Source organism: Roseibium algae (genome assembly GCF_037783265.1).
GTDB lineage: Bacteria > Pseudomonadota > Alphaproteobacteria > Rhizobiales > Stappiaceae > Roseibium > Roseibium algae.
Genome location: NZ_JBAKIA010000012.1, coordinates 115,344 through 168,953 on the forward strand (window position 1 = coordinate 115,344; position 53,610 = coordinate 168,953).

Genomic DNA, 53,610 nt, shown 5'->3' on the forward strand with positions numbered 1-53,610 from the left:
CCGATGTTCTGGCGGGGGCTGCTCTGGCCCATGGCATATTGGCGCTGTTGTTTCGGCGCGAGCGTCATGGCATCGGCGGCCACACGGAAACCTCCTTGGTGGAAGTGCTTGCGGACCTTCAGTTCGAGGTGCTGACCACCTGGTTCAATGATGGCAATCGCCCACCACAACGCTCGTCACAGAACCCTGCCCATGCCTATCTGGCTGCGCCTTACGGGATCTACCAGACCGCCGATGGGCATATGGCAATTGCCATGGGCAAACTCGAGCTTCTGGCCGAACTGACAGGCCTTGCGCCGGAGATTGCCGCCCTTGATGCCTTTGTCGAACGTGACCGTATCAAGAAAGCACTGGCGGACCGTCTGGCAACGGACTCGACAACTGTCTGGCAGCAAAAGTTCGAAGCGGCCGACATCTGGGCAGCTCCCGTGATGGATTGGCAGGACATTGGCCAAAGCGGTATTCTGCAAACCTTGGACATGACACAGGACATTCACCGCAATGGCTTGACCATGAAGACAACCCGCCTGCCCTTCAAAATCGACGGCAGGCGTCCATCATCAGACCTCGCGGCCCCTGAACTTGGCGGTGCAAATGATCTGCTATCCAATGGATGGACGCAAAGCGGATAGTTTTTCAGCGAAGCATGTTGACCCAACAAAAAAGGCGACCACTCAGTGGCCGCCTTTTTTTCGTCTGGCTATTCCGCCCTATCAAGCATCGTCGACGCAAACCTGCTTCTGGGTTCCCAGGTTGGCAATGCCCAATTCGACCACATCACCCGCCTTCAGATAGACCGGCGGCTTCTGCCCGAGGCCAACGCCTGGAGGTGTGCCGGTGGAAATGATGTCGCCCGGCTCAAGCGTGAAGAACTGCGACAGGTAGGAGATCAGGAACTTGACCCCATATACCATCGTGTTGGTTGAGCCATCCTGAAAGCGTTTGCCGTTGACATCAAGCCACATATGCATGTCCTGCGGGTCGCCAGCTTCATCTGGCGTCACCAGCCAAGGACCGGTTGGGCCGAAGTTGTCGGAGGATTTGCCCTTGGACCACTGGCCGCAGCGCTCGGCCTGAAAAGCGCGCTCTGAAACGTCATTGATGACGCAATAGCCGGCAACATGGTCGAGAGCATCTGCTTCGGAGACATACTTGGCCTTCTTACCGATGACAAACCCGAGTTCGACTTCCCAATCGGTCTTTTCAGAGTGTCGCGGGATGATGATCGGATCGTTAGGCCCACAAATCGCTGAGGTATATTTGGCGAAAATAATAGGCTCAGGCGGCACTTCCATACCACTTTCTGCTGCATGATCAGAATAGTTGAGACCGATACAAATGAACTTGCGGGTCCCACCAACGCAAGGTCCGAGACGCGGGTTGCCGTCGACGATTGGCAGTTTGGCAACATCAACCGATTTCAGATCATCCAGATTGGCCAAAACATCCCCAGCCAGATCAGGCACAACGCTCGACAGGTCGCGGATGTTGCCGTCATTGTCCAGAAGACCCGGCTTTTCGGAGCCACTTTCGCCAAAACGCAAAAACTTCATGAAATTATTCCTCGAGAGTAGAGATCAGGCGGTCCAGCCGCCATCGATAACGTGTTCTGTGCCGGTCGTGAAGGCGCTTTCGTCGGACGCGAGGTATGCGACCAGAGCAGCGATCTCTTCCGGACGACCAATCCGGCCCATAGGCTGGCGCGAAATAAACTGCTGCAGTGCGCCTTCATAATCGCCAGTGTCGCGCAGCCTCTGATGCAGGCTTGGACTTTCCACTGTGCCTGGGCAGATGGAATTACACCGAATGCCCTTTGTGACATAATCAGCTGCAATTGAACGTGTGAGACCTGCTACCGCTGCCTTGGAAGCAGAATAGATACAGCGGTTCACAGGCCCCGTGATTGGCCCTGCCACCGACGACATGTTGATGATCGAGCCCTTACCCGCTTCGATCATGCCCGGCAGAAACGCGCGGATCATGCGGAACTGGGCTTTGACGTTCAGATCAAAGGCGAAATCCCATTCGTCTTCCGATGCATCAGCCACTGTTCCGGCATGAACGATACCTGCACAATTGAACAAAATGTCGACGGATCCAAGATCGGCGGCAAGGGCGGAAATCGCGTCCTTGTCGAGCACATTCAACACCCGTGTTTCAATACCGGGCTTGCCGTCCAGTTCCTTGAGCAAGTCGGCGTTGATGTCGGTCGCGATGACCCGCGCGCCTTCTTCGCCCATACGCAGGGCCGACGCCTGGCCAATTCCCTGTGCCGCAGCTGTGACCAGTGCGGTTTTTCCTTCAAGTCGCTTCATCTTGTTTTCCTTGGCATTTTCAAGCCGCCGAGCGAGGTAGGCAGGCCGGTCCGATTGGCTCAAACGATTTATAGGTCAGGATGAACTCCCGGTGGCCCAGTTCTTCCGATTTGGTCTGCTGCCCTGCGGCAACGGCAACCACGAGATCACGGATTTCCTGACCGATCTGCTGAAGCGTGGCCGTGCCTTCAATGATGGCACCAGCATTCACGTCCATATCTTCAGCCAAATTGCGATAAGTATCCGGATTCGCGCAGATTTTTATCACGGGTGAGATTGCTGATCCAACAACCGATCCCCGTCCTGTGACGAAAAGTGTCAAATGAGCGCCGGACGCAATCATTTCTACGATTTCCGCGTTGTCTGAAATGTTCGGAAAGCCGAAGCGGACTTCGCCGTCTGGCACCACATCCATAAGATAAAGCCCGCCGGTTGGCGGCACATCGCCCGGCTTGATCAAGCCGACAATCTGGCTATCGCCGGATTTTACGTAAGCGCCGAGGGATTTTTCCTCGATGGTCGACAGACCGCCCGTGGCATTGCCCGCCGCAAAGGATCCATATCCAAGCGTGTCATAATAACGCGCAGCCTTGGCGACAGAGGCGCGCAGTTCATCAGCTAGTTCTGGTGTCGCAGCGCGGTTCGCCATGATCTCTTCACAGCCAATCAGTTCGCCGGTTTCTTCGAAGATGCAGGCAGCGCCCTCACCGACCAGCAAGTCAAACGCCTTGCCTGCCGCCGGATTGCCGGAAATGCCGGACGTGCCATCAGAGCCGCCGCAGATCGTGCCAATGATCAGCTCGGACACATCCATCGGCACCCGTTTAGCTGCAGGCACCTCGGCCAAGGCTTCACGCACCCACTCACGCCCAGCCTGAACGGTGGATTTCGTACCGCCGTTTTTCTGGATCACCAGAGTTTTGACCGGTCGATCGGTGTCGGCAACAGCCGATGTGGCCCGAACCTTGTCGAAACTCTCACAGCCAAGCGAGACAAACAAAACCGCACCGACATTGGGATGGGTGCAGATTTTCTCCATCATCGATTGGGCATATTCATTGGGGAAACAGCCCGGAAAGCCGATCAACTGGACATCTTCATCTGGAAAGCCTGCGACGATCTTTGAGGCGACAAAATGTGCGCATTCGACCAGATAGGCCACGACCACCGTGTTGCGAATGCCCTTGCGCCCGTCAGAGCGCAAATATCCAAGGATCTCGGTCATTGGGGGTCTTCCTTTGCCGTTTCCGTGTGGTCGCCGCCGTTCGCATCCTGCAGCGAATAGGTTGGCGTATAGGCCGAGCGGATATTGTGAACATGAACATGATCGCCGCGCGCGATGTCACATGTCGCAGCGCCAATGGGCATGCCGTACTTAAAAACCATCTCGCCGTCCAGAATATCCCGGCGGGCAATCTTGTGAGCGAGCGGAATATCCGCGGCGAGCGTCACGTCCGCCTGCTCAACCGTGATCGCGGAGCCCGCTCCAACGTGACGCATGGCGACCAACACATTGTCTTTGTCTGACAGCAAAATGAAATCAGCACTCATGCGACCGCTCCTTCGCTGCGCATCTCGACCATATAGATATGATCAGCAACCAGAACCACCTCGTCCGTCTGGTTGAACACGGTCAAGCGCTCAAGAACACGGCCGTAGCCCGGACGTTTCTCCATCACTTCCTTGGCGGTGATTTCAACGGCAGAGCGGATCGTGTCGTTGATGAACACAGGCTTGATGAAGCGCATTCGGTCATAACCATAGGAGAAGGCCACCGGATTGATAATGGTTGCCGTCAAGCCAACGCCGATGGTGAAGACCATTGTGCCATGGGCAATGCGCTGGCCAAACGGCAACGTCTTGCAGAACTCGGCATCCAGATGATGGGGAAAGAAATCACCTGAATGGCCCGCATGGACGACAAAATCCGTTTCTGTAATGGTGCGCCCCACCGTTTTGCGGGCATCGCCCACTTCGTAGTCTTCAAAATATTTGGTTTGCTCAAGCATCTTTTAAGTCCTCTTGGCCAAAGGCGTCGCGGGCGATGCACTGCTTTGGTACGCAGCTTCAACCAAGGCCATGGTGTTCCAGGCGTCAGCAACGGCCCCTTCGAGCAAAGTGTCTTCCCCTGCGGCGAAACGTTGAACTTGTGTCATGCGGCCGACAAAAGCCTCGATGAACCAGTTGCCGATCAGCGGCACCTCTACCCAGTCATCACAGCCCTTGGGATAAATCCACAATTCGTCCGGCTCGCCCTTTGGATAATCCAGATTGACGCCGAGTTTCATGTAGGCAGCGCCTTCGGTGCCACCGATACGGAATTCGCAGGCCTGATATTTGCGGCCAAAGCTGTGATTGTGATTGATTGAAAGGCTGCAACGCACCTGATCGCCATAATCCAGAATGGCAGACGTCCGCGTCTGGGAGATCTTCGAGGACGGATGCCCCAATGTCTTGGCGTGAACGCCCTTTGGGTCACCCAGAATATCCCGAACCGTGTCCAGATAGTGGATCGAGTGCAACAGGATCTCGACCCTTGGCAGATCCGCCAGGAACTCCCAAAGATGCCAGGGCGTATCCAGCGCGAGCCAGGCGTCAAAATCAACCACCTCGCCCAGCAGACCCTTTGAAATCGCGTCTTTCAACGCAAGCGTCATCGGGGCAAAGCGAAGCTGGAAATTGACTGCCGCCTGGATATTGCGCGCCTCGCAAATGTCGAGAATACGGCTCGCCTCTGACAGATCTGAGCCCATCGGCTTCTGGATCAGCGCAATTGCCCCTTCTGGCAGGCTTTCCAAAATGCCCGGAATGGCCACCGGTGGCACGGCCAGGTCAAAAATCGCGCCCTCGACGGCGACCGCGTCCTCAACCGAGGCGAAAGCCATCGTCCCGAATTTTGCGGCCAACCTCTGCGCCTTACCCGCATCCGGATCAAAGATGCCGGCAACCTCAAATCCGGCCTGACGATAGGCAGGCAGATGGGCATCTGGCACAATAGAACCTGCACCGAAAATGACGATGCTCCGGTAGCTGGACGGTGGTGTGATGCGCTGACGCAGGCTTGCCGGGTCAAATCCGGTCTCGCCGGTTTGGTCACTCATGATGAAACACCTCTTCCATCTCCGCCCACCATTCGCCATCCTTACGTGTGTCGAGCGGACGCTGCAGGGGCATACAGACATCCCACCAGCGCTGGGTCTCCGGGTCCGCTGCCATCTTCGCCATGTCCGCATGAAAGTCGGTGCCATGGTATTCAAAATAGGAGAACAGCAGGTTTTCCGGCTCTTTCAGGAAAATCGAATAATTGCGGATGTTGCAGCTGGAGATCTGCTTCAGCACAGTCGGCCAGACATCGGCATGCAGCTGCTTGTATTCAGCAATTGCCGCCACATCCAGGCCTACAACGCTTGCCTTGCGGTCCATCAGATAGCTCCCTTCGTGAATGTTGCAGACTGCCCATCGACACGGCGCGACGTCAGAGCGTCTTCGTCCCATTCAATGCCAAGCCCCGGAGCGACCGAGGCGATGGCATGGCCATTTTCGATTTGCATTGGCCCAGCGATTTCATCGAGTTGAGGGATATATTCAAGCCAGGGCGCATTGGGCACGGCGCACACGAGGCTAACGTGCAGCTCCATCAGGAAATGCGGGCAAATGGCGATGTTATGCGCCTCGGCCATATGGGCCACCTTCAGCCAGGGCGTGATGCCGCCAACCCGTGCCACATCTGCCTGAACAATGCCGCAAGCGCCTGCTGCCACATAATCCCCAAATTGCCCGGGTGAATAGAGGCTTTCCCCAACAGCGACAGGAACCCGGCACTGGGCGGATAGCCGGGCGTGTCCGGCAATATCATCAGCTGGCAGCGGTTCTTCGAACCAGGCAATGTCCAGCTCTTCCAGCATCGGCGCATAACGTAGAGCCTTGGCCGCCGTCATCGACTGATTGGCATCGGTCATGATCTCGTAACTTGGCCCAACAGCATCTCGCACGCGCTCAAGGCGTGCACGATCCTCAGCCAGATGCGGCTTGCCGATCTTGACCTTGCTGCCGGAAAATCCCTTGGCCTGCGCCGCCAAAGCGTCCTCGGCAAGGGCCTCAGGTTCAATCTGCAGCCAACCGCCTTCGGTGGTGTAAAGCGGTACGCTGCGTTTGGCGCCGCCCGCCAGCCGGGACAAGGACAGTCCGGTCTTCTTGCCGCGCAGATCCCAAAGCGCTGTATCTATCGCAGCAAGAGCCAGCGACATGATCGGTCCCACAGCAGTCGCATGGCTGGAGAACAAAAGATCACGCCAGATCGCCTCGATCTCGTCCGCTTCACGGCCCAGCAGCTGAGGCACCAATGTGCGCTCCAGCAACGACATGATCGCCGGACCGCCATCACCAATGGTGTAGCTGTAGCCTGTGCCAATGGCGCCATCGCTGTCCGTAATGCGAACGAATGGCGTTTCCTGGCTCTTGAACGACTGAATTGCATCCGTTCTTTGAACCTTGGGCACCAGGTCCAGCATAAAGATCTGCACATGTTCGATCATAGCCATGGCTTAGCCTCTCAGGTTATGCATCTCGAAGGGCCCGACCACTCTCGGCGTCAAACAGGTGACACTTGTCGAGCGTGATTTGAAATTTCATCGTTTCACCAGCTTCCACTGGTCGCGGATTGAACATCTTGGCCTGAATTTCAGTGCCTGAGATCTCACCGAACAGGATCGTCTCTGTACCAAGCGGCTCTGAAATGCTGACCGTCATGTCGAGCTCCGCCATATGGTCTTCCGGCGGCAGCGCATGACCAACCGGCATGATGTTGTCAGCCCTGATACCGAACTGCACTCGCTGGCCTTCGTCAGCGTGATAGCGGGTTGGTATCGGCAAGGAGGTTCCATCGCTGAACACCACCTTCCCTGCCTTGACCACCCCGTCGATGAGGTTCATTGGCGGCGACCCGATGAACGTTGCAACGAATGTGTTGACCGGATTGGTGAACACATCCAGCGGCGTGCCCTGCTGTTCGATGTGGCCATTGCGCATGATCACAATCCGGTCAGCCAGCGTCATCGCCTCGACCTGATCATGGGTTACATAGATGATGGTCGTCTTGATCTTGCGGTGAAGCTTCTTGATCTCCACACGCATCTGTGTGCGCAGCTTGGCATCCAGATTGGACAGCGGCTCATCAAACAGGAAGACATCGGGATGGCGCACGATGGCACGGCCCATGGCAACACGCTGTCTCTGACCGCCAGACAATGCGCCGGGTTTGCGATCCATCAACGGGGTCAAGGACAGGATGTTGGCCGCTTCATCGACTGCTGCGTCAATTTCAGCCGCACTTTTGCCTGCGATCTTGAGCGAAAACCCCAGGTTCTCCCGCACGCTCATATGCGGATACAGCGCATAGTTCTGGAACACCATGGATATGTTGCGCGCCCGTGGCGGCAGATCATTGACCACGCGGTCGCCGATCCAAATGTTGCCGCCGCTGATGCCTTCAAGGCCAGCGATCATCCGCAGCGTTGTTGATTTGCCACAACCAGACGGTCCGACAAGCACAACAAATTCATTGTGCGCAATATCCAGATCGATGCCGTGAACGACTTCAAGCGAGCCGTATTTCTTGACGACTTTTTCGAGGTGAACTTCAGCCATTATTCTATCCCTTTACGCCGCCAAAGGTCAGACCAGCGATCAGATGCTTCTGGACCAGGAAGGTCAGGATCAGCGCGGGAATGATCATGAGAACGGCCAGGGCGCACATGCCACCCCAGTTCAAAGTGAATTCGGAAGTGAAATCGAGCAGGCCCACGGGCATGGTTTTCGATGTCACCGACCGTGTCAGTTGCGAGGCAAGCGCATATTCATTCCAGGAGGTCAGGAAGGCGAAGATTCCGGCGCTGGCAATGCCTGCCTTGGCGACCGGAAACTCAACCTTCCAGAAAGCCTGCCAGCGGGTGCAGCCGTCAATTTCGGCAGCTTCCGCCAGCTCCTTGGGCACTTGCCGGAAGAAACCGTCAATCAGCCAGACAGTGAAAGGCACATTCATCGCCACATAGGTGATGATCATGCCAAAATGCGTGTCGATGATGCCGATCCGGGCATAAACAATAAACAACGGCAGAGACAGCGCTACACCAGGCACAGCCCGCGTCACCATAAGGCCGATGAAGATGGCCGACTTACCCCGGAACCGGTAGCGCGCGAAGGCATAGCCACCGGCCATCCCGACCAGCAGAGCGATGATCGTGGACGTCACGGAAATGATCAAGGAATTTCGGAAGTAAGTCAGCACCGGAACACCGCCCTCGCCAATCCCGCCGAACATGGCCCTGTAGTGATCAAGATTCAATTCGTTGGGGATCCAGACTGGCGGTTTGGCCATGATCTCGACGGTCGGACGGAAGGAGTTGAGGACAATCCAGAGGCCCGGTGTGCAGATGATCATCATTGCAACGAAGAGCGTCAGAAGATGGGCGATTTTAAGTGCGTTCGCCTGCAGACGGTGGGAGCGGTTCTCATCCATGATCAGCCTCCCATGCCGAGTTCGTTGCGCGCTGTGGTCAGCTTGCGGAAGAAATAGACTGTGAAGAAGATAGCCAGGAAAATGGACGTGTAGCCCATGGCATTGGCGTAACCCATCTTGGCATCGACGTAGCCCGTTCGGCCGATCAGCGTCCAGATCAGCTCGGTCCGGCGCGCCGGTCCACCATTGGTCATGATCTGTACGATGTCATAGGCTCGGGCCACATCAAGCGACCGGATCGCCATGGCGATATAGATGAAAGGCATGATGAAAGGCAATGTGATGTGCCGGAACGTCTGCCAGCTGGTACAGCCGTCAACTTTTGCGGCCTCCAGGGGATCCTTGGGAATAGCGTATAGCCCGGCCAGGATCAGAATTGCGAAGACACTGGTCGAGGTCCATACTTCGGCAAAGATGATCGAGAACATCGCCAGCTTGCCATCGACAAGCCAGGGAATGGCTTGTTCCGTCAAACCGAGACTTTGCAACGCATTGTTCACCAGCCCTACATTGTCGTTGAAGATGAACTTGAACTGGAAGCCGACCAGGATCGGCGAGAACATCATTGGGAACATCATCATGGTGCGAAGGGTTCGTTGACCACGTGTCACCTTGGAAACCAAAAGCGCCAGACCCAGGCCGAGCAGCATTTCCGTATTCAGCGCGATGGTGAGCAACAGAACCGTACGGCCGAAAGCAGCCCAGAACTTCGCGTCGGTCAGCGCCTTTTCATAATTATAGGTGCCAACCCAGCGATACAGGCTGTCAGGCCGGGTCAATCGGTAGGCTGTAAAACTCGAATACAGCGACAGGATCAGGGGCAGCAAGACCACCGCCATCAAGACGATAATCGCCGGCAGGAGCAAAACCAGCCAGGGTGGCAGTTTGATACGGCGCATAATGAACTTTCGATAGGCGTTTGGGTGCCGGAGCGGCGCGTGCGCCGCTCCGAACTTGAGAAGAAAGACCGAGGCTTAGTAGACCCCGTTTTCCTGCATCATTTCGTCAACTTCGTCCGATGCATCGGCAAGCGCTTCCTCAGCCGTCTTGTCACCAAGAATGGCTGCCTGAAGCTCTGGATAGATCAGGTTCGTCGCTTCTATCCAGTAAGGCGTTGCTGGCACGGCGAAAGCAGTTGCAGCTGTTTCCTTGAACGCGGCGAGAACTTCAGCGCGGTAAGGATCGCCCTTGGCCTGTTCGGAGACATAGTCCCAGACCGCCGTGCGGGTCGGCAATGGACCAGCAGAGCTTTCCAGCTTCTGGCTGTCTTCATTGGTCAGGAAGTTCACCAGCGATGCTGCTGCTTCCTTGTTGGCGCAATCTTCAGTCACCGAGAAACCGTGGAACCCGGACCAGCCGGTACGTGCGCCAGAAGAGCCTTTTGGAGCCGGTGCTACGCCGACATTTCCAGCAACCTTGGAAGCAGATGGATCATTGAAGAACCCGGCCCAGCCCGGCCAATCCAGATTGAGTGCGACTGTGCCGGAGGCAAAGCCGTTGCCCAAATCATCCCAAAGGTAGTTGGTTGTGCCTGCCGGAACAGCGCCTGCCTTGTAGAGATTGACGAACCAGTTCAGCGCCCGAACGCCTTCTTCGGAATTGAAGGCTGGCGAGAAATCATCATTGAACAACTTGCCGCCTTCAGCCACCACCATCTCATAATAACGGCCAACGATGGCTTCGTCCTTACCGGCATATTGAGTGCCGTAGAAGTTGGGTGGATCAGCAAAGAATGTAGCCTGATCAGTGACCTGCTGCCAGGTTTCAGGAACCGCCAGATCATAGCCGTATTCGGCCTTGAACTTGGTCTTGTTCTCTTCATTCTCATAAAGATCTTTTTGATAATACAGCGCCGACACATCGAATTGCGCGCGTGGCAACATCACAAGCTTGCCATTGAGGGTTGCAGCCTTAAGGTTTGCCCCAACGAAACCGGCGATATCTTCTGCAGGCACCAAGCCGTTCAGATCCGTGTAAAGCGTCGGATACTGAGAGGCGAAAGACGAATGGTTCGAGCCCACGCACCATCCTGTCGTGCCAGCTGCGACATCGGATTTGAATTCCTTGTCGAGCTCAAAGTGGTTCTTTTTGGAGATGATGCTGACTTTTGCACCCGTCGCTTTTTCCCATTCAGGAATGCGCGCATAAAGTGCTTCGTACTGCTGGCCACCGATCAGCTTTGCTTCAAGGGTGACGCCGTCGAACTCGCCTGCCATCGCTGTCGAAGCGCAGACAAGGCCGAGCACCAGCGCAGAGGCGCCGTGAGCAAGATGTTTCATGATTTTCCTCCCAATTTGCGTCGCCCGCTCCGCTGGAATCCGATGTGGCAAGCTTTCTCACCGATCTTTGAATTTTATATTCGGAACGAACTTTTATATCTAAACTTGACAGTCAATGAGTGTCAAGTTCAACTCCCCTCAAATTACAAGTCGCACTGCTTGGTCGCTTATCTGGCCAGACCACCCGGGAGACACCGAAATGCTGATCGATACACATTTACACCTGATCGACAGAAACCGGCTTGAGTACCCATGGCTGTCTGACGTCCCACCGCTCAACCAGGACTGGACCTACCAAGCCTACCACCAAGTCGCTCGCAGAGTGGGAATCTCGGCAACCCTGCATATGGAAGTGGACGTCGCACCAGCGCAAATTCCGGCGGAAACTACGATGGTCGCAGAATTAATGACCGCACAAGACAGCCTTATCCGAGGGGCCATCGCCAGTGGCAGGCCGGAGAAACCTGGCTTTCAAGACTATCTGGAAGGTCTCGACCGCAGCGTTGTCAAAGGACTGCGCCGGGTCTTGCATGTAATGCCTGACGACCTGTCGCAATCAGCCCTGTTCAGGGACAACATCCGGGCGCTTGAAGCCGCAAACCTGCCGTTCGACATCTGCGTGCTTGCATCACAGCTTGGTCTTGCTGCTGATCTAGCGGATGCTGCGCCCGGGGTCAGTTTTGTGCTTGATCACTGCGGCGTTCCGGACATTGCAGACGGCGGCTTTGATGCCTGGGCAACAGAGATTTCAGAGATATCGAAGCGCTCCAATGTCAACGTCAAGATCTCCGGCCTCGTCGCCTATACCGGCGGCACCTGGGGCCTAGACACAATACGACCCTATGTGGAGCATGTGATCGGGAGTTTCGGTTGGAAGCGTGTCGTGTGGGGATCTGACAGTCCAGTCTGCACCCTTGGCGGCAATCTGGAAACATGGGTCGCGACAACTTACGCGCTTCTGGAAGGCTGCAGCGCTGATGAGCGTGAGGCTTTCATGTCAAAGAATGCCAAGCGCATTTGGCAGATTGATGTCTGATGTCCTGCTGTGGAGCATCTCACGTCAGGGATAGAAGCGCTTCGCAGACGTCAACCGGGTCATAGTAGGGGTCTGCGGTCTGGCTGATCAGATTTAACCGAGCCACCGAAATTCCGCGCGAGTTGAGGTCAGCTTCGTTCACATCGGTTTCACCAGCGCTCCGGTCAATCAGAACCAGATTTAGCAAATGCGAATCCGGGCGATCCTCGCCCGCATCCCTCTTCAGATACTGAAGCAGGATCTCGATCCGCTGCTGGACGCTATAGCCAATTGCTTCCGGGTCAGCCCCAAGACTTGGCACGAACACTTTGGGAACCGTTGTGTTCGCGATAGCCTTGCCAACACCATCAGCCAGGAGATTGGCCAGCAGGCTGGAATAGAAGCTGCCGGGAGGATAGCAAATCAGATCGGAGGCCCCGATGAGCTTCCGATTGCGCTTGCTCAGCTTCGCTGTCACCGGAGCCCGTTTGCTGGCCGAGCTGTTCAGATACAGACGACGGACGGGTGACGGGATCGGCGCATGTTCCTTGCCAGTCAACAGATGTTGGCCAATGATCGACTGGCCGTTTTCAAGATCAACACCCAGATGCAGATTTTCAGCCACGATGGAGCGGACAATGCCCTGAACACCAACGAGTTTGGAGACAAGGAAGATGATCGGCTCCAGCTCCTCATTCTGGTTTAGATAACCACCCGCCAGAATCAAATTGCCGATGCTGGCACCGCGTAGATCAAACTCCTTCGGTTTGGCCTCATGAAACACGCCCAACTGATGGGTGATCAGCGTGCGCATCGGGCGTTCAATCGCCTTCACCAACGGATGGGTTCCAGCCACCATGGCCTCCAGCTCCGTGGTCAGCACTTTCTTCGTCGCAGTTTTCTTGAACCGATGAGTGAAGAGACGAAAAATGTCAGGATGACCCAAAACACTTTCATCCGCCAAAGCCATAAGACGACTGCGCAAATCACCGATTGCCGGCATGTCGAACGCCTGCCGCAATGCTTGAGAGCTGCCGCCTGAATCGAACGGTGTGACCAGATGAACCGAATTGTGAGTGTAAGCCTTCAGTGCATTGGCAATTCCATTCAGCGCTGTACCGCCACTGAAGAAAAGCAATCTCGGGCCAAGACCTGGATTGCGTTTATATCGACCGACACGAAGAGCATCAGGAAAGGTAACACTTCTGGAAATCGTGATATCGGGCACTTGGTCATGATCTCGCAATAGACGCTGAATAAAGTTCAAAAGCGGGTCGAAACACAGAACAGTTCTTTTGTCTTCAAATGCAAGATTGCCTTGTCATTATCAAGACAATGCTTCCCCATGGCTTCAGTATCATTGGTTCCTGCCACTTTGTCTTATCCTTATGCAAAGCGTTTTCCAAACATCGGTGGATTTAGCAGCAAAACTCCAGTTACCAGCTCAATACTATTCAGGATGAGGCAAAATAGCTTCAATGACGAATCGCCGGTATGAGCAATGTTGAAAGTCTCCAGCAATCAGCAAGGAAAACAGCAAAGGCCTCATCATCCGACGCAGTGCCGACAAACTGTCACAAAACTGTCGAGAACAGTAGATACTCGGAGCTTTCGAACCCGCAACGGAACCATGCATGACGCGCCTGCCAAAATCCATTCAGGAAAATCTCCATTTCCTAAGCGCGGAAATAGATGGTCAGCTTGGCAATCTTGAAGCCTTCTTCAAGGTCCCCACTGTCGCCACTGCCCGTCGCATTCTGGACCGCGCCGGGTATGCTCTCAATCTGAAATCAAGAATCCACAGCGCCTGCGCCACACGACTTGTCGGCAAGAAAAGCTCCAGTCGTGATTACATTGCCTTACGCAGTCTGGAGTTCATCGCAACAGACTTGCAGCAACTCGCAAGCCTCGCTCGCCAGTGTATCGCACATGCAGAGAGCATGGAGCAGTTCGACATGCTGATGCCGGAAAGATACCCGGCCATCATTGCTCGTGTGCGGGCGGGTATTCAGAAAATCGAACCCGCCTTTTTAAGTGGCGACAGCGCACAGGCCGTTGAAATCGGACAGCTTAATCGCAAGATCCACGCTGACTACAAGAAGCTGTTCAAACTCTATGCGGCGGAAATGCGGGTCTCAAAGCGCACGGAAGACTTGGCTCACAGCCTTCTGATTGCCAATGAAATTCAGCGCATGGGCACCTCGCTCCAGACCATCAGCGAAGCACTGATCTCGGCCAACATAGGCCAGGCCGTCAATTTCGAACGTTATTTCGCACTTCAAGGCCTGATGTCCGACCTTGAGGGTGAGGGAAATGGCGTTCACATAGAATCTATCGCTGAAACCAGATCCGGCAGCTCCATCTCGGCCATCAGCAATTGCGGTCCTCAGGGCCTCACCGCCGTGTTAAAGGATGGTGAGAAGAGCAAGGTCAAAGGCGAACGCGAGGGGGTGAACAGCTGGCATTCTATTTACCCGGGTCTTGCGCCGAAAATCCTGTCCTATGAAAAACGCAATCGGTCGGCTGCAATGCTGATCGAGCATCTGCCCGGATTGACCTTTGAAAATATCGTTTTGAATGAAGATGATGCTTTATGCGACCAAGCGCTTAAGCAGCTTGGCAAAACGCTCAAGGATGTCTGGCGACAGACGAAAACTGTCGAGCCTGCAGAAATGGGCAGCATGCAACAGCTCGCCAAGCGCCTTGATGATGTTTACCGGGTCCATCCTGAGTTTCGCGACATACGCAGCACCCTGGCGGGGATCACCATTCCGCCCTTCGCCGAATTGATAGAACAGGCCGCTATCCGCGAGCCAACCGTCGCCGCCCAGTTTTCCGTCTATATCCACGGCGATTTCAACGTCGACAACATCATTTATGATCCGGGCGAAAACCGCATTAATTTCATCGACCTGCACCGATCCCGCTATATGGACTATGTGCAGGATATCTCGGTCTTCATGGTGTCCAACTACCGGCTGCAGGTGCTCGACGCACCGGTCCGAAAGAAGATCATGACCATGTCTGGAGAGTTTTACAAAATCGCCCGCAGTTTCGCCCGCAAACAGCAAGACACCACCTTCGATTACAGGATGTCGCTTGGACTTGCACGGTCGTTCGCAAGCTCAACCCGGTTCATCTTCGACAAATCTCATGCCCGCAAAATGTTCCTGCGATCCCGGTTCCTGATCGAGCGTGCGCTCGCCTGTAAACCGGGCCAGGAACACAAATTCAAACTGCCCGTGAAGGAGATCTTCGTTGACTGAACCGAAAATCGGCGTTGTCGGCATTCCCGGCAAATGGTCCACGGAGACCCTCGCAGATGCACTGGAAGCCAGAACCGGTTTTCGCTACATCATTGATATGGCAGATGTCTGTCTCGACCTCACGGACCGCGCCCTCTGGCACAAAGGCGTGAATCTGTGCGAACTGGATGGTCTGATCGTCAAGAAGATCAGCGCTGAATACAGCCCGCATACGCTCGACCGCCTCGAAATGCTGCGGGTTGCGGAAGCGGAAGGCGTTCAGGTGTTCAGCGGCGCTGAGAATATCATCCGGCTCGTTGATCGACTGAGCTGCACCATCACCCTGTCAAACGCTGGCATACCGATGCCGCCAACCTGTGTGACAGAAGATCATGACGCTGCATTTGAGGCTGTGAAACGCTTCGGCAGTGCGGTGTTCAAACCGTTGTTTTCCACCAAGGCGCGTGGCATGTGCGTGCTGGAGGCAACGACCAGCGATGCCAACCTGCGCAAGGGTATCGAAGATTTTACCGTGCTGAACCCGGTGATGTACCTGCAGAAGAAAATGGATCTGTCCGGTCAGGATCTCGGCATGGTCTTTCTGGCGGGCAACTACCTTGGCACCTATGCCCGCGTGTCCCAATCCCAGTCCTGGAACACGACCATTGAAAGCGGCGGAAAATATGCACCGTTTGAACCCACCGCAGAGCTGATTGATCTGGCACAGCGCGCGCAAGCCCCATTCGGACTGGACTTTACGACAGTCGATGTCGCCCTGACCCCGGATGGGCCGATTGTCTTCGAGGTCTCCGCATTTGGAGGCTTTAAAGGCGCACTTGAGGGAGCAGGGCTGGAAGTTGCCGGGCTTTATGCAGATCACGCCATCAGCAAGGTGACATCATGACGCTCGCAATGCCCCATTTCGTGACCCAGCCGGACCTGCAAAACATCATCGACCACTTGCAGCCAGATCAAGTTTGCAGGGCCAGCGCGGCGCTTCACATAGAAGTCGGCGAAATCGTGATCGCCATCTGCGGCGCGGCTGGCGACTTGCATGCAGAGCTGACGCGTTATTTTAGGCATATTCTGGTGCCTGCCCGCGCGCCCTCGATCACTGTGCATGTGCTTGAAGGTCAGACTTTGCCAAATACTCTCGCTTGGTCCGATTGGAGCCGTGAGGCTGGCAAGACCGGACGCAAGGATGCGATCTTTGATCTGACCGATGCCCGCCTGGTTCACAAGGTCCGCACCGGCATGACATTCCTGCAGTCAGCGCCCTGGAATATTGCTTTCGGGCCGTGCCTTGAGAACCCCAATCAGATCATCAACTTCATCAACACCCAGATCCTGTCCCATTACATTCGGGAGGGCTGGGTTCTGGGCCATGCAGCTGCTGTCACGACTGGTCACAAAACGCTTGCTATCGCGGGTCTATCCGGCGGAGGTAAGTCCACAACCATGTTGCGGCTGATGGATCTGGAGGCTGTGTGCTATGTCACCAACGACCGGCTTCTGATCGAGAACACCACTGCCCAACCCCGTGCGCTGGGCATTCCCAAGTTGCCCCGGATCAACCCGGGCACCATTTTGAACAATCCGCGCCTCCAGGGCATACTGCCTGTGGACCGCAAGGCGAAACTCAAGTCTTTGTCTTCAGATGAAATCTGGACGCTGGAAGACAAATACGACGTGATGATCGACGATGTCTTCGGTGAAGGCCGGATCCAACATCATGGCCCGTTGACAGATTTCTGGGTGCTGAACTGGTCGCGGCACTCAGATCAATCTACCAAAGTATCTGATGTTGCGATTGCCGATCGGCCGGACCTGTTGTCAGCCATCATGAAAAGCCCCGGCCCGTTTTTCCAACGCCAGGACGGAACATTCTGGCAGGACAGAACTGCACTTGATCCGGCATCTTATCTGACCGCCTTATCCGGTGTTCGCGTGCAGGAAGTCTCCGGACGGATTGATTTCGATGCTCTTTATGCCATCGGGGCGGATCTTTTGGGCCTTGCCTCATGACCCGGAAGTTGGCCTTTTTGATCCGCCATGGCGATTATGCGCAACGAATTGGCGCACCAAGCGCACTGCAGCCCTTTGCGTTGACCGCCAAGGGTCATGAACAGGCGAAAGCTGCAGGGCAGGATATTGCCAAGACGCTGAAATCGAATGACTGGCACCTGTCACCGACAGTGCATTGCTCACGGCAATTGCGGGCCTGGCAAACCGCCAGAGGCATTGTGGACAGCCTTGTGGAAAACTGCGGGATATCCTGTGAGCTGATTGAGGATGAAGCCCTGGCCGAACGCAGCGTCGGCGCACTTGCCAACTTGACAACGGATGACATCGAACAGGTCATCGCCAATGACCCTCGCCACGATGCCCTACCAGAAGGTTGGAAATCCAACAGCCACTTCAAACTGCCAATGCAAGGTGCCGAAAGCCTGATGGAGGCGGGAAAGAGAGTCGCAGCCTATCTCACCGCGCATATGACAACCTTGCCTGCATCAGAGCAGACACAGGCCTTGCTGTTTGTCGGCCATGGGGCGTCTTTCCGCCATGCAGCCCATGTTTTGGGCGTTCTCGATTATGACGACATTGACCGCCTGAGCATGCATCACGCACGTCCAATTGTTCTTGAGCATCACCCTGATGAAACCTGGACGCATATCGGCGGCGACTGGAAATCCCGCCGCCAAAATGAAACGCCCGCTGATTGACCGCGATCTGATTGACCGAAAGCCGATAGAGATATGACCCTGGTTTCGAATTTCGAACAGACTTTTATGCCGGAGATTTTTGGTGCGGCAGTTCCAACACCAGGCATGCCGAAGACATGTGTGCCCTGGCCCTTTGACATCGAGACGTCAGGCGCCGCAGATGCCAACCAAGCCGATGACATTTTGCAAAACCTGACTGCCACAGCCGGTTACGGCCGATGGAAATGGCCAAAGAGGCCAATTGTCTTCGTCTCGGACCTTCATGCAGATGCTGAGGGGTTTCTTCGATCATTGGCTTCTGCCGGTGTCATTCAACGCGCTGAAGACTTCTCAAATAACTTCAAACTCACCCGGTTCGGTACGTCCTGCACCATCATCATCGGCGGCGACTGCCTCGACAAGGGGCCAAGCAACCTGGACCTGCTTGATGCCATCAAGGCGTTGAGAGACACGAGTGCGCGGGTCAAACTGCTGGCGGGCAATCACGATTTACGCCTGCTTTTGGGAGTTCGGGCTTTGTTGGGGCCGCGCACGCCCTTGAGCGAACATATGTTCATCCGGATGGGCAAAAAAGTTCTGCCGCTGCTGCGGGAGGTCTATGACCGCTATGTTGACCCAAAGGCTGATCTGGATAATGCACCGGATCTCAAGGCCTGCAGAGAGCTGATCTTTCCAAGCCAGGACTGGACCACGACCTTCCCGGAGGCTGCTGCAACACATTTAAGTTCATCTGCCATCGCAAAAGAGGTTAATCGCCTCACCAAAAAGATCATCACCTTTGAAGACGCCAGTCTGGCAGCTGGCATGGACCTGCAAATGCTCTATTGCGCAGCCCTGAAATGTCGGGATCTGTTTCTTCGGCCCGATGGCCAATACGCTTGGTTCTACGGCAAGATGAAGGCCGTGCATAAATCAGGTTCCCTGCTGTTCGTTCACGCAGGCATGGACGATCAAATGTCATCGGAGATTTCAAACAAAGGCCCCGGGCGCCTCAACAAACTGTTCCGCGAACAAGCGCGTCACGATCCGTTTACGTTCTATTCCGGCAATGTTGCCAACATGATGCGCACCAAATACCGATCCGTCGACAAGAAGCTGACCCGCTCAGGCGTTGAAGATCTGCATCAGGCAGGCATCAAGATTGTCATTCAGGGTCACATCAACCGCCACAAGGGACAGCGACTGAAGACAATCAAAGGCTTGCTGCACTTGGAGGCAGACGTGACGCTGGATCGCAATTCGCGCCAGCTCGAAGGCCTTGACGGAATTGGCTCAGGCGCGACACTGATATTCCCGGACGGTGAGATCGTTGGCATCAGCAGGGATTTTCCCCATGCCAAAGTCTTCACTCCACGTTTGCACCTGAAGCAGCCGCGACGGCCAAGAAACATACATCTGGAAGAAAGAGGCCAGCTGACATGATGGACCGCAAGGATCGCTTCAAGCATGAATCCCTTCAGGACCGCAAAACGATACAGAGCCTTTTGACCGCAATCAATCGGGGCATTGCCAAGGGAGAACTGCATTTCAGCGATGAAACCGGCGAAATCACGCTGGAGCCCAAAGATCTACTGAATTTGAAAGTGACAGCGACCAAAGACGAAGGTCGCTGCCGGTTGGACGTCCGCATTTCCTGGACCCCAGACGCCGACACCCCGAAAGACGCCGGAAAACTCAAAGTGAAGTCTTGAGAACGGATTTGGCTTTTTAACCTCAAAAACTCACTTACAAACCAGCGCTGTGTTCGCTGGCAATCTTGCCTGCCAATTGAGCGGCCTGAGCGATCAGCTCGTTGCGTGGGTCGCCTATGAAGGATGCTGTGAACCTCAACGGGCTCGGGTTCCACCCAGGATCGAAACTCGCGATCCTGTTTTCCTCGACCAAACGTGTTCCAAGCGCTCCTGGCAATATGCCAACTCCAATCCCGGAGGCCACCATTTCAAATCCGGTTGACAAGGAATTGGTCGGAAAAACCTGGGCTGTGCTGCCATAACGCACCTCCAGCTCCCTTGTCAGTTCCCGATGAGGCCGCGAGTTCCGTTGATAGGTGATCACAGGAGTTGTTGACAAATCGGGATCTGGCAGATCGATGGGCCGGTACCAGTTCAGCTCAAACGGCGGCAATTCAACATTATCAACGCTGAATTCAGAGATCGGACCCATCAGAATGGCCAGATCCAGAGACCTGTCCAGTAGCAGCTCCCGAAGATGGACCGAAATGTCGACTGACACTTCAATCCGAAGTTTCGGATAAACACTGTGCAGGTGGCTTAGGAAATCCGGCAACCAAGTTTGCGCCACAGTCTCCGCAACGCCCAGACGCAGCAAAGTGCTAACAGCATCCTCCGACATGACATCCCCTTTGATCCGCTCAACAATTCCTGCGATCTGCTCGGCATGAGTGCGTAGCAAAACGCCCTGACGCGTCAAGGAGACACCGGTCGGGGACCGCAGAAACAACTGAGTGCCGAGATAGCTTTCCAACGCAGAAATCCGGCTTGAAACAGCGGGCTGAGAGACATGCATCTGCTCTGCGGCCTTGCGAAGTCCGCCAAGCCGGGCAACCCACAAAAATGTTCTGAGTTGTTCAAGTGTCAATAGCCCATTCCACTTCAAAGGTGATCAGTTTTTTAGATCACAATTACCATAAAAACGCGATTTGACTTTATATAGCCACTGCCTCAGCTTTTGGGAATTGCAAATTAAACCGAGCAAGAGGGCGCGATGAAGTTTCCGGACCTATGCAATTTGGACAGTGAGACCGTGCGCCAAACGATCCGCTCCGGAGGCTACTTTGGCCATACGGCCGGCCTTGCCCAGGGATTGCTTCAATGCAACCTTGCCATTCTTCCTAAAGACCTCGCCGATGATTTCTTGAGCTACTGCAAGGCAAATCCCAAATCTTGCCCCCTGGCAGGCTATTCTGCGCCGGGCGACCCGCATATCGCCAGATTAGGCCAGGATGTCGACATCCGCACTGACGCACCGAACTACAACGTCTATCGCAACGGCGTTCTTGCCGAACAGATCACCGATTTGACGCCAATCTGGCAGGACGATTTTGTCGCCTTTGCAATCGGTTGTTCCTTCACTTTTGAGACCGCCTTGCTGAAAGCAGGTTTCACATTGCGCCACATAGAGCAAAACATCACGGTCCCAATGTACCGCTCCTCCATCCAGACCACGCCGAGCCGCTGCTTCAAGGGCGACACGGTGGTGTCCATGCGTCCACTGCCAATTGCCCGCGTTGATGAGGCCCGTGACATCTGCGGCGCCTATCCGCTGGCACACGGAACACCAATCCATATTGGCGATCCGGCCAGCATCGGAATTTACGACATCACGACACCACAATGGGGTGATCCGGTGGCCATCAAGGACGACGAAGTACCGGTTTTCTGGGCCTGCGGCGTCACCCCTCAAGTGGCCATCATGGAGGCGAGGCCCGTCATCGCCATCACCCATTCACCCGGTGCCATGCTGATCACCCAAGTCGCTGAGACCACAGCGCCGATTTTCCCATACCAAGACCCCAAATAAGGGCTCAACCTTCCTCGACTGGAGACTGACATGAAAAAATACATTGCTCTGACCACACTCTCGCTCGCGGCTTTCGCGGCGGCGTCATCCGCGCAGGCTGTGGAACTGTCCGTCGTTGGCAGCTGGAGCGGCCTACCGCTTCACAAGCAGTATGAAGCGCCCTTCTGGAACGAGACACTGCCTGAAATCTCCGGCGGCGACATGACCGCAACCCTGACCACCCATGACCAGATGGGCATCGGCGGCGGCGATGTGTTCCGGATGCTCAGCCAAGGCGTCTTTGATGTCGGCATGACCGTGGGCGACTATGCTGTCTCCGACAGTGCAGCTCTTGAAGGCCTGGACGTGCCGTTGATCGCAACAGATGCAGAAACCGCGCACAAGGCCGTGGAAGCTGCGCGGCCGATGGTCGATGATATATTCAAAACCGTTTTCAATGCCAAGGTTCTGGGCATTGCCCCCTACCCGCCACAGATCGTTTTCTGTAACGCGGAAATCACCTCCCTTGACGATCTGAAGGGCAAGAAAATTCGCGCGTCCGGACGCATGACCGCCAAGCTTCTTGAAGCTCTTGGCGCTGAAGGCGTCAACATTAGCTTCGGTGAAGTTCCAGGAGCGCTGCAGCGCGGCGTTGTCGATTGCGCAGTCACCGGTGCTGGCTCAGGCTACAATGCAGGGTGGTGGGAAGTCACAACCCATCTGCTCACATTGCCACTTGGTGGCTGGGACCCAGTTGTCACAGCCATCAATCTGGACAAGTGGAACTCCTTGAGCGCTGAAGAGCAGAAAATTTTGGAAACCGGCGTTCACGACAAGCTGGAAGCTCCAGCCTGGGAAACAGCTCAGAGCGCGCTGGAAAATGACATTGCCTGTCTCACTGGAAATGGCGAATGCAGCTACGGCGACGCACGGAACCTGATCCTTGTGGAAGCCAGCGAAGCTGACACAGCAAAAGCCAAAGAGGTTCTTCTGACACAGGTTCTGCCTGAGTGGTCAGAACGTGCCGGTGGCGATTGGGGCAAGCGCTGGAGCGATACGGTTGGTAAAGTGACCGGCGTCGAAATCAAGTAACACCGGAGCCTGAGATCAAAATGACTTCGCTCATCGCAAATCTGCGCCGCCTTAACGATCACCTGGCAATTGCAGTCGGTTTGGCACTCCTTGCCTGCGTGGCATTCACGCTATCGGAAATTGTTATCCGGCGGTTTGCAGTGTCGGTGGGCGGGGTCGATGAGATCTCCGGCTACGTCATGGCTGTCACAACAAGTTGGGGCGTCAGTTACGCCCTGACAGAGCGGGCGCATGTCCGCATTGATCTTCTGCGCAATCAGATGGTGCCCCTCGGGCGAAGCATTCTGGATGTCATCGCCATCGCCAGCATGGCCTTCATGGCTGTCTATGTCGCATGGCGCGGCTGGAGTGTTTTGTCAAAGACCCTTTCGACAGGGGCACTGGCCAACACGCCGCTGGAAACCCCGCTGTGGATTCCGCAATCTCTGTGGTGGGCTGGCTGGTCCTGGTTCGCGATCAGTGCATGTCTATTGCTCATCCATGCCATGCAGAGCCTCATCCGTGGCGATCTTTCAAGCGTTGAAGCCACGGCTGGCACGAAGGCAGAAGTATGATTTCTTTTACATCTCTTGGCCTTCTGGGTCTTCTCACTCTGTCCATTCCGGTGGGCGTTGTCCTGTTTCTGCTGGCATTCGGACTGGACCTGTTCTTTAGCCCCTTCCCGCTCATGCGTGGCCTTGGTCAAGTGGTCTGGACCTCCTCCTCCAGTGCAACCTTGATCACCATTCCGCTGTTCGTCCTGCTCGGCGAAATACTGGTTCGCTGCGGCATTGCAGGGCGCACATATGCTGCCCTCGACAAATGGGTCTCCTGGCTGCCCGGCGGTCTGATCCATGCCAATATAGCAACATCGACCATGTTCTCTGCCACCTCAGGGTCATCGGTTGCAACGGCGGCAACAGTTGCGACGGTTGCAATGCCCCAGGCAAAAGAACTCGGCTACGATGAGAAGCTTTTCTCTGGCGCGATTGCTGCCGGAGGCACTTTGGGGATCATGATCCCGCCGTCCATCAATCTGATTGTCTATGGCTTTTTGACGGAGAGCTCGATCCCGCAGCTTTTCCTGGCCGGTCTTATTCCCGGCCTCATGCTTGCACTCATGTTCATGGCCGTCACAGTTGTTATTTGCGTGTTCTGGCCAAAGCTGGGCGGACCAAAGCGCAGCAGCTCATTGACAGCAAAACTCAACGCCCTTGCGGATCTTCTGCCCATATTGGGTCTATTCGGGGCCATCGTCGGCTCGATCTATGCCGGTTGGGCAACTCCAACGGAAGCAGCGGCTGTCGGCGTATTGATATCCCTTTGCATTGCAGCTCAGCAGAAGGCCTTGAATTGGCCCATTCTGGCCTCAGCGCTGCGCGGTGCCGTCAAGACCTCCTCCATGATCATGTTGGTCGTGATTGGCGCATATATTCTGAACTTCGTCCTGACGGCAGCTGGCGTCAGCCGGACATTGCAGAACCTTCTGTCCGGTCTTGGCATGGGTCCGCTCGCCACACTTCTGGTCATTGTCCTGATCTACATCGTGCTGGGCTTCTTCATCGAAACCCTGTCCCTGATGGTCGCGACCATCCCCATCGTCGTGCCGATCATAGTTCAGCTTGGCTATGACAAGATCTGGTTCGGGATCCTGATGATTATCCTAGTCGAGATGGCTTTGATCACCCCGCCTGTGGGCCTCAATCTCTACGTCGTGCAAGCCGCACGAAAAGGCGGCAGCTTCTCAGACGTCATGCTTGGCTGCATTCCTTATGCCCTGACAATGCTTTTGATGGTTGGCCTGCTGATCCTGGCACCGCAGATCGCTCTATTCCTTCCGTCCACGCTCTAATTGGTATCAAGACACATGAAATTTGAAACATCAGCCGGCCCTGTGGACTTCACACCGACACGTCTCATTGTTGCAGGCTGGACCGGGCGCGATCGCGCCGCAGTTCAGCACCACATTGATGAACTGGCTGCCATCGGCGTTCCTGCTCCTTCCACGGTACCGCTCTACTATCAATGCGCCCCGGCTTTGTTGACGCAGGAAAATGCTATTCAGGTTCTTGGCGGCGAGACCTCCGGTGAGGCCGAGCCGTTCCTGGCGAAGATCGACGGCACAATCTGGCTTGGCCTTGCCTCGGATCAGACTGACCGGGCGCTGGAAACCTATTCCGTCGCCCATTCCAAGCAGATCTGCGAAAAGCCGGTCGCGAACACCCTGTGGCGCTACGACGAGGTGGTCGATCATCTTGACCAGCTGGAGCTCTGCTCCTGGATCAAGGAAAATGACGAATGGGCATCCTATCAAAAAGGCACACTGGCCAGCATTCTGCCGTTGGCTAGCCTGATGGACGGCACCACGTTTGAGAATGACACGGCCATGTTATGCGGCACCTTGCCAGCCATCGGCGGTGTGCGTCCCGGCGCAGACTTCAAAATGAGCCTGCATGACGCGGTCATGAAACGCACAATCGAGTGGTCATACGGAACGGCCGTGCTAAAAGCGATTGCCTGATAGCACTCGCAAAATTGCCAAGACAACATAGAGCCTTGCCATGACGAACATGCCGCGTTTCACTTGGTCACCTGACACAGCCTCAGAGCGTGTGGAAGCCGCTCTCAAAAGGGCTGACAACGATGTTGCCGCCAAAAGCGTCTTCACCAAGACCTTGCCGGACCGCGCCAGAAAGATGGCAGCCAGTGCCACTCATCATAAAGGCTCTCCGCTGGCGGGCGCTTTGGTCAGCGTTAAAGCGCTCTTCGACGTTGAAGGAAAAGTCACGACCGCTGGAACGAAGGTTCTTCAGGTCGAACCTGCAGCCAGCAGCGACGCTCCCTGTATTGCAAAATTGGCGGACGCTGGGGCAACATTTGTCGGCCTGACCAACATGTCTGAGTTCGCCTACTCTGGACTGGGCCTGAACCCGCATTTTGGCACACCGGAAAACCCGATCTTCAAAGGTTGCCTTCCCGGGGGCTCGACCAGTGGCGGGGCGGTGTCTGTTGCGCTTGGCCTCTGCGACATTGCCATCGGCAGTGACACCGGCGGTTCTCTGCGCATTCCGGCTGCCTTTTGCGGCATTGTCGGCTTTAAACCTAGCCAGGCTACGGTCTCGATGGAAGGCGGCAAGCCATTATCAGACACGCTCGACAGTTTCGGTCCGATGGCAACCTCCCTGGAGGCATGTGAACTGGCCTGGAGGGTCATGGCTGGCCTTCCCGACATACCCGTAACACCGGCCAAACGCCAGCTTGTGATCGGCCGGAATTTCGGCTTCAACGAACTGGATCCTGCAATTGCCGAAGGGTTCGAAGCCCTGTGTGGAAAGTTGACGCGTTTAGGATGGCGAATTGTCGAACGCCCGCTTGATAGCCTGGAACTCTTCAAAAAGATCGCACCCTGGCATCTGACATCTGTGGAATCTCGAGCTCATTACGAGACATACTTCCAGAACAACGCTGAAGATTTTGACCCACGCGTCCACTCACGCATGACACGGGCAAACGAAATTTCGGCCGTTGATTATCGCCAGACGCTTAACCAACAAGTTGCATTTTCCAACGCATTTGCGGCAGAGCTTGGAGATGATCTACTGATCCTGCCGACAACAGCGAACTTGCCACCGACCATCACTGATATGCAGAGCGACGAAGCGTTCAACCAGCAGAACCTGCTGGCGCTGCGCAATCCATCTCTGGCCAATGGCGCAAACGGTTGTTCTATTGCCTTGCCATTTAAGCACGAGGACCTTCAGCTCAGTGCGATGCTGGTTGGAGCAAACAACAAGGACGAAACCTTGTTGGCTTGTGCTAAAGAACTGGAAGCCGATCTCCATTAGAGCTCGGCTTCCCAAGGCTATCTAGGTCAGACGCAAGAACAGGCCAGCACCAAGCTTGGCCCGTTCGGCCAGACTGTTGATGATGATGTGTTCATTCAGGGTGTGCAACCCGGCACCGCGCACACCGATGGAATCGATGGTCGGAATGCCCATGGCCCCGGTGAAATTACCGTCGGACCCACCGCCCGCGCTGCAATGAGGCATATCAAAGCCGATCTCCGCGGCGATTTCACGGGTGATTTCATAGAGGGCCAGCGTGTCAGCATCTGGTTCCCACACCGGGCGGGTGACGCCTCTGGTTACTTCAAAGACCACATCCCCGCTGGCATCATTCAACGCGAGCATGTCTTCCACGCCCTTATCGAGATCCGCCTGCCTCTTGGCCATGGACAACACCTCAGCCTGACAAGACGATGAAACGCAATTGACCCATTGCCCCGCGTGGAACACCCCAACGCTAAAAGTGCAATCCTCGCCACTCATCGCCTCGATATCCAGTATCCTCCGTGCCATTTCTGCAATGGCGGAACGGCCATCTTTCAACGCCCAACTGGCGTGGCTCGGACGACCAATCGTTTTCAGATCAAAGCGCGCAATAGCATAACGGCCGGTCACGCAACCGCCATCCGGCGTGGCAGGCTCAGGCACAAGCACATATTTGTTGCGTGCGGCCTCCATCTCGATCAAGCCCCGCGTTGCAGGCGTGCCGACTTCTTCGTCGGGCGTGAACAGAACAGTCACCGGCAGAGGCGTGTCTAGCCCTGCCTTTACAATCTGGCGCAGCGCTTCCAGGGCAGCATAGTTCCCGCCTTTCATGTCCTGTATGCCTGGCCCCCAGGCCTTACCATCTTCAATCCTGAAAGGCAGCTTTTCCAAAGTCCCGATCGGATGCACCGTATCCAGATGACCGCTCACCAGAACGCCAGGCTTGCCCATGTCTTTATGCGGCAAACGGGCCCGCACGGAATCGCCGAAGCCCATCCGCCCTGGAATACGCTCGATCACAGCACCAAGCGCCGCCAAATCATAGGCTGCTAAATCCATCATCCGGTTGACAGACGCAGGATCAAAGGTTGGACTTTCACACTCAACCCATACTTTAAGACCCGCCAGCATTAGGTTGGAATCAAATGGTAATTCTTTAAAATTCATCATCTCGTCCAGTCCAAATAGTGAGACGAATACACGCAGGTAATGCGCATGGGTCTATACACACGAAAAGCCACTTCAAGCAGCAAGGCGCTTTTCAACAATACGAGCATAAACACTGGCACCAACGGGCAAAATCGCATCATCCAGTACGAAAGCCGGATTATGAACCGGTATCCCGCCGCTGTGGCCAATGGTGCAATAAGCACCCGGTACAACATTCAACATGTCTGCAAAATCTTCGCTGCCCGTCACCAGGTCCTGCTGATCGGAAACATTCTGCTGGCCAACAACTTCAGCAGCTGCGTCCAGGTAGGCCGCAGAAAGAGCATCATCATTGCGCAAAACTGAAAAAATCGGACGGAGGTCGACCTTGATCTCAACACCAAAGCTTTTGGCAAACCCATCACACATGTCATTAACGCGGCTGTGAATCATGTCCCGAACATCATCGCTGAAATACCGGATGGTACCGGAAATAACGGCCTTCTCCGGCACGACATTATAGGCCGTTCCAGAATGGATCTGGGTAACAGACAGAACGGCGGGTTCCACCGGTGCGAGATTACGGCTAACAATACTCTGAAGGTTCTGCACAAGAGATGTGGAAATCACGATAGGGTCCTTGGCATGCTGTGGCATTGCCCCATGACTGCCCTTCCCAAGGATTTCGATATCAAAGAAAGTCGCTCCGGCCATGGCAACACCCGGACGGACTCCGACGAAGTTTGGCGGCGCAAGAGGGTTGTTGTGCATGCCGTAGATCTCATCGCAGGGGAACTTCTGAAAAAGCCCCTCATCGAGCATGGCACGTGCACCGCCCAGCCCCTCTTCCGCGGGCTGAAAAATGAAAATGACCTTGCCAGCGAAGTCTTTCGTGTCAGCGAGATAGCGCGCAGCACCTAGCAGCATCGTCGTGTGACCATCATGGCCACAACCGTGAAACTTGCCTGGTTTTTTCGAACTGAAAGGCAGATTGGTCTGTTCATCCATTGGTAGAGCGTCCATGTCGGCACGCAGGCCAATGGTCTTGCCTGCACCCTTACTGCCTTGCAGGACACCAATAACACCCGTTTTACCAAGCCCCCGATGAACTTCCACACCCCAGCCTTCAAGGAGTTTCGCAACAATGCCCGAGGTGCGTTCTTCCTCAAAACCAATCTCCGGATTTGCATGAATGTCGCGCCGCAAAGCCGTCATTTCTTCCGCATAACCGGCGATTTTTTCCAATACAGGCATACTCAGTTCTCCAGTCTAATAAGCGGTAACTCTGGTCATCTGGTCATCTGGGCATCTGGCCAGGTTAACATCCGCAATTCTCATTCTTGTATTTAGCAAAGGCACCTATCAGGCCACCTGAGTGGCCTTCAATTCCCGGAAATTGGCGAAGTCCCAGGCGCGCCCGGGAGCCGCCTCAATCAATGATTTCGTGTAGGGGTGCTGGGGATTGCCAAGCACCTTGGCGGCCGTATCATGTTCCACGACAATACCCTTCTGCATCACCAGAACATCGTCGCAGATCTGGGCTGCTACTCTGAGGTCATGGGTAATGAAGAGGATCGCGATTCCCAGTTTCTCTTGCAGGTCATTCAGGATCTCAAGAACCTGATCTTGAACCGAAACATCCAACGCCGACACAGCTTCATCCGCTACCAGCACATCCGGCTCCATGGCAATAGCGCGGGCAATGGCGATACGCTGTCTCTGGCCACCCGAGAACTGGTGCGGATAACGATCAACCGCATCTTCCGGCAGACCGACAAGCTGCATAAGTTCCTTCGCCCGCGTCATCGCTGCGTCCTTGTCCTGGCCAAGATTAAGCAGGCCTTCGACCAAGCAGCGCCCTACCGTCCAACGCGGATTGAGGGATCGAAACGGATCCTGAAAGACAATCTGGATGTGCTTGCGATGCGCGCGCAGTTCGGATTGTCTAAGTTGTGCAATCTCGGTGCCTGCGACCTGAACAGACCCGTCAGTGGGATCGATCAGACGCATGACACATCGTGCTACAGTTGACTTGCCAGACCCACTCTCGCCAACAATTCCGAGCGTACGACCAGCTGGAATATCAAAGCATACATTCTTGGCGGCCTGGGTCGGTGGCCGGTTCAAGAACCAACTACGCGCGCCATAGACCTTTGCCAAATTGTTGACCGCAAGGACGGGGTCTCCGCTCTCAGTTGTATCCTGAAGCGTCGCCCGAGGGGCTCTGGGAACAAGGCTTGGAACCGCTTTCAATAGCCGCTTGGTATAATCTTGCTGCGGCGTTCGCAAAAGCGCTTCGACAGGCGCCCCCTCCACCAGTTCGCCCTGCTTCATCACCTGCACGGTATCGGCAATCTCTGCGACCACGCCCATATCGTGAGTGATGAAGAGCACAGCCGTTCCGTGTTTTTCCTGAAGCTCGGCAATCAGGCTCAAGATCTGGCGCTGCGTGGTCACATCCAGAGCCGTCGTCGGCTCATCGGCAATCAACAACTGAGGTTCGAGAATAAGCGCCATGGCAATCATGATGCGCTGGCGCTGACCACCGGACAGTTGATGCGGAAAAGACCGATAAATCCGCTCCACGTCCGGCAGATGAACCTGGGTCATGATGTCCAGCACCCGTTCTTTCTTCTCCTTGCTGGTGAGACGAGCGTGGGTATCCAGAACCTCTTCGATCTGATCCCCAACCCGCATGACCGGATTGAGAGCAGTCATCGGCTCCTGAAACACCATAGAAAGGTTCTTGGCGCGCATGTCCCGCATCTCGCTGGGTGTCATATCAAGCAGATTTTTGTCGCCCAGAAGAATACGCCCACCAGACACTTCCAACGCAGCCTTGGGCAAAAGTCCCATGGTCGCCAAAGAAGTGACCGACTTGCCTGACCCGCTTTCACCCACGAGACAGACGGTTTCACCGGCGCGGATGGAGAAGGAAATATTATCAAGCACAGGTTTCGAGGTGTCCGTCGCGCCTGATAGTCCCACTGTCAGATTTTCGATCGTCAAAACGGTTGGGGCATCGGCGAAGGATTTTGTCTTGAAGAGCACAGCTTATGTCTCCCGTTTGCGCAGCCGCGGATCAAGAAGATCGCGGGCTGTATCGCCCAAGAGATTGATGGAAAGGATGCATAGAGACAGCATCACACCGGGCCAGAAGATCAGCGCCGGTTTGATCTGGAAGTACAGCCGCCCCTCGGCCATGATGTTTCCCCAGGTCGGAATTTCAGTGCTGACCCCGGCTCCCAGAAAAGACAGGATGGCCTCCGTCAAGATCGCCGAGGCGCAGATATAGGTCCCCTGGACTGTCAACGGGGCCAAAGTGTTGGGCATCAAATGCTGCCATAGAATTTTCGGCATTGATGACCCCAGCGAGATCGCCGCCTCGACATAGGGCTCCTCGCGGGCCGTCAAGACCACGGCACGGACAAGACGCACGACCCGTGGAATTTCCGGCAGTGTTATCGCTGCAATGACCGACCAGAGACTGGGGCCATTGAGCGCGACCAGAGCGATGGCCAGTAGGATTGACGGAATTGCCATCAGGCTGTCCATGATGCGCATGATGATTGCGTCGGCGGTTCTGTAGAAGCCGGAGACAAGGCCGATCAGCAGTCCAAGGAAGACGCTGACGACAGCCGCCCCAACCCCGATGAACAGCGATACGCGCGCGCCCATGACGACCCTGGAAAACAGATCCCGGCCAAACGCATCCGTTCCAAGCAGAAAGGTTGAGCTCGATCCTTTCAGGCGATTGAGCGCGTCGATTTTCAGCGGATCATGCGGAATATAAAGTGGCGCAAAAATCGCGGCAATGACGATAATCGCGAGGACAACGGCAGCAATGGTCGGGCCGCCGCCCAGTTTGCGCAATGCCAAGGTCACGGACATAAAGTCCAGGACGCTCTTCATACGAGAGGTCGGTTCAAAAGCTGCAGACATCAGTACCGGATCCTCGGGTCAAACACGCTGTAGGAGATGTCGATCATCAAATTGATGAAGACGTAGATCGCACTGGTGAGCAGGATCATGGCTTGAATGACCGGATAATCACGGGCCAGGATCGCATCCACGGTCAAACGGCCAATGCCCGGAATATTGAAGACACTTTCTGTAATGACCACACCGGAAATCAGCAATGCGAAGCCCGTTCCGATGATTGTCAGAATCGGCACGGCTGCATTTCTAAGGGCATGCCGGAAGAGAACAACACGCTCTGAGACACCTTTCGCCCTGGCGGTGCGAATGAAATCTTCCCCCAGAACCTCAAGCATGCTTGCGCGGGTCATCCGGGCAATCAGCGCCACATAAATCGTCGCCAGCGTCAGACACGGCAGGATGGCACGGGCCATAAACTTGCCAAAGTCTTTAGACGGCGCCGTGTAGCCCTGCACTGGCAGCCATCTGAGTTCGATTGAGAAGACCTGAATGAAAATATATCCAATGACAAAGACCGGAACCGAGAATCCGAGAACGGAAAATGTCATGACCGCATAATCGGCCCAGGTTCTATGCCGCCAAGCTGCAACAACACCCATTGGCACTGCAATCAGGACCGACAAAAGAATAGTCAGGAGCGCAATGTTGATGGTTGGCCAGATGCGCTGGCCGATCATGTCCACCACCGGCACATTGGAGATCAGGGATATGCCCAGGTCGCCCTGTACCAACTGGCCTATCCAGGTGCCAAATTGCGTCAGCAGCGAATCATTGAGGCCAAGCGAAGTTCGAATTCGCTCAAGCTGCTCTGGCGTGGCGGAATCTCCTGCAAGAATTGCCGCCGGATCTCCGGGCGTCAGTCTCAACAGAAGAAAGACAAAGATCGCCACGAAGGTGATGACAGGTATCACCGCGAGAAGGCGTCGGGAAATATAGCCAAGCATCGGCCGGTCGGCCCCTTTGGTTCAAGATCAAAAACTCTACATCATATCCGGTGGTTATGTCCGGTGTTCCGCCGCTTGAACCACAGGTCAAGCCGGGGAAACCAAACCGGAGAACTCAATCAAAAGTTCCCCGATCTGGTGCCTCAAGTATCTGGCTGGCTGCTAGCCAGATACCAAGTCTTAACGCGAGACTGACATCAGTCTTCTTTTTTCATCGCCCAGAAAACTGGTACTGGCGACGGGATCATGTCGACAATCTTCGTGCTGCGGGCTTGCGGTGAAAGATACTGTCCAAGCGGAATGTAATTGACCACATCCAGCGCATGAGCCTGGATCAGCTTTGCAACGGCGAGCTGGTCCTCTGGTGTCTCTGCACGAATGAAGTCCTTGCGCAGGGATTCCAGTTCAGGATCTGTCGGCCAGCCGAACCAGGCATCATTGCCGCGACCATTCAACATCGGGTTGATCAGTGGCGTATTGACTTCCGGCACACCCCAGTTGGTGAAGAACAGGTTCCAACCACCTTCAGATGGCTTTGCCTGGCTGGCGCGACGGCCAACAAGAGTCTGCCAGTCCATGGCCTGCATGTCGACTGTGAAGCCAGCATCACGCAAGGCCTGTGCGGCCACGATCGGCTGGGCAGTCAAAGTGGAAACATCGGTCGGCTGCATCAGAACCACAGGAGTTCCATCATAGCCGCTCTCAGCCAGAAGGGCCTTCGCGCCAGGGATGTCGCCACCTGTGATCAATGTTTCAGCACCCGCTTCATCAGCAAGCGGAGTTCCGCAACCAAATACGGCACCGCAGATCTTGTAGTAGTCGGGATTGCCGATCAGTGTTCCAAGCACATCCTTCTGGCTCATGGCCATCATCGCAGCTTGCCGAACCTTCACATTGTCAAACGGGGGATAGAGAAAGTTCATCCGTCCAATGGTCTGATATCCAAGCGGATCACGAACTTCGGCAACAACGTCCTCACTCGAATCCAGAATTGGCAAAAGGTCGACAGGCACCTGCTCGACATAGTCAACTTCACCAGACAACAGGGCATTCAACGCCGTCTGGGTATCCGGCATGGTCACCCATTTGACCTTGTCGATATTTACGACTTTACCGCCAGCCATCCAGTTGGCTGGCTCACTGCGCGGAACGTAGTCTTCATTCTTGACGTAAGTGACGCTGACACCCGGCTGATATTCATCTTCAACAAATTTGAAGGGACCGGAGCCGATGAAGCTGGTGATAGATTCACTCGACGGAGTGGCTGCGACGCTGGCTGGCATGATGAATGGCGGCAAGGCAGACAATTTGGCCAATGTATCAATCAGGGGAGCAAAAGGCTCCTTAAGCGTCCACACGAGTGTCTTGTCATCGGTCGCAGTCAGGGTATCAGTCACATCGAAGATAAGCTGACCGCCAGAATCCTTGCTGCCCCAACGCTTCAGGGATGCAACCGCATCTGCCGCGGTCACCGGTGCGCCATCGTGGAATTTCAAACCATCTCGCAATGTCAGCGTGTAGACTAACTTGTCGTCGGAAATGGTCCAATCGGCCATCTGCGGCTGTGGCTTGAAGTTTTCATCCACGGCAATGAGCACGTCATAGATCATATAAGCGTGGTTACGCACGATATGGGCTGTCGTGATGACCGGATCGATGACCCTGAGGCCGGAGTGCATGACCGCTGTTACAACCTTTTCTTCAGCCTGGGCAGCCCCAGCGCCAGCCAGCAAGGTTCCGGCGATCAAACCCGCAGCAATCTTGCTGACAATCCCACCGCGGCGTCCGATGCGTCGGCGACCGCTCTTGTTGTGGACACCCTCTGTCATATTCTGCATTGTCATTTCCCGTCTGGTTAGATGGTTCTTATCTTCTTTTGATGCTCCAGCCTGTTTCCGGCCGGTTTAGGACAGGCTGAAGGAACACACATTGGCGCCCTTCAGTCCGTATTCCGTCAGGACGCTTTGGCGACAGCCTCCTGTTGGTCTGAGTTGAAGGCCGGTCCACCGGGAGACAAGCGGATGCCTTCTGACAATTTCTTAAACGGAAGATCGCTTGCGTAAAGCGCCATAGGGCCTGGCGCCGTACACACAAGGATATCTGCTGCAATCGGCGCAAAATCCGCTCTGAAGTGGACAGAGCTCTTATTGACAAGAATGGCTTGGTCCATAGGCTCGATACCGACAAAGCGATACATAGCCTGATCCGCCATTTGCACTTTCTTGCTGGCAAGAACGACACGGACACCACCCAGAACGAGACAGGCGGAGGGCCCCAGATCCATCTGGGCTCCACCATAGTAAGGGCCAGTCGTCGTAAATTTTCCATCGGACAATTTCTCAATCCGAAACGTGCCGGAAAACGGAATATCTCCCACAACACCGGATTTTCCGCCTAAGGTCAAAGGAATTTCAGCCCCTTCACCGGCCTCATGCACAAGACGCGCGGCATCAGGATCGACCATAAGCCCAAGTGCTGTCCGCTGCGCATCCGCCTCAACAAGGGCTTTCAGCAGTCCGGCAGTATTGGAATCGCCGCCCGCCCCCGGATTATCCTGGGTATCAGCAATAACAATCGGCTTGGTGGCCCGCGCACTGAGAGAAATCGCCAATGCGATCCCTTCGTCTGGCGAATAGGCCTTGCCGCCAAAGTCTGTTTCCCGGTCAAGCACCTGAGCGCAGAAGTCATCCACGGCAGTTTGAACAGCGACGGCATCTTCACCATAACCAAGGACACATGGTCCGCAGTCCGCAAAGTCAGCCGCCGGAAAGCCCGTCAGAAACGACAGGCTTGAGACCATGCCACCTTCAGCCTGAGCAAGGCTGCTATAGAGACTTTTGGCTGGTTCAATATCCGTACATTGCCAAGGGATCGGGATAAGAAATGGAAGCTGCCGGAAGGTCTTTGCAAAAGGTGCGCCCCGCATCATCAAGGCATTCAGTTGAACAGCTGTACGGCGCCCGCTCTCGGCCATATCCACATGCGGATAGGTTCGATAAGCAACCATGACATCGCTTTCAGTCACCATTTTTTGAGTGACATTGCCGTGCAGGTCGAGCGTGACAGCCACCGAAACATCAGGGCCAACGACAGCGCGAACCCGCGCGATGATCTCACCCTCGCCATCATCTATATGCTGACAAACCATGGCTCCATGGAGGTCCAGATAAACGCCATCAAGATCGCCAGCCGCTTCAAGACGCAAAATTAAATCGCGAAGGATTTTTTCGAACGCGATTTCATCAACGTGAGCCGACGGTATCGCTGCGGCCCAGAGCAACGGAACCAGATCCCAGTTTGCGTGATTACCAAACACAACTGCACCAGAAATGCCTATGTTGACGCCCTGACATCGCTCAAGCAGCTCATCACCGCAGCTCAACGGCATATGTCCGCCACCTTCTACAAAGTGATCATATGTCGCCAGCGATGGCGCAAACGTATTGGTTTCATGAAGAAACCCAGCAATGGCAACTCGCTTTTTCACGCCAACACGCCTTTCTTTCGAAACTAAAACACTCATTCCAAATGCCACCAATACCTCAACCTATTAAGGCAAGGTCGTGAAACAACTCCATGCTTGCAATCAAGTATCACTATGCGATACTTTTGTATCTAAATTATGCTACGAACTAAGCATGACACGGTCAATCTTGAAAACGGTACAATTGAAGGCATCATGAGCCCAAAGTTTTTGCGATCCGAACTGAGCCGCCTGCCCTACCCGCCTGCTGAGAGCGACGATCCGCTGTTTATTCAGTCTATTGGGCGCGCCATGCAGGTGCTTTCGGTATTCCATCAAACGGACAGACCGCTTTCGCTTCAGGAGATCAGCACGTTGTCCGGACTGGGCCGTAGCGCCGTTCAACGCATTATCTTCACTCTGCGCACCATGGGATATATCACCCGCGACCCTGACGACCGGGGCTATGTCCCTGGCCTTCGTATTCTGGATCATTCGCTTGATTTTCAGCGGCTCAACCCGATTGTTGTCACCGCAAACCCTGTGCTTCTGGAGCTGCGTCGAACCATACGTGAACGCGTCGACCTGAGCCTGTTTGATGACTTGAGGCTGGTTTATGCCTCGCGCCTTCAAAGTAAGCGGGAAATTTTGTCTTCCACGATGATCGGTCACAGCGTTCCAACGTTCTGCACATCCGGCGGTTGGGCGATACTTGCGCATCTGGACGACGCTGAAGTCGACGACATCCTCATCAGATCCACCCTCACCGCAGTGACGCCGAAAACCATCACCAATCTTGATGCATTGAAAGCCAAGATCACGGAGACCCGCGCCAACGGTTTTGCTTTGGCATTGGAGCAGATCCTTGCCGGAGAGATCACGATCGGCGCCGCCATTTTGGACAGCCAAAGAAGACCTGTGGCAGCCATTCACGTTGCTGGCTCCCTGGCTGAATGGACGGCGAAAGACTTCAGTCGGAAGTTCGCCCCACTCATTGTTCAGGCGGCCCAAACCATAAGCCGGGGCTGAGATGCCAAGAATATCGCGCGCAATATAATCACACAGGATCATATCACCGGCCATTCCTTGATAGAACCATTCCAGTTCTCGTAAGCCAACGCCAGAGACAACACCTCCAGATCGGCAAATCTCGGACCAACAATCTGAAGACCGATCGGTATGCCGGTTGTTGAAAAGCCGCAGTTGATCGAACACGCTGGCTGATCACCCATATTGAAGGGCATGGTAAAACCGATGTGCTCAAACGGCATGTTCGGATCATTGTTCGGAGATGCCCACTCAGCTGGAAAGCTCACGCCCGGATTGACTGGCGAGAGAAGGAAATCAACTTTGGTGAAGATCTCAGCTGTAGCCTGACGGATCGCCAGTATCTGATCGAAGCCACGCGCCACCTGTGCGCCGGACAGGCTGGCCGCAGCCGATGCCCATTCCAGAATATAAGGCAGTACCTTGGCTTTTCGCTCCTCGGAAAAAGTTTCCATGGTGGACCAGAACCGGCCTCGCCAGAAGTTATCGAGGCCATCCAGCATCTCCCGGGTCAAGATCCCGGATATATCAATGATCTCGGCACCGGCATCCTCAAACTGCCTGGCAGCCGCCAAAACCGCATCACGAACGTCCTGATCAACATTCTGTCCGCAACCAGCTTCAAGCATCAGACCAATTTTTTTGCCCTTCACATTGGCAGGGGACACATTCCAGCCCCCCTCCATGGGCGGCAATGCCGTCGCATCACGCCAATCTGGGCGGGAAATCGATTCCAACAGCAAGATGCTGTCGTCTACAGTCGGCGTCATTGGGCCAACGCACCGCCCAGGATAGTAGGGGTAAACTGGTATACGGCCCTGCGTTGCCTTGAAGCCGAACAACCCGGTCCAGCCAGCGGGCAACCGCACAGAACCACCAATGTCCGTTCCAATATGCAAGGGCCCGTAACCGGCGGCTCCAGCAGAAGCTGCACCAGCACTTGATCCACCCGGATTTTGTGTCAGATCCCACGGGTTGCGGCTCAACTGATGAAAGGTCGATAGGCCAGAACTCAACATGCCAAAATCCGGGCACGTCGTCTTGGCGAAGAAGATTGCGCCGTCTTCGCGCAAACGGGCTGATGTCGGAGCATCTTCGGAAGCCGGCAGCATGTCAGAAGCCGCCGTTCCGCTGGGCACAGGATCGCCTTTGGTCGCAATCAATTCCTTCAGACTGACCGGCATACCGTCAAGCGGACCTATCGGCGCGCCAGCTGTCCAGCGCTCTGCCGATAATTTGGCTTGAGCAAGGGATTGCTCCGGCCTGAAATCATAAAGCGCGCCCACTTTCGGCTCGCGCGCTTCGACCCTGGAAACCAGAGCAGACATATAATCGACAGGCGACACATGACCGTCAGAAAAGGCCTTTAACACTTGCCTTGCAGGAAGAGCCAAAAGATCTGCATCACTGCTGCGCTCTTCGCTCGTTTCCAACATCGCCATACCATTCTTCCCTGTTTTGCATCTGTCTCATGATCCGAGTGATGCGATGCTGCCAGAGAAATGAGCGTATACTCAATCGAATTTATGAGGCCACAGTGATGCTAAAACCGTTGCACGAATAGTTAACAATCACGAACCTCCCTGAAACTGTGACAAAAGTGACAGTTCAAGATGGTGGGCAAACTTGTCTGCAGCAAAACTCAGTGACAGATCCTTGGCCAAACCAAGTTTTAGGAAAGTATCAACCCGTGCATCCGCAGCAAGGGGACGCACAATCAGCCGATTGAGTTCGATGTCCTGCCGAACGGACACTTCCGGCAGGATCAGAATCGTCGCCCCAAGCCGCGCCACTTCCTTCTGCACAGTCATGGAGGGGGTCGTGAATGTGGCCTCCAGTGGCGCTTTCCCCGCAAGCCTCATTCGTTCATCGAGAGCCATTCGAAGACTGTAAGATGTATCAGGCAGGGTCAAAGGGTACTGAGACAAGAGATCGAGCCCGATCTCCTTCGCACTGGCCGCAGGATGGTCCGGTGAGAAAATCGCACAATAGGGCAGCGGCACCTGGCAACGAGATTTTATCCTCGCATCCGAAGGTGAAAACATCGTCAGAGCCATGTCGGCTTCCCCCTGCGCCACCGCATCCAGAGCTGCTTGTGCTGATGTCTCGGAAATTCGCAATTTAACCGATGGATATTTGATGGAAAATTCAGCCAACGGAGCAGACAGAACCGATCCGCTGGCAGCGCCGTTTACATAGACACTGACTTCTCCCGTTCGCAATCCTCTCAGATCGTCAATTGCCTGCCGGGCCTGACCAAAGGCCCGGCTCGCACTGAGCAACCGTTCTGCCACCACCTCCCCCGCCGCGGTTAGCTCAATGCCCTTGGCACCCCGCTCAACAAGCACAACCCCGAAGTGATACTCAAGATTGTCCAGCTGACGGCCAATTGCTGTCGGGGTTACTCCAAGGTTCTTGGCCGCCTCCCGGATCGACCGGCACTTCACCAGCTCATTGAAATAGGTAATCGCTTGAATTTGCATGAGCACTCGCCCCGTTCAAAAGCTAATTGGATTTGACACAAATCGGATCACGAAACGTGAACCGAGAGCAGCGGCATGAGGAGAGAGAACAATTCTGCCTGGGAGGAAATTCCGCACTTTCGATAAAGCTGCTTTCGAAAAACCTTCACCGTTTGACCACTGATGCCCAGGCGCAGACCAATTGAAACCGATGAATGACCACGCAGAATCAACAAGGCAATTTGGGCCTGACGAGGGCTGAGACAAACGCCATGCTCAAGTATCATGGAAGAGATCAGATTGGCTGCAAGGTCTTCATCCCGATAATCACCGCTAGATTGAAGGCTTGACCAGCGCTGCTCAATCAAACCACAGACTATGGGTGCGATCCGAGCGGCTTTTTGGAGGTCGCGCGCAGAAAATCGCCGCAACGACGTTTTATCTCGTCCAAGACAAACATGTACAGAAACACCCGTGGCCGGATATGCAATATAAGCTATCTCATCGACCAGGGACGTGCGCTGATAATAGGCGGCATGGTATTCATTGCGGTGAAATTGATCCGGCGCAATATCCTTCAGCCTGTAAAGCCCCGGCGGCTTTTCCTCGACATGCAAACTGTGAAACGGATCCAGTAGGTAAGCAGCTGGTACATAATCGGATTCAAGTTTGGCATGAACCGATTTCTCCAGAGCCTGTGTAAACAAAACCTCTGGAACCCGGGTCTGAAAATAGGCCAGCATCGTCGTATTGTCGATTTCAAAGCACCGGGAAAGCCATTGGTACAAGAGATATTCAAACTTGGTCGTGGTCAGCGCTGAAATGGCTAACCCAAGCTGTTTTTCCGCTGAATTCGGCAGGTCCATGCAACATACCTCTTTGGGGGTATATACCCCCCAATAAAGACAGATCTATCGTAGAAGGCGCGAATTCAGGGGTATCAGGGAAGAGGCACCAATGACCAGCAAAAACATTGCGGTCCAAATCGACAATGTGGTCAAGCGGTATGGTTCGGTCACCGCGCTGCATGGCGTGTCTTTGGATATTCTGGAAAACGAGTTCTTCACCCTTCTTGGCCCCTCTGGCTGCGGGAAAACGACACTGCTGCGGTCAATCGCCGGTTTCGAGGATGTCACTGCAGGCACAATTCAGCTGAAGGGCAAGGACATCACTGGCCAGCCGCCACATCAGCGCCCCGTGAACACCGTCTTTCAGCAATACGCCCTGTTCCCTCACATGACAGTTACGGACAACGTGATGTTCGGCCTGTTGCGTAGCGGATGGAACAAGCCCGAAGCCGTACGGCGTGTCCATGAAGTACTGGAACTGGTGCAGCTATCCGACTTTGCCGAACGCAAACCCGGACAGATGTCCGGTGGCCAGCAGCAGCGCGTCGCGCTCGCAAGAGCTCTGGCACCACGCCCCGAAGTTCTGCTTCTGGATGAGCCGCTTTCCGCGTTGGATTTGAAGCTGCGCCAGGCCGTGCGCGTCGAGTTGAAGGCATTGCAGCGGGAAACCGGCATCGCCTTCATTTTCGTCACCCACGACCAGGAAGAAGCGTTGACCATGTCAGATCGCATCGCGGTCATGTCATCCGGCAGGGTCCAGCAGATCGGCACGCCGCGCGAGATCTATGAAAGTCCGGTGAACCGCTTTGTTGCTGATTTCATAGGCGAGACCAACTTGCTGGATGTCGACGTTCAATCTGTGACGGATGGAATGGCGCAAATCGTCCTTCCAGGCGGCTCTGCTTTCAGTTGTCCGGCGGCGGCAGTGGTTGATCCAGGCAAAGGGCATTTGTCGGTTCGGCCCGAGCGCATCACCCTATGCGAAGCTGGGGCGGGCAATTTCAACGCTACAGTCCTCGGCCAAGTCTACCTTGGAACCGATATTCACCTGCAGGTAAGCCTTGCCGATGAAGAGAAGATCGACGTTCGCCTGCAGAACTCGGAAGCCACTGTCGTGCCGGAAACGGGCAGCCATATCGGCTTGCAACTCGAAGCAGGCGCAGCGCGCCTGTTGGCTGACTGATGGCTGGCGGCGCGCCAATGGGCGCTGGCACCGGATCTGATATTTACCGGGGCAATGGGCTAAAGCTCATGCTCCCAGCCTGGATCATGATCGGCATTTTCCTTTTGGTTCCGGTCATCATAGTCGGCGTCTACTCTTTTCTTACCAAGGAGTTTCGTGGTGGTGTCATCTGGGAATTCTCACTGGATGCCTATGATCAGTTCTTTTTTGACCGCGGCTTGTTCGGAGATGAACCCCCGACCTTAGAATGGACTTACATCGGCATTTTCTGGCGGTCGATCTGGCAGGCGGGACTCGCCACCATTGCCTGCCTGCTGATTGGTTTTCCAACTGCCTGGTTCATTGCAACAAGAGAGGCCAGCTCCCGGTCGATCTGGCTGTTTCTCGTGACGATCCCCTATTGGGTGAACTTGCTGATACGCACAGTCTCAATGAAATTTCTCATCCGCGACACCGGTCCGCTGAACGAGTTTCTACTCAGTATCGGCCTGATCAACGAACCGCTCGGGTTGATCAACACCAATTTCGCGGTTCAGCTTGGCCTATTCTATAGCTACTTGCCGTTCATGGTCCTGCCGATCTATGCCGCTGTCGAGCGCTATGACTTCGCGCTCTCTGAGGCCGCAGCGGATCTTTATGCAGGAGCCTGGACGACATTACGCTTGGTGATCCTGCCCGTGGTGAAGCCCGGGATTATCGCAGGCTGTATCCTTGTGTTCGTGCCCTCACTCGGAGCGTTTCTGGCACCAGATCTTCTGGGAGGAGCCAAGACCTTCATGATCGGCTCCCTGATCGAGGAACAATTCAAGGGAAGCGCTGGCAACTGGCCCTTTGGAGCTGCAGCCTCAATGATCCTGCTCTCCATCGTTCTGGTGGTGCTCATGGTTTACGCCCGCAACCAGAACAAGGAAGGAACAAGCTGATGGCAGCCAAAACCGACCTTCGGCGTTTTCCTGGCTTTCTCGCAATCACGATCCTCTGCCTTGTGGTGCTCTACGCACCTCTTATTGTGGTCGCCGTTTATTCGTTCAATGCCTCTGCTTCCATCACCAATTGGGGTGGTCTGTCGCTGACATGGTATGTCGATGTTTTCACCGGTCCTGAAGCGCCCAAGTTTCAAAAAGCCGCGTTAAATTCACTCGTTATCGCCCTGACGGCGGCCATAGTCGCAACGACCATTGCCACCGCTGCATCTGTCGCCATGACGCGTGCTGGGCGGTTCCGGGGCAAGACCATAGGCTTTGTGTTGATCAACCTGCCATTGATGGTGCCAGAAGTCGTCACGGCTGTCGCAAGCCTGGTGTTCTTTTCAGCCATCGGCTTCACGACCGGCCTCACGACAATTCTCCTGGCTCATATCGTCTTTTGCATTCCATTTGCCTATCTGCCGATAACGGCCCGGATGCAGAGCATTCCAGACATGTATGAGCAAGCCGCAATGGATCTTTATGCAACGCCCGGACAAGCTTTCAGGCTTGTGCTTCTGCCACTGATGACACCTGGCATCATGTCCGGCTTCCTGCTCGCTTTCATCATTTCACTTGATGACTTCCTGATCACGAATTTTGTCAAAGGAGCTGGCATAGAGACCCTGCCGACGGCGATCTTCGGCTCGGTCAAGCAAGGCATCAAACCCAATATCATGGCCATCTCCACACTGATGCTCGGTGTGTCGGTGGTCCTGGTCACCCTGTCCTGGCTGATAGGCCGGGCAGGACAAGTAAAAAAACAAAAGCCCTGACAGAACAAACCCTAAAGAGTGGAGCACTGCATGAAAAAGCACCTATTGGCGACCTCCCTGATCGTTCTCGGCCTTACGGTCAGCGCCCAGGCTGAAGGCAAGCTGTCGATCTACCATTGGTTCGAGTACATCCCGCAGACACTGCTGGACAAATTCGCCAAGGAATATGATGTCGAAGTGACCATGGACACTTTCGACAGCAACGAAGCTCTTCTGGCATCCCTGAAAGCTGGCAAGCTCGGCAGTTACGACGTTGCCTTTCCTGGCGACTACATGGTCAAGATCATGACCGGTGAAGGCATGCTCGACACATTCGAGCCGTCCGAATTGTCAAATTTTGGCAACATCGAAGACCAGTGGGTTGATGTTGCCTTCGATCCGGGCCGCAAGAGTTCCATTCCCTATCAGTGGGGATCAACCTCCTATTCCGTAAATCGGGATGTCTACAAGGGGCCAATCGACAGCCTGTCCGTGATCTTTGATCCGCCAGAAAAACTGAAAGGCAAGATCAACGTTCTGGACACCGCCGGTGAAACCCTGACCCTTGCATCGCTGTATCTGGACATTCCCCAGTGCACATCAGATCGTGACCAGCTTAAAGCTCTGAACGCCAAGGTGATCAGCGCGAAAAAGGACTGGGCGTCCTTTGGCTCAGATGTCGCCAAGGATGTTCTTGTGTCCGGTGATGCAGCCGCTGGCATGATCTGGTCCGGCTTTTCCGCCAAGGCCCGCGCTGAAGGCGCCAACATCGAGTACGCCTTTCCAAAGGAAGGTTACATTGTCTGGATGGACAATGCGGTTCTGCTGAAAAACGCCCCCAACCGGGACAATGCACTCAAGTTCATGAACTTCCTGCTTGAGCCTGAAAATGCAGCCGCTGTGACCAACTATGCGCAGTACACTGCTGGTGTGAAAGGTGTTGGTCCATTCCTCGATCCGGAGGTGAAAAACTCACCTGAATCCAATCCACCAGCAGGCCAGAAAGGCGTTTTCGTCGAGGCCTGCCCGGAAGACGTCCAGGTTCTCTATGACGCCATCTGGACCAACCTGAAGAAATAAGCGCAGGACAAAACAGACATGAAACTTGCGCTTTATCAGGGCCCCGCAATTGGCGGAGATATCGAGTTGGGCTTTGCCCGGATCGAGATGAACTTGGCCGCTGCAGCCCAGGCAGGCGCAAGTATGGCTGTTTTCCCGGAACTTTATCTGCCAGGCTATAATCAGCCTGATCTGCATCAAGGCCTCGCCCAACCTTTGGGCGGGGCATGGACAAAGCGTCTGTCGGACCTTGCAAGTCAGTATGCGTGCGGCCTGACCATTGGCTGGGCCGAGCGCCTCGACGAGACAATCTATAATTCAGCAACCTGCTTCGACGACACGGGAAAGCAGTGCGCGCATTACCGAAAAATCCAGCTGTTTGGCCCCATGGAACGGGCCGGTTTCACAGCTGGAGATGCCTATTCGGTGTTTGAGATCTTCGGACAAAGAGCGGCATTGCTGATTTGCTATGACGTCGAGTTCCCGCAGCATTGCGACGCGCTCGCCCGCGAAGGCGTCAGCCTCATTTTGGTTCCAACCGCGAACCCAAAAGGATTCGAACATGTCTCAAGGGTTCTGGTGCCTGCCCGCGCTGCGGAAATGCGCCTGACCATCGTTTATGCCAATTATTGCGGCCAGGAAGATGGCCTGGCCTACGGCGGTAATTCTCTTATCGTCGGACCGGATGCCATGCCTCTGGCGACCGCTGGAGTGACAGAAACACTCCTGATCGCCGATCTGTCTCACATTGAGCAAATCACCGCCGAAATACTTTCACAACAAAACAGAGATTACAGGAAGGTTGGGATTTCCCATGACGCTTGATGTGCAGATGACCACCGATGAAGTGCTAACGGCGGACACCCATCTAATCCAGTCCTTCGCCGATTTGAATGCGCTGAAGCAAAATGATGCCCGCACGGTTATTGTCAGCGCAGAAGGCGCGCTTGTGCGCGACAGCGAGGGCAATGAGCTGATCGACGGAATTGGCGGCCTTTGGTGCGTCAACGTCGGACACCGCCGCAAGGAAATCATTGATGCTATCCATCTACAGCTCAATGAGCTGGATTTCTACTCGACCTTCTACAATTTCACCCACCCGACCGCTGCTGCATTGTCCAGCAAGATCGCAAGCCTTGCGCCCGGGCACCTCAACAAGGTGTATTTCGCCAACTCCGGCTCGGTTGCCAACGATTCAGCCGTACGCATGCTGCATCACTACAACAACCGTCTTGGCCGCCCGAACAAGAAGAAAATCCTGAGCCGGATCGGCGCATACCACGGCTCAACCCACCTCTCCATTGCCATGACGACGCCCGCTTATTCAGAAGGCTGGGACAGCGCCAACGATCTGGTTCATCACCTGCGCAGCCCGCATTTCTGGCGTGAGGGTGAAGGCATGAGCGAAGCGGAATTCCTCGACGCATTGGAGGCCGATCTCGAACAAAGCATCGAACGGATGGGCGCAGAAAACATCGCAGCCTTCATCGCTGAACCGATCATGGGTGCTGGCGGCGTCATCGTGGCGCCTGAGGGCTATCATATCCGCATGGCAGCGGTCTGTGCGGCCAATGACATCAAGTATATCTCCGATGAAGTCGTGACAGCCTTTGGGCGCCTTGGGCATTTCTTCGCCTCCAAAGACGTCTTCGGTGTCACCCCGGACATTATCACGACCGCCAAGGGTTTGACATCGGGCTATCAGCCCATGTCAGCAACCATCATTTCTGACGAAATCCATGACGTCATCTCAGGGCCTGGCAGCATGTTCCTGCACGGCATGACTTACTCCGGGCACCCTGCAGCCGCTGCTGCCGGTCTTGCCAACATCGCATTGATGGAACGTGACCAGCTGCCACAACAGGTCCGCACCACAGGCAAGATCTTTGAGAACGCACTGCGGGGCCTTTCAGATCTGGAGATCGTCGGCGAAGTCCGAGGCAGTCACTTCATGATCGGCATCGAGTTCATCAAGGACAAGGCCACCAAGGCCCCCTTCACACCTGAAGACCAGATCGGCTTGAAGATTGCCCGTGCAACCCAGAAACGCGGACTGATCGCGCGGCCACTGGGCAATATCCTCATCCTGTCTCCGCCCCTGATCCTCACCGAAGAACAAATAGGCCAGATTGCCGAGATCCTGCGGGAAAGCATTTTAGAGGTGACGGCCAACCGTTAGGTCTGCATGAGCTGAAATGGCCTGATGTGCTTGAGGGCGCCGCGAATAACGGCGCCCTTTTTCATATCCAGACATCACGAACTTTAGACGTTCCGAGATGGATTGAGCTGAATGAGGCTCAGAATTTCAAACAGAATCTGCGCACCCGCATGGGCCGTATTGGTGGTTGTGTCATATTGCGGAGCGACCTCGACCACATCTCCGCCAACAAAATTGCCGCCCTTCAATCCATGAAGAATGGCCAGGGCTTCTCGTGTAGTGAGGCCGCCAATCTCCGGCGTTCCGGTGCCCGGCGCAAAAGCCGGATCAAGACTGTCAATGTCGAAGGAGATATAGGTCGGTCCGTCACCAATCACCGAAAGCGCTTTTTCAATCACCGCAGGAATGCCCATTTTTGCAATGTCTTCAGCGTGAATGACGCTCATGCCGGACTCGTAGGAAAACTCCCAAAGATACTCAGAAGACCCGCGAATGCCGATCTGAACCGTTCGCGTCGGATCCAGTACCCCATCCAGAACCGCATTACGAAACGGACCTCCGTGGTGGAATTTGGTCAGGTCAAAAGACCCACCTGTGTCGCAATGCGCATCGATGTGGATCATGCCGACGGGGCCATCCTTGCCGACGGCTTTCAAAATCGGATGGGTGATAGAATGATCCCCGCCGACTGCCACCGGGATCACGCCAGCTGACACGATCTGGTTAAACCGCTTTTCGATATCCTCGTGGCTCATTTCCAGCCGATAGCGGCTGCTGAACGGCACATCTCCGATATCAGCCACCTTGGCCTCATAGAGCGGTGCAGTCTTCAAGACATGATTATAGGGCCCTACCCGTTCGATGGCCCGGATTGCACGAGGGCCAAAGCGGGAGCCTGGGCGGTTGGTGACACCAAGGTCCATCGGAACCCCGATGAGAGCAATATCAAGACCCTGAAAATCTGGATTTTCCGCATCAACGGGCAGATGGTCAGCATCCAGTAAGGTCGGAATACCGCTGTAGGGCGCAGCCCGGGTGCCGTTTGCGGAAAAGATCTTGTCCGCCACGGCACGGAATTCAGAATTAAGAATATTACCGCCATGGCCGTCGCCAAATTTCTCACGCAGATCTTGAAGCTTTTGATCGTCAAACGTCATTGCAGTCATCTCTTGGCTTACGGACTATCCATTGCACCCAGTCTCGAACGCTTTGGGATCATTCGCAATGCCTTGATTGATGAAAACCAATACTGCATGTCAGCACACAGCGGGTCTCAGCGCAGCATTTGCGTTCAATCCGCACATCGATCAGGTACATACTTCTATCAGGTACATACTTCTATCAGTTACATCATCTATCGACTGAAAGAGCCGCCATGGTTTTGGCAAAAAGAGTAGTTTCTAATTTTACGGATTTCCAAGACCAGAGTGATTGGCATTTCACATGGCCAAATGCTGGGACGCAGAGTTGCAATCGATGGCCTCATGTAACTGTGTGAGCAAGCCAAATGCCTCGCCTCCTCCACACTTCTCCAGCAAAACCCACTTGCGCACATCGAAAAAACAGATAAAACTATATTACTAGCTTTATGAGAAAAGGAAGGAATATACCTTCTTCGTAAAGCTCGAATAAGGGAGGTTGATCACATGCCAAATTTTAACTGGAACAGTGTTCGTCGTACGATTGCGGCTGGCGTCATTGGCGGTCTCGCTGCGATATCCGCCGGGACGGCCATGGCTGAAGACTACCCAGACCAACCAGTAACGCTGGTCGTCGGATTTCCGCCAGGAGGATCGACCGACGTTGTCGCCCGAATCCTTGCAGGCCACATGTCCGAAACTCTGGGACAACCCGTTCTGGTCGAAAACCGCCCAGGCGCAGGCGGCACAGTCGGTATTTCACACGTCGCGAGCTCTGATCCAGATGGCTACACCCTGGGGGTCAGCGGTGTTGGCGCATCGATCCTGATTGACGCCTTGGGCCGCGACACAGGCTATAACATCGACAGCGACCTTGATGTCATCGGCGTCATGGGCACGCTGGGCCTCGTCATCGCGGGCCGCAACGGTCTTGAGCCGCAAACGCTTCAAGAGCTTATGGAATACGCCAAGGCCAATCCTGAAGCCCTGACCTACGGCACCTCCGGGGTCGGCACACCCGGCCATCTGGCGATGGAATACCTCAAGAGCCTTGCAGGCGTCGAGATGCTGCACATTCCCTATAAGGGCAACACGCCACTCATGAATGACGTTCTGGGTGGACACGTCGATATCGCAATGCTGACAACACCGGGAGCTGCCGAGCAAGTTCGTGCAGGCAACATACACCCCTTCGCAGTCTCCTCGCCGGGCCGATCATCCCTGATGCCTGACGTGCCAACCGTGATCGAGAGTGGATTTGAGGGCTATACGGCAACGCTCTGGAACCTGCTTGTTGCGCCCAAAGACACACCAGCCGAGGCCCAGGACAAACTATCAGCTGCTTTGAATGCAGCCATGCAGGATGAGGGTGTTCTGGAGGCTTACGCCTCAAAGGGCCTGGCTCCAACCCTGACAACCCCGCAAGAAGCCTCACAGTTCCTCGCCGATGAACGGGCCAAATGGAAAAGCGTTATTGAAACTGCTGGCGTGACAAAAAACTAAGAACCACAATGAGCGCGGCGGATCGCCGCCGCGCTCATAAGCATCATTCAAGGCCCGCCCACAGGCCCCCTATTTCACTTAGAGATCTTCCTGAGATCACCCAGAGACCACTATGAAAACCGTATCGCTCCGGCTCGTAGTTGCAGCGCTTCTGGCAGCAATCGGCCTGACAGCCTTCATTATCGGGTTGAACTATGACTTCGGCTCCGCCCGGAGAATGGGCCCCGGCTACTTTCCAATTGTCCTGTCAGCTGCCCTGACCTTGCTGGCTCTGGCTGAATGCGCCTCGGCCATCCTGAAACCTGATCCGACCAGCGCTGATACGCTGGTTTGGCGCCCGCTGATAGCCATTCTGGCCGCCGTCGCGGGCTTTGCGGTAACGATCTATCTCTTTGGATTGATCCCGGCGTTCTTCGTGGTCATTGGCCTCTCAACCTTGTCGGAGCGCGGCTATGGCTGGAAGCCAGCGGTCATCCTCTCGATCATCACCTGCATTGGGGCCTGGTTGTTGTTCTCGCAACTTCTTGGCATGGCTCTTCCGTTGTTTCGCCTGGGATTTTAAGCGCCATGTTTGAAAACATCCTCCTCGGTTTTGCCACAGCCTTCACGCCCATCAACCTGGCCTATTGTTTCCTTGGGGTGTTTCTCGGCACATTCATCGGTGTTTTGCCCGGACTGGGTTCGCTGGCTGCGATCTCGATGCTGTTGCCGCTGACATTCTACCTCGAGCCGACAACCGCCTTGATCATGCTGGGCGGGATCTATTACGGCGGCGAGTACGGCGGATCGATTGCCTCAATCCTATTGAATCTGCCGGGCACACCATCAGCTGCGGTGACCTGCCTTGATGGAAATCCGATGGCCAAACAAGGTCGCGCCGGTGTTGCCTTGTTCATCACGGCTGTCGCCTCCTTCGTTGGCGGGTCCTTCGGCATTGTAGCGCTCATGGGTTTTGGTCCGGCCATCGCCCGCTTGGGGCTCAGTTTTGGCCCCAGCGACTATTTCGCGCTCATGCTTCTTGGGCTGGTGGCGGCGGTGACGGTTGGCGGCGGCTCCGTGATCAAGGGCCTTATCATGGTCGTGCTGGGCCTGTTGCTTGGAACGGTCGGCACTGATGTTACCTCTGGCGATTTTCGCTACACATTCGGCTTTCTGGAGCTGCGCGACGGTGTCAGCCTCGTCGGCATGGCGATGGGCCTCTTCGGTGTCGCTGAAGTTGTCAGTTCCATTCGCGGTGCAAAGACCCGCAGGATAACGGAAAAGGTTACGGCGCGCAGCATGTTGCCGACCCGAGAAGACATGCGCAAGACATTCGGCCCGATGGCCCGCGGAAGTTCAATCGGCGGATTTCTGGGAGCTCTACCGGGCGCAGGAACAGTCATCGCCGCATTCCTCGCCTATGCCACGGAAGTCCGCCTTGCGAAGGACAAGACACGCTTTGGCAAAGGCGCGATTGAGGGCATCGCCGCACCAGAATCGGCCAACAATGCTGCTGCTCAGACGGCTTTCATCCCAACCCTGACCATCGGCATTCCAGGCAGCGCGACCATGTCCATCATGCTTGGTGCGCTGATGATCCATGGCATCACCCCTGGACCACTTCTGATCACTGATCATCCAACAGTTTTCTGGGGTCTGATCGCCAGCTTCTGGATCGGCAACCTGTTCCTTCTGGTTCTCAATATCCCATTGATAGGCCTGTGGGTTCGGGTTCTGCAATTCCCCTATAAATACATCTATCCGGTGGTGATTGCCCTGATCTGCATCGGTGTTTTCTCCATGCGCACCAGTGTCTTTGATGTCAGTCTGGTGGTGATCTTCGGCGCCCTGGGATACCTGTTTCAAAAGGCGGGCTATTCCCCAGCCCCATTGATCCTCGGCTTTGTGCTTGGACCAATGCTGGAGGAAAACCTGCGCCGTGGCATGCTCATGGCCCGAGGCGATCCAATGCGGCTGGTGTCCGATCCCATAACCGGATCCATCCTGGCCCTGTCAGCCATCTTGTTGATCTGGTCCTTCGTTGGCGGCATCCGAAATCTGCTCGCCACACGCCGCAAAGCAACACGCCCATTGGGCGAAGCCTGAACAAGACATGCAACAATGATACATCAAAGCAATATTTACTTGCTTCAGCCATCTTTGAGACAGGTCAGCATGGCTTGAACTTTTTCTGTGCGATGTAAGTCTACGTGGGTGACAATCCATAAAGGAATGGACCACGCATTATTTACTGGCAAGACAGCATGAAGGTCTGTTCGTCCGGCAACGTCGAGATCACTCAAAAACCCCAAGCCTAACCCTGACATCACCGCCTCGGTCACGACAAATGGGTGGTTTGATGCCAGAGCGACCTGGGATGGGTCAATGTTCTCGGCAACCCAAGGCGTAAATGGTAACTGCGTTTCTTTACCGACAGGCAAGACAAACTCATGCCCCTCAAGCTGGTCTGCTCCAAATGGCAGTCCTTTACGTTCAACGTACCGATCATGCGCATAAAGGTTCAAGCCGACCGGCGCGCGCGGTGTCACAACGTAGTCCGGATGGTCTGGTTTCCGACCGACCCGCAATGCGACATGCGCATCCCCATACTCCAGACGTTCAAGCTCTTCAGACGCGATCACATTCACACGACAATTGGGATTTTCACTCCGAAATCGGGCGACAGGCCCAATGAGGGCTTTCATAAGAGGTAGGAGGATCGTGACTTTGATCTCCCCGGAAAGTTCAGCTTTCTCGCCCCTAACACGGCCTGCCAGATCCTCCATCAGATCGTCGGTTTTCTGAGCGACCCGCAGGGCATCCTCGCCCAGTTCCGTCAGCGTGTAACCGCGTGCGTGCCGAATGAAAATCCTCGCACCCAGCTCTTCTTCCAACAGGTCTATATGCCGGTTTACCGTTGCCCGGTGAAAGCCAAGCGTTTCAGCAGCGGCACTCACCGTACCAAGCTTTGCGACTTGATAAGCAGTCCGAAGTTCAGTCCATTTATCCATAATCTCTATGTCCAATAATCGCGCATAAATTACAATATAACGCGCATTAGGTACGTTTTATGTAAAGCGATCTACCAAATAGTCATCCCAAGAACTCTGTCCGTTTTGGCCATCCAAAGCCTTTCTTCAAAGCACAGCGCATATCCAATCCCAATAACGGGATAAGCCTCTTTGTGAACGTTCGATGAATAATCCCTTGACCTGAAGTTACTCCATGTCGGTAGCTTGCAAGCTATTCAGTTGATTTGGGACAGTACGTTATGAGGATTGCTGAAGTTTCCGCAAAATGCGGTCTGAGCATCGACACGATCCGCTACTATGAAAAGTCTGGCCTCTGCCCCGAGGTCCAACGTGGAACAGACGGCAAGAGGCGGTTTTCAATTGAAAATCTGGATTGGCTCATCCTGCTTTCATCGCTTCGAGAAACCGGCATGCCGACCCGGAAAATGAAACAGTTTTCCGAGCTCTACCGCCAAGGAAACACTGCCATCCCAGCAAGAAAAGCCATGCTGGAAGAGCACGAAGCACATCTCGAATTGCAAGAGCTGCGATTGGTGAAATGCAAGGCACTCCTGGCATTCAAACTCGCGAAATATGATGAGATATTAGGAGAGAAATTATGAAGATCATTATTGTTGGAGCCGCTGGAGATGTTGGAAAAGCAGCCTGCGCGGAACTGGGGCAGCGCCATGATTTAATCACGGTCGGTCGGTCCAGTGGGGATCTTCAAGTTGACATATCGGACCGCATTTCCATTGACAATATGTACAAAAAGATCGGGCCAGTTGATGCTGTGGTCTCAACAGCAGGCGATGTTCATTTCGCAACGCTGGAGGAACAAACCGAAGAAACCATGATGCTGGGCTTCAGGCAAAAGGTCATGGGACAGATCAATCTGGTTCTTGCCGGTATCAAGTCTGTGAAAGACGGCGGCTCATTCACACTTACCAGCGGTGTACTGGACCGCGACCCGATCCGAATGGGAGTCGCAGTTTTCCGGACAGGTTCGCGGCTGATTTAAGGTGTATCCAGGTTGTTTTTCATGCCGCCAAATTCAGGTGCCTGTCGGCCCAATATGCCTCCTTTGGTGTCTTGTGCTCAAGGGCTGAATGAGGTCGTTCGGTATTGCAGAAGGTTATCCAGTCACGGATGACACGATACGCCTTGAAGCCATCGATCAGGTCTTCGAGATAGACCGATTCCTGCTTCAAGGATCGCCAGAGCCGTTCGAGAAGATGTTGTCCATGCACCGGCCGCGCCCGTCCATAGAGATGCGTATGCCAGCTTCGGTCAGCGTGGTGATCCAAGCCGCCCCCGTGAACTGGTATTTCGTATGACTATCCGTATTCATTATCTCGGGCGGTCCGAACCGGGCGATGGCCTCTTTCAAGGCTTCGACGCAGAAGTCGGCGTGCATCGTATTCGACAGCCGCCAGCTCAGGACTTTCCGTGTCGCCCAATCCATGATTGCAACCAGATACAGGAAACCGTG

At 54.9% G+C, this 53,610-nt stretch carries 52 protein-coding genes and 1 pseudogene (1 of these 53 cut by a window edge); 26 read left to right on the forward strand and 27 right to left on the reverse strand.

The genetic code is table 11. The features are described 5' to 3' along the window. On the forward strand, nucleotides 1-632 hold the 3' portion of the coding sequence (locus V6575_RS16435; RefSeq protein ID WP_340275866.1) for a CaiB/BaiF CoA transferase family protein. Its footprint begins 511 nt before the window's first position; 632 of the gene's 1,143 nt are visible here — the last part of the coding sequence; its start codon lies beyond the left edge, outside the window; the stop codon is at nucleotides 630-632. Nucleotides 633-713: 81 nt separating this feature from the next. On the opposite strand, the gene V6575_RS16440 is transcribed toward V6575_RS16435, so the two are convergent. The 12 genes from V6575_RS16440 to V6575_RS16495 form a co-directional block, all read right to left on the reverse strand. Then, on the reverse strand, nucleotides 714-1,553 hold the full coding sequence (locus V6575_RS16440; RefSeq protein ID WP_340275867.1) for a fumarylacetoacetate hydrolase family protein: 840 nt from the start codon (nucleotides 1,551-1,553) through the stop codon (nucleotides 714-716). Nucleotides 1,554-1,577: 24 nt separating this feature from the next. Further along, nucleotides 1,578-2,315 carry an SDR family oxidoreductase gene (locus V6575_RS16445; protein ID WP_340275868.1) on the reverse strand — a complete coding sequence of 246 codons (738 nt, stop codon included), beginning with the start codon at nucleotides 2,313-2,315 and terminating at the stop codon, nucleotides 1,578-1,580. 19 nt (nucleotides 2,316-2,334) lie between these two features. Continuing rightward, nucleotides 2,335-3,540 carry a UxaA family hydrolase gene (locus V6575_RS16450; protein ID WP_340275870.1) on the reverse strand — a complete coding sequence of 402 codons (1,206 nt, stop codon included), beginning with the start codon at nucleotides 3,538-3,540 and terminating at the stop codon, nucleotides 2,335-2,337. Next, nucleotides 3,537-3,866: a UxaA family hydrolase gene (locus V6575_RS16455; RefSeq protein WP_340275872.1), complete on the reverse strand. Its 330-nt coding sequence runs from the start codon at nucleotides 3,864-3,866 to the stop codon at nucleotides 3,537-3,539. Before V6575_RS16455 ends, V6575_RS16450 begins: the two co-directional genes overlap by 4 nt. Then, nucleotides 3,863-4,324 carry a MaoC family dehydratase gene (locus V6575_RS16460; protein WP_340275874.1) on the reverse strand — a complete coding sequence of 154 codons (462 nt, stop codon included), beginning with the start codon at nucleotides 4,322-4,324 and terminating at the stop codon, nucleotides 3,863-3,865. Before V6575_RS16460 ends, V6575_RS16455 begins: the two co-directional genes overlap by 4 nt. Before the next feature lie 3 nt (nucleotides 4,325-4,327). Then, nucleotides 4,328-5,416, reverse strand: coding sequence for a Gfo/Idh/MocA family protein (locus tag V6575_RS16465; protein WP_340275875.1), 1,089 nt, complete (start codon nucleotides 5,414-5,416; stop codon nucleotides 4,328-4,330). After that, entirely contained in the window at nucleotides 5,409-5,738 is a 330-nt protein-coding gene (locus tag V6575_RS16470; RefSeq protein ID WP_340275877.1) for an L-rhamnose mutarotase, read from the reverse strand. The genes V6575_RS16465 and V6575_RS16470 overlap by 8 nt, the downstream gene beginning before the upstream one ends. Next, a complete protein-coding gene (locus V6575_RS16475) occupies nucleotides 5,738-6,856 on the reverse strand; it encodes a mandelate racemase/muconate lactonizing enzyme family protein (protein ID WP_340275878.1) in 1,119 nt (372 codons plus the stop codon). Before V6575_RS16475 ends, V6575_RS16470 begins: the two co-directional genes overlap by 1 nt. A 16-nt stretch (nucleotides 6,857-6,872) precedes the next feature. Further along, nucleotides 6,873-7,961 (reverse strand): ABC transporter ATP-binding protein, encoded by a 1,089-nt coding sequence (locus V6575_RS16480; protein ID WP_340275880.1) that lies wholly within the window; start codon nucleotides 7,959-7,961, stop codon nucleotides 6,873-6,875. Between the two features lie 4 nt (nucleotides 7,962-7,965). Next, nucleotides 7,966-8,832, reverse strand: a complete 867-nt coding sequence (locus V6575_RS16485; RefSeq protein WP_340275882.1) for a carbohydrate ABC transporter permease — start codon at nucleotides 8,830-8,832, stop codon at nucleotides 7,966-7,968. 2 nt (nucleotides 8,833-8,834) lie between these two features. Next, nucleotides 8,835-9,731: a carbohydrate ABC transporter permease gene (locus tag V6575_RS16490; RefSeq protein ID WP_422785591.1), complete on the reverse strand. Its 897-nt coding sequence runs from the start codon at nucleotides 9,729-9,731 to the stop codon at nucleotides 8,835-8,837. A 75-nt stretch (nucleotides 9,732-9,806) separates the two neighbouring features. Beyond that, nucleotides 9,807-11,111, reverse strand: coding sequence for an ABC transporter substrate-binding protein (locus V6575_RS16495; RefSeq protein WP_340275884.1), 1,305 nt, complete (start codon nucleotides 11,109-11,111; stop codon nucleotides 9,807-9,809). A 199-nt stretch (nucleotides 11,112-11,310) separates the two neighbouring features. Between V6575_RS16495 and V6575_RS16500 the strand changes: the two genes are divergently transcribed. Further along, nucleotides 11,311-12,147, forward strand: a complete 837-nt coding sequence (locus V6575_RS16500) for an amidohydrolase family protein (protein ID WP_340275886.1) — start codon at nucleotides 11,311-11,313, stop codon at nucleotides 12,145-12,147. A 19-nt stretch (nucleotides 12,148-12,166) separates the two neighbouring features. Here the strand turns inward: V6575_RS16500 and V6575_RS16505 are convergent, their stop codons facing one another. Next, nucleotides 12,167-13,354, reverse strand: coding sequence for a GAK system CofD-like protein (locus V6575_RS16505; protein ID WP_340275888.1), 1,188 nt, complete (start codon nucleotides 13,352-13,354; stop codon nucleotides 12,167-12,169). 406 nt (nucleotides 13,355-13,760) lie between these two features. Between V6575_RS16505 and V6575_RS16510 the strand changes: the two genes are divergently transcribed. The 6 genes from V6575_RS16510 to V6575_RS16535 all read left to right on the forward strand — a co-directional run bounded on the left by V6575_RS16510 (nucleotide 13,761) and on the right by V6575_RS16535 (nucleotide 19,785). Next, nucleotides 13,761-15,392: an aminoglycoside phosphotransferase family protein gene (locus V6575_RS16510; RefSeq protein ID WP_340275890.1), complete on the forward strand. Its 1,632-nt coding sequence runs from the start codon at nucleotides 13,761-13,763 to the stop codon at nucleotides 15,390-15,392. After that, entirely contained in the window at nucleotides 15,385-16,275 is an 891-nt protein-coding gene (locus V6575_RS16515; protein WP_340275891.1) for a GAK system ATP-grasp enzyme, read from the forward strand. The genes V6575_RS16510 and V6575_RS16515 overlap by 8 nt, the downstream gene beginning before the upstream one ends. After that, nucleotides 16,272-17,396, forward strand: coding sequence for an HprK-related kinase B (locus V6575_RS16520; protein ID WP_340275893.1), 1,125 nt, complete (start codon nucleotides 16,272-16,274; stop codon nucleotides 17,394-17,396). The genes V6575_RS16515 and V6575_RS16520 overlap by 4 nt, the downstream gene beginning before the upstream one ends. Next, nucleotides 17,393-18,094: a histidine phosphatase family protein gene (locus tag V6575_RS16525; RefSeq protein WP_340275895.1), complete on the forward strand. Its 702-nt coding sequence runs from the start codon at nucleotides 17,393-17,395 to the stop codon at nucleotides 18,092-18,094. Before V6575_RS16520 ends, V6575_RS16525 begins: the two co-directional genes overlap by 4 nt. 66 nt (nucleotides 18,095-18,160) lie before the next feature. Further along, nucleotides 18,161-19,516, forward strand: coding sequence for a metallophosphoesterase family protein (locus V6575_RS16530; protein WP_340275897.1), 1,356 nt, complete (start codon nucleotides 18,161-18,163; stop codon nucleotides 19,514-19,516). Beyond that, nucleotides 19,513-19,785 (forward strand): amphi-Trp domain-containing protein, encoded by a 273-nt coding sequence (locus V6575_RS16535; RefSeq protein ID WP_340275899.1) that lies wholly within the window; start codon nucleotides 19,513-19,515, stop codon nucleotides 19,783-19,785. Before V6575_RS16530 ends, V6575_RS16535 begins: the two co-directional genes overlap by 4 nt. Nucleotides 19,786-19,819: 34 nt before the next feature. Here V6575_RS16535 and V6575_RS16540 read toward each other — a convergent pair whose 3' ends face one another. Further along, nucleotides 19,820-20,692 carry a LysR family transcriptional regulator gene (locus V6575_RS16540; RefSeq protein ID WP_340275901.1) on the reverse strand — a complete coding sequence of 291 codons (873 nt, stop codon included), beginning with the start codon at nucleotides 20,690-20,692 and terminating at the stop codon, nucleotides 19,820-19,822. 126 nt (nucleotides 20,693-20,818) lie between these two features. Between V6575_RS16540 and V6575_RS16545 the strand changes: the two genes are divergently transcribed. Genes V6575_RS16545 through V6575_RS16570 form a run of 6 tightly spaced genes read left to right on the forward strand, consistent with a single transcriptional unit; the run spans nucleotide 20,819 to nucleotide 26,529 of the window. Continuing rightward, complete coding sequence (locus tag V6575_RS16545; protein WP_340275902.1) at nucleotides 20,819-21,634, forward strand: putative hydro-lyase; 816 nt, start codon at nucleotides 20,819-20,821, stop codon at nucleotides 21,632-21,634. A gap of 30 nt (nucleotides 21,635-21,664) precedes the next feature. Next, entirely contained in the window at nucleotides 21,665-22,705 is a 1,041-nt protein-coding gene (locus V6575_RS16550; RefSeq protein ID WP_340275904.1) for a TRAP transporter substrate-binding protein, read from the forward strand. A gap of 20 nt (nucleotides 22,706-22,725) precedes the next feature. Next, entirely contained in the window at nucleotides 22,726-23,259 is a 534-nt protein-coding gene (locus V6575_RS16555) for a TRAP transporter small permease subunit (RefSeq protein ID WP_340275906.1), read from the forward strand. Further along, nucleotides 23,256-24,536 carry a TRAP transporter large permease gene (locus V6575_RS16560; protein ID WP_340275907.1) on the forward strand — a complete coding sequence of 427 codons (1,281 nt, stop codon included), beginning with the start codon at nucleotides 23,256-23,258 and terminating at the stop codon, nucleotides 24,534-24,536. Before V6575_RS16555 ends, V6575_RS16560 begins: the two co-directional genes overlap by 4 nt. Nucleotides 24,537-24,551: 15 nt before the next feature. Beyond that, complete coding sequence (locus V6575_RS16565) at nucleotides 24,552-25,205, forward strand: DUF2848 domain-containing protein (protein WP_340275908.1); 654 nt, start codon at nucleotides 24,552-24,554, stop codon at nucleotides 25,203-25,205. A gap of 40 nt (nucleotides 25,206-25,245) precedes the next feature. Further along, nucleotides 25,246-26,529 (forward strand): amidase family protein, encoded by a 1,284-nt coding sequence (locus V6575_RS16570; RefSeq protein WP_340275910.1) that lies wholly within the window; start codon nucleotides 25,246-25,248, stop codon nucleotides 26,527-26,529. Between the two features lie 21 nt (nucleotides 26,530-26,550). Here the strand turns inward: V6575_RS16570 and V6575_RS16575 are convergent, their stop codons facing one another. From V6575_RS16575 to V6575_RS16605, 7 genes are all read right to left on the reverse strand, one after another. After that, entirely contained in the window at nucleotides 26,551-27,681 is a 1,131-nt protein-coding gene (locus V6575_RS16575; protein ID WP_340275962.1) for a M20/M25/M40 family metallo-hydrolase, read from the reverse strand. 75 nt (nucleotides 27,682-27,756) lie between these two features. Beyond that, nucleotides 27,757-28,917, reverse strand: coding sequence for a M20 aminoacylase family protein (locus tag V6575_RS16580; protein WP_340275912.1), 1,161 nt, complete (start codon nucleotides 28,915-28,917; stop codon nucleotides 27,757-27,759). A 108-nt stretch (nucleotides 28,918-29,025) separates the two neighbouring features. Then, nucleotides 29,026-30,714, reverse strand: a complete 1,689-nt coding sequence (locus V6575_RS16585) for an ABC transporter ATP-binding protein (protein WP_340275914.1) — start codon at nucleotides 30,712-30,714, stop codon at nucleotides 29,026-29,028. Nucleotides 30,715-30,717: 3 nt separating this feature from the next. Continuing rightward, the gene (locus V6575_RS16590; protein WP_422785594.1) at nucleotides 30,718-31,554 is read right to left on the reverse strand and encodes an ABC transporter permease; all 837 of its coding nucleotides are present in this window, start codon (nucleotides 31,552-31,554) and stop codon (nucleotides 30,718-30,720) included. 50 nt (nucleotides 31,555-31,604) lie between these two features. Next, a complete protein-coding gene (locus tag V6575_RS16595; RefSeq protein WP_340275918.1) occupies nucleotides 31,605-32,546 on the reverse strand; it encodes an ABC transporter permease in 942 nt (313 codons plus the stop codon). 197 nt (nucleotides 32,547-32,743) lie between these two features. Beyond that, nucleotides 32,744-34,375, reverse strand: coding sequence for an ABC transporter substrate-binding protein (locus V6575_RS16600; protein WP_422785595.1), 1,632 nt, complete (start codon nucleotides 34,373-34,375; stop codon nucleotides 32,744-32,746). A gap of 125 nt (nucleotides 34,376-34,500) precedes the next feature. Further along, nucleotides 34,501-36,069 carry a M81 family metallopeptidase gene (locus tag V6575_RS16605; RefSeq protein WP_340275922.1) on the reverse strand — a complete coding sequence of 523 codons (1,569 nt, stop codon included), beginning with the start codon at nucleotides 36,067-36,069 and terminating at the stop codon, nucleotides 34,501-34,503. A gap of 156 nt (nucleotides 36,070-36,225) precedes the next feature. Here V6575_RS16605 and V6575_RS16610 point away from each other — a divergent pair, with 156 nt between their 5' ends. Beyond that, complete coding sequence (locus tag V6575_RS16610; RefSeq protein ID WP_340275924.1) at nucleotides 36,226-37,038, forward strand: IclR family transcriptional regulator; 813 nt, start codon at nucleotides 36,226-36,228, stop codon at nucleotides 37,036-37,038. A gap of 38 nt (nucleotides 37,039-37,076) precedes the next feature. On the opposite strand, the gene V6575_RS16615 is transcribed toward V6575_RS16610, so the two are convergent. The 3 genes from V6575_RS16615 to V6575_RS16625 all read right to left on the reverse strand — a co-directional run bounded on the left by V6575_RS16615 (nucleotide 37,077) and on the right by V6575_RS16625 (nucleotide 40,384). Further along, nucleotides 37,077-38,498: an amidase gene (locus V6575_RS16615; protein WP_422785592.1), complete on the reverse strand. Its 1,422-nt coding sequence runs from the start codon at nucleotides 38,496-38,498 to the stop codon at nucleotides 37,077-37,079. Nucleotides 38,499-38,627: 129 nt separating this feature from the next. Then, a complete protein-coding gene (locus V6575_RS16620) occupies nucleotides 38,628-39,539 on the reverse strand; it encodes a LysR family transcriptional regulator (RefSeq protein ID WP_340275926.1) in 912 nt (303 codons plus the stop codon). 47 nt (nucleotides 39,540-39,586) lie between these two features. Beyond that, on the reverse strand, nucleotides 39,587-40,384 hold the full coding sequence (locus tag V6575_RS16625) for a helix-turn-helix transcriptional regulator (protein ID WP_340275927.1): 798 nt from the start codon (nucleotides 40,382-40,384) through the stop codon (nucleotides 39,587-39,589). Between the two features lie 91 nt (nucleotides 40,385-40,475). On the opposite strand from V6575_RS16625, the gene V6575_RS16630 reads away from it, so the two are divergent. From V6575_RS16630 to V6575_RS16655, 6 genes are read left to right on the forward strand one after another with little or no spacing between them, the layout of a single operon-like run. Continuing rightward, nucleotides 40,476-41,549 (forward strand): ABC transporter ATP-binding protein, encoded by a 1,074-nt coding sequence (locus V6575_RS16630; RefSeq protein WP_340275928.1) that lies wholly within the window; start codon nucleotides 40,476-40,478, stop codon nucleotides 41,547-41,549. Further along, nucleotides 41,549-42,472 carry an ABC transporter permease gene (locus V6575_RS16635; RefSeq protein ID WP_340275929.1) on the forward strand — a complete coding sequence of 308 codons (924 nt, stop codon included), beginning with the start codon at nucleotides 41,549-41,551 and terminating at the stop codon, nucleotides 42,470-42,472. Before V6575_RS16630 ends, V6575_RS16635 begins: the two co-directional genes overlap by 1 nt. Further along, the gene (locus V6575_RS16640) at nucleotides 42,472-43,290 is read left to right on the forward strand and encodes an ABC transporter permease (RefSeq protein WP_340275930.1); all 819 of its coding nucleotides are present in this window, start codon (nucleotides 42,472-42,474) and stop codon (nucleotides 43,288-43,290) included. The genes V6575_RS16635 and V6575_RS16640 overlap by 1 nt, the downstream gene beginning before the upstream one ends. 30 nt (nucleotides 43,291-43,320) lie before the next feature. Beyond that, the gene (locus V6575_RS16645) at nucleotides 43,321-44,349 is read left to right on the forward strand and encodes an extracellular solute-binding protein (protein ID WP_340275931.1); all 1,029 of its coding nucleotides are present in this window, start codon (nucleotides 43,321-43,323) and stop codon (nucleotides 44,347-44,349) included. Between the two features lie 18 nt (nucleotides 44,350-44,367). Continuing rightward, nucleotides 44,368-45,153, forward strand: coding sequence for a carbon-nitrogen hydrolase family protein (locus tag V6575_RS16650; protein ID WP_340275932.1), 786 nt, complete (start codon nucleotides 44,368-44,370; stop codon nucleotides 45,151-45,153). Further along, nucleotides 45,143-46,507, forward strand: a complete 1,365-nt coding sequence (locus V6575_RS16655; protein ID WP_340275935.1) for an aminotransferase class III-fold pyridoxal phosphate-dependent enzyme — start codon at nucleotides 45,143-45,145, stop codon at nucleotides 46,505-46,507. Before V6575_RS16650 ends, V6575_RS16655 begins: the two co-directional genes overlap by 11 nt. Nucleotides 46,508-46,590: 83 nt before the next feature. Here V6575_RS16655 and speB read toward each other — a convergent pair whose 3' ends face one another. Further along, the gene (speB, locus tag V6575_RS16660) at nucleotides 46,591-47,643 is read right to left on the reverse strand and encodes an agmatinase (RefSeq protein ID WP_340275937.1); all 1,053 of its coding nucleotides are present in this window, start codon (nucleotides 47,641-47,643) and stop codon (nucleotides 46,591-46,593) included. A 489-nt stretch (nucleotides 47,644-48,132) separates the two neighbouring features. Between speB and V6575_RS16665 the strand changes: the two genes are divergently transcribed. The 3 genes from V6575_RS16665 (at nucleotide 48,133) to V6575_RS16675 (ending at nucleotide 51,213) form a co-directional block, all read left to right on the forward strand. Then, complete coding sequence (locus V6575_RS16665) at nucleotides 48,133-49,128, forward strand: Bug family tripartite tricarboxylate transporter substrate binding protein (protein WP_340275938.1); 996 nt, start codon at nucleotides 48,133-48,135, stop codon at nucleotides 49,126-49,128. A 112-nt stretch (nucleotides 49,129-49,240) separates the two neighbouring features. After that, the gene (locus V6575_RS16670; protein WP_340275939.1) at nucleotides 49,241-49,690 is read left to right on the forward strand and encodes a tripartite tricarboxylate transporter TctB family protein; all 450 of its coding nucleotides are present in this window, start codon (nucleotides 49,241-49,243) and stop codon (nucleotides 49,688-49,690) included. Between the two features lie 5 nt (nucleotides 49,691-49,695). Then, entirely contained in the window at nucleotides 49,696-51,213 is a 1,518-nt protein-coding gene (locus tag V6575_RS16675) for a tripartite tricarboxylate transporter permease (protein ID WP_340275941.1), read from the forward strand. A 44-nt stretch (nucleotides 51,214-51,257) separates the two neighbouring features. On the opposite strand, the gene V6575_RS16680 is transcribed toward V6575_RS16675, so the two are convergent. Next, on the reverse strand, nucleotides 51,258-52,118 hold the full coding sequence (locus tag V6575_RS16680) for a LysR family transcriptional regulator (protein WP_340275943.1): 861 nt from the start codon (nucleotides 52,116-52,118) through the stop codon (nucleotides 51,258-51,260). A gap of 260 nt (nucleotides 52,119-52,378) precedes the next feature. On the opposite strand from V6575_RS16680, the gene V6575_RS16685 reads away from it, so the two are divergent. Continuing rightward, on the forward strand, nucleotides 52,379-52,741 hold the full coding sequence (locus tag V6575_RS16685) for a MerR family transcriptional regulator (RefSeq protein WP_340275944.1): 363 nt from the start codon (nucleotides 52,379-52,381) through the stop codon (nucleotides 52,739-52,741). Next, on the forward strand, nucleotides 52,738-53,139 hold the full coding sequence (locus V6575_RS16690; RefSeq protein ID WP_340275945.1) for a short chain dehydrogenase: 402 nt from the start codon (nucleotides 52,738-52,740) through the stop codon (nucleotides 53,137-53,139). The genes V6575_RS16685 and V6575_RS16690 overlap by 4 nt, the downstream gene beginning before the upstream one ends. 19 nt (nucleotides 53,140-53,158) lie before the next feature. On the opposite strand, the pseudogene V6575_RS16695 reads toward V6575_RS16690, so the two are convergent. Continuing rightward, a pseudogene (locus V6575_RS16695) lies at nucleotides 53,159-53,610 on the reverse strand (transposase); the annotation flags it as partial.

Excerpts from the sequence above, each read along its gene's own strand:
- V6575_RS16440 (WP_340275867.1), bottom strand. The coding sequence starts at position 1,553 with ATGAAGTTTTTGCGTTTTGGCGAAAGTGGCTCCGAAAAGCCGGGTCTT.
- V6575_RS16445 (WP_340275868.1), bottom strand. The coding sequence starts at position 2,315 with ATGAAGCGACTTGAAGGAAAAACCGCACTGGTCACAGCTGCGGCACAG.
- V6575_RS16450 (WP_340275870.1), bottom strand. The coding sequence starts at position 3,540 with ATGACCGAGATCCTTGGATATTTGCGCTCTGACGGGCGCAAGGGCATT.
- V6575_RS16455 (WP_340275872.1), bottom strand. The coding sequence starts at position 3,866 with ATGAGTGCTGATTTCATTTTGCTGTCAGACAAAGACAATGTGTTGGTC.
- V6575_RS16460 (WP_340275874.1), bottom strand. The coding sequence starts at position 4,324 with ATGCTTGAGCAAACCAAATATTTTGAAGACTACGAAGTGGGCGATGCC.
- V6575_RS16465 (WP_340275875.1), bottom strand. The coding sequence starts at position 5,416 with ATGAGTGACCAAACCGGCGAGACCGGATTTGACCCGGCAAGCCTGCGT.
- V6575_RS16470 (WP_340275877.1), bottom strand. The coding sequence starts at position 5,738 with ATGGACCGCAAGGCAAGCGTTGTAGGCCTGGATGTGGCGGCAATTGCT.
- V6575_RS16475 (WP_340275878.1), bottom strand. The coding sequence starts at position 6,856 with ATGGCTATGATCGAACATGTGCAGATCTTTATGCTGGACCTGGTGCCC.
- V6575_RS16480 (WP_340275880.1), bottom strand. The coding sequence starts at position 7,961 with ATGGCTGAAGTTCACCTCGAAAAAGTCGTCAAGAAATACGGCTCGCTT.
- V6575_RS16485 (WP_340275882.1), bottom strand. The coding sequence starts at position 8,832 with ATGGATGAGAACCGCTCCCACCGTCTGCAGGCGAACGCACTTAAAATC.
- V6575_RS16490 (WP_422785591.1), bottom strand. The coding sequence starts at position 9,731 with ATGCGCCGTATCAAACTGCCACCCTGGCTGGTTTTGCTCCTGCCGGCG.
- V6575_RS16495 (WP_340275884.1), bottom strand. The coding sequence starts at position 11,111 with ATGAAACATCTTGCTCACGGCGCCTCTGCGCTGGTGCTCGGCCTTGTC.
- V6575_RS16500 (WP_340275886.1), top strand. The coding sequence starts at position 11,311 with ATGCTGATCGATACACATTTACACCTGATCGACAGAAACCGGCTTGAG.
- V6575_RS16510 (WP_340275890.1), top strand. The coding sequence starts at position 13,761 with ATGACGCGCCTGCCAAAATCCATTCAGGAAAATCTCCATTTCCTAAGC.
- V6575_RS16520 (WP_340275893.1), top strand. The coding sequence starts at position 16,272 with ATGACGCTCGCAATGCCCCATTTCGTGACCCAGCCGGACCTGCAAAAC.
- V6575_RS16525 (WP_340275895.1), top strand. The coding sequence starts at position 17,393 with ATGACCCGGAAGTTGGCCTTTTTGATCCGCCATGGCGATTATGCGCAA.
- V6575_RS16530 (WP_340275897.1), top strand. The coding sequence starts at position 18,161 with ATGCCGGAGATTTTTGGTGCGGCAGTTCCAACACCAGGCATGCCGAAG.
- V6575_RS16535 (WP_340275899.1), top strand. The coding sequence starts at position 19,513 with ATGATGGACCGCAAGGATCGCTTCAAGCATGAATCCCTTCAGGACCGC.
- V6575_RS16545 (WP_340275902.1), top strand. The coding sequence starts at position 20,819 with ATGAAGTTTCCGGACCTATGCAATTTGGACAGTGAGACCGTGCGCCAA.
- V6575_RS16550 (WP_340275904.1), top strand. The coding sequence starts at position 21,665 with ATGAAAAAATACATTGCTCTGACCACACTCTCGCTCGCGGCTTTCGCG.
- V6575_RS16555 (WP_340275906.1), top strand. The coding sequence starts at position 22,726 with ATGACTTCGCTCATCGCAAATCTGCGCCGCCTTAACGATCACCTGGCA.
- V6575_RS16560 (WP_340275907.1), top strand. The coding sequence starts at position 23,256 with ATGATTTCTTTTACATCTCTTGGCCTTCTGGGTCTTCTCACTCTGTCC.
- V6575_RS16565 (WP_340275908.1), top strand. The coding sequence starts at position 24,552 with ATGAAATTTGAAACATCAGCCGGCCCTGTGGACTTCACACCGACACGT.
- V6575_RS16570 (WP_340275910.1), top strand. The coding sequence starts at position 25,246 with ATGACGAACATGCCGCGTTTCACTTGGTCACCTGACACAGCCTCAGAG.
- V6575_RS16575 (WP_340275962.1), bottom strand. The coding sequence starts at position 27,681 with ATGAATTTTAAAGAATTACCATTTGATTCCAACCTAATGCTGGCGGGT.
- V6575_RS16580 (WP_340275912.1), bottom strand. The coding sequence starts at position 28,917 with ATGCCTGTATTGGAAAAAATCGCCGGTTATGCGGAAGAAATGACGGCT.
- V6575_RS16590 (WP_422785594.1), bottom strand. The coding sequence starts at position 31,554 with ATGTCCGTGACCTTGGCATTGCGCAAACTGGGCGGCGGCCCGACCATT.
- V6575_RS16595 (WP_340275918.1), bottom strand. The coding sequence starts at position 32,546 with ATGCTTGGCTATATTTCCCGACGCCTTCTCGCGGTGATACCTGTCATC.
- V6575_RS16600 (WP_422785595.1), bottom strand. The coding sequence starts at position 34,375 with ATGACAGAGGGTGTCCACAACAAGAGCGGTCGCCGACGCATCGGACGC.
- V6575_RS16605 (WP_340275922.1), bottom strand. The coding sequence starts at position 36,069 with ATGAGTGTTTTAGTTTCGAAAGAAAGGCGTGTTGGCGTGAAAAAGCGA.
- V6575_RS16610 (WP_340275924.1), top strand. The coding sequence starts at position 36,226 with ATGAGCCCAAAGTTTTTGCGATCCGAACTGAGCCGCCTGCCCTACCCG.
- V6575_RS16615 (WP_422785592.1), bottom strand. The coding sequence starts at position 38,498 with ATGGCGATGTTGGAAACGAGCGAAGAGCGCAGCAGTGATGCAGATCTT.
- V6575_RS16620 (WP_340275926.1), bottom strand. The coding sequence starts at position 39,539 with ATGCAAATTCAAGCGATTACCTATTTCAATGAGCTGGTGAAGTGCCGG.
- V6575_RS16625 (WP_340275927.1), bottom strand. The coding sequence starts at position 40,384 with ATGGACCTGCCGAATTCAGCGGAAAAACAGCTTGGGTTAGCCATTTCA.
- V6575_RS16630 (WP_340275928.1), top strand. The coding sequence starts at position 40,476 with ATGACCAGCAAAAACATTGCGGTCCAAATCGACAATGTGGTCAAGCGG.
- V6575_RS16635 (WP_340275929.1), top strand. The coding sequence starts at position 41,549 with ATGGCTGGCGGCGCGCCAATGGGCGCTGGCACCGGATCTGATATTTAC.
- V6575_RS16640 (WP_340275930.1), top strand. The coding sequence starts at position 42,472 with ATGGCAGCCAAAACCGACCTTCGGCGTTTTCCTGGCTTTCTCGCAATC.
- V6575_RS16645 (WP_340275931.1), top strand. The coding sequence starts at position 43,321 with ATGAAAAAGCACCTATTGGCGACCTCCCTGATCGTTCTCGGCCTTACG.
- V6575_RS16650 (WP_340275932.1), top strand. The coding sequence starts at position 44,368 with ATGAAACTTGCGCTTTATCAGGGCCCCGCAATTGGCGGAGATATCGAG.
- V6575_RS16655 (WP_340275935.1), top strand. The coding sequence starts at position 45,143 with ATGACGCTTGATGTGCAGATGACCACCGATGAAGTGCTAACGGCGGAC.
- speB (WP_340275937.1), bottom strand. The coding sequence starts at position 47,643 with ATGACGTTTGACGATCAAAAGCTTCAAGATCTGCGTGAGAAATTTGGC.
- V6575_RS16665 (WP_340275938.1), top strand. The coding sequence starts at position 48,133 with ATGCCAAATTTTAACTGGAACAGTGTTCGTCGTACGATTGCGGCTGGC.
- V6575_RS16670 (WP_340275939.1), top strand. The coding sequence starts at position 49,241 with ATGAAAACCGTATCGCTCCGGCTCGTAGTTGCAGCGCTTCTGGCAGCA.
- V6575_RS16675 (WP_340275941.1), top strand. The coding sequence starts at position 49,696 with ATGTTTGAAAACATCCTCCTCGGTTTTGCCACAGCCTTCACGCCCATC.
- V6575_RS16680 (WP_340275943.1), bottom strand. The coding sequence starts at position 52,118 with ATGGATAAATGGACTGAACTTCGGACTGCTTATCAAGTCGCAAAGCTT.
- V6575_RS16685 (WP_340275944.1), top strand. The coding sequence starts at position 52,379 with ATGAGGATTGCTGAAGTTTCCGCAAAATGCGGTCTGAGCATCGACACG.
- V6575_RS16690 (WP_340275945.1), top strand. The coding sequence starts at position 52,738 with ATGAAGATCATTATTGTTGGAGCCGCTGGAGATGTTGGAAAAGCAGCC.